The sequence below is a fragment of the Dyadobacter sp. AC419 genome, from assembly GCF_979253085.1.
In genome coordinates this window covers 1-54,895 of sequence record NZ_CEEDCD010000015.1, presented here as the reverse complement: position 1 = coordinate 54,895, position 54,895 = coordinate 1, and the positions used below count along the sequence as shown (strand labels likewise).

Sequence of the window (54,895 nt, the reverse complement as noted above, 5' to 3'; positions counted from 1 at the left end):
GGCTTGCAAGCTCCTTAGATTTTTTAGTCAGACCCTTTGGCCTCCCACCCACCCTACCTCTGGCACGCGCAGCTTCCATTCCGGCTAAGGTGCGCTCCATCAAAATCTCACGTTCATTTTCAGCAAAGACCGAACTAAGCATGTACCAAAGTCGACCCATTTTTGTAGAAGTATCAATGCCTTCTGAAATACTCCGGAAGTCCACTCCCATTTCCTTCCACTCAACCATCAGCTTGATCAGCTCATAAGTTGTCCTTCCGAGCCGGTCAATTCTCCAGACCACTATGACATCTCCCTTTCGAAGCTCCGAAACCATTCTTATATATTCCGGTCGCTGCATGGAAGCACCTGAAATCTTTTCATGATATATTTTCTCACAACCTGCTTTTTCAAGGGAGTCAAATTGCAGATCTTGGTTCTGCTCGAGTCTTTGATACCCGTATGTATCCAATCACCATTCCAAATAGTACAGTTTAACGTGCCAGTTTGCAATATACAGTAATTTGTTTTGGTGTACCACTAAAACGTAATTTCAAAACGGTAAAATCAGCACTTTTCAGAACCAAAAGGGAAGAAAATCAAATGAAGTCTAGAGTACCAGAAAAACCACCGAATAAATTAGCTAAAATTTCACATAGATATTTTCTATATGTGAACGTCCAACAAAAAAGCCTGCACTTATGGAACAGGCTCGTGTAGTAAGTATAGAAAAACAAATCCGACTCAGTGTTTCAGCTGAAATCCCCGGGTAGGAAGGAATCAGGCTTGGGGGAAAGCGCCTAATAAATTCAGAATATGTTTTTGCAATCTGTTCGTATCGTTCGTCTGCACCAAGGCTGGTGGATGATTGGATTCGCTTCTGGGTGGCTATGGTTCCTGTACGGTCAATTTATCTGAACATCAGATCTACGGCAGGGACGGTTTTGATAATCCTGCATACTCCCATGCGTAATGCGCAGCACATCTGGATCTTCCGTCATTTCCAATATAGTAATCAGCCTGAATTCTGCCGCTTTTAGCTTCCAATGTGCCGGTTTTAACAAAAGCCGCTGCAGGAAATAAATCTCATCCTCCTAGTTTTACTATTAAATCTGAAAGACATGAAAAATAAAATATTTAATACGTTCAAAATAATGCTGGTATTAGCGTTGCTTACAGCCATCAGGCCCGTTAAAGCGCAATCTATGCAGATGCATCATCAGCATTCGTCGGCAGGTAAAAACATGCTCCTTACCCTGATGGATTCCATGATGGTACAAATGAGTAAACTGCCAAAAGCCACTTCACCGGAATCTGATTTTATACAGCAGATGATACCGCATCATGAAGGTGCCGTAGCCATGGCAAAGTATGAAATTCAGCATGGCAAAGATTTTAACATGATACAGCTCGCAGAAGTATTCTGACTGAGCAAACCAGTGAGATCCAGCAGATGAACCTGCTGGTTAAAGCAAATTTCTGCAACGGACAAAGAAATGCCCTCCGGTTACCAGCAGTCTATGAACCAATCGATGCAGACCATGATGAACACCATGCCTTCAAATGAGCAGCTGACAGATATTGATCATGCTTTTGCAGCTGTGATGGTCCCGCATCACCAGGCCGCTGTTGATATGGCCAAAATCATATTAAAATATTCCGGTGATCAGCTGATTACCGGTTTTGCCAAACAACTTATTTCCTTACAGCAGGTTGAAATTGAACAAATGTCCTTATTCTTAAATAAATGAAAATGAAAACAATAGCGCTTGCAGTCATATTAAATCTTGTTGGTTTAATTACCGCTGCCCAAAGTCCGTATGCTCATGACCGTGTTTATACAGGTAACCAGGTTTCCAATACCGTTTCTGTTGTAGACCCATCAACGAATAAGTTATTGGGAGAAATTAAACTGGGTAAACCCTACCCTAACGTATTGAGTCCCTTATACAAAGGCCAGGCGCTGGTGCATGGCCTTCGATACTCACAGGAGAAAAAAATACTGGCTGTGGTGTCCATCGGCTCCAATGCTGTTACCCTGATCTCTACGGAAACAAACCAGATATTGAAGACCATTTATGTTGGCCGTTCCCCGCACGAGCCGACGTTTACGCCCGATAGTAAACAAATATGGGTGTCTGTGAGAGGAGAAGCATACATCAGTGTCATTGATGTTGAAAAAATGGCAGAGATCAGGCGCGTACCCGTTGCAGACGGACCGGGCATGGTATCCTTTACACCGGATGGCAAACTGGCCTATATATGTTCCAGCTTTACGCCGGAGGTAGATATTGTGGATGCAGCAACTTATACAATTGTAAAAAAGATTCCGGTTACCAGCCCCTTTTTCACCCAATATATTTACCAGTCCCAAAGGTGAATGGATAGCCATGACGCACAAGGATACTGGGAAAGTTACCATTATCAATACCGCTTCTCAGTCTGTTGCCAAAGTGATTACGACCGGCGCGATAACCAATCATGTTTCTTTCAGTTATGTGAAAAATAAACTGATGATGCTCGTTACAGTTGGCGGTGAAAACAAACTGCGGGTATTTGATGCAGCTCAGGATTTTAAACAAACCGATACGGTTAATATCGGAGCTTTGCCTCATGGCCTGTGGCCTTCGACGGATGGAAAATTACTGTATGTAGGCCTGGAATTCGCTGACCAGGTGCAGGCTGTTGACCTGCAAACAATGAAAATAATCAGCACGATCCAGATTGGACAAAGTCCGCAGGCACTGGTTTATGCTGAAAATGCGGTAACTAATATCAACGCTAAATCCGGTCTTTCTGCCCTGAATGATACGGCTTCCACACAGGTAATTGCATTAAATGCAGTTAACACAAATCAAAAATCACATGGCAGAATTGCTGTGCGAAGCATTGGCCTGGCTGATCTGGTGGAGCAGATTTTCACTTCATTACAACCGAACACCTCTTATACCCTGGCTTTATCAAGGTCAGATAAAGCGCCGTTTTCTTCTGATTATCAGATCAATACTTTTGATACCGATGCGAATGGCAAATACATGGGTCAGTCTACCGGGCTGGTTAAAACGATTAACAGTGTTGATAGTCAGTCTTTCCGTCATGTGATTTTAACCGACACTAAAACCGGGAATGTTGTATTATCAGATCAACTTTAAAAAGTAGATTTACAACAGACTGTTTGATAAGCCCTTATGATTTTTAAGGTTATCTTTGGCCGACTGTCAACTATTTTATGATTACCAAAAACAATGTCCGGTTGAGTAACAGCACTGTGTTTCGTGTCTCTGCCAGAGTGATATGGTTCAGTGCTTTATTTATGGGCGTTCTGGCGTCTATACCGAAAATACTTACAGCTGCATATTACGCTTATCGAACTGGCTGTGGATGCATCCGTTGCTTTTTTGTTTTCCCTTTTTGTATGGTATTTTAATATATACAGTCTGCCTAAATTTTCAAACCGACAATTTACCAGCCGGTTTTTCAATCTCAGACTGCTCTACAGTTTGCTTTTGGGCATTGGTTTAATGTTTCTGCTGGTCAGTGCCCATCAGCTATTGTTTCCGCATTATAAATTTGAGTCGATGATCATGATGTATGAGTTTCGCGGCATACTCATCAACCTGACCATTTATATGTTTTTATACCTGCTTTATCAAAGTTATCATACACAGCTGATCGGTATAGAACTGGAACGTGTAAAAGCAGACCATATCGGGGCACAATATGAATTACTGAAACAGCAGGTCAATCCACATTTTCTTTTTAACAGCCTGAATACATTGAAATCGATGATTGAGATTGGCGATGCGCATTCCGTGGAGTTTGTTCTTAAACTTTCTGATTTTTACCGTTTTACACTGAACAACAGACAACAGGATATTATTCCGCTGTCAGAAGAATTAAATATATTGCAGGCTTATATGTTTTTACTGGAAGCGAGGTTTGAAGAAGGCATCAACCTGAATATCAATATTGAGACATCCGCAGCTTTTACTTTCATTCCTCCTTTTACATTGCAGTTACTGGTAGAAAACTGTGTAAAACACAACGTGATTTCTCTTGAACATCCTTTAAATATTAAATTGTACACCGCTGATGATACGCTGATTGTTGAAAATCAATTGCAGTTAAAGAAAAATCCGGAAGCATCAACAGGAATGGGACTGGAAAATATCAATCAGCGTTACCAGCATCTTACTCAGAAAGAAATCAGAATAGAACAGAATACAATTTCCTTTAAGGTTATTTTACCTCTTATTTATGAAAATCCTGTTGATCGAAGACGAGATTAAAACAGCCAAGGCATTAGGGCAATTAATTTTGTCTATCAATCCAACTGCAAAAATCCTGGCTACTATACAAAGTGTTGAAGCAGCAGTTAAATACATCAGGGAAAATGAAAGTCCTGACCTGATCTTTATGGATATTCAGCTGGCGGACGGCTTGTGTTTTGACATATTTAAGCTGGTTAAAGTCGTTTCGCCGGTTATATTCTGTACCGCTTTTGATGAATATGCACTGGAAGCTTTTAAAGCTAACGGAGTAGATTATGTGCTTAAACCGTTTTCCAGGGAAAGTTTAACGGCAGCACTGGATAAAGTCGTTCACCTGAAAAACTTTTTTCAAACACATGACAATGCTTTGCCGGATCTGGAAGTTCTGCTGAATAAAATTGAAGTCCGTGGTAAAAAAGGCTTTCTGGTATTTAAGAATAACAAATATCTAACCATACAAACAGAAAATATTGCGTTCTTTTACACCCATCATGATACCACCACGATAACGACTTTTGATGGCCAGGAATTTCCCGTAAACCAATCCTTGGATGAGATTTACCAGCAATTGGCACCACATCAGTTTTTCCGCATTAACCGTCAGTACCTGGTAAACTCTACCGGCTGTTAAAGAAGTAGAGCATTATTTTACCCGCAAACTGGTCGTATCTTTATCCGTTGACACTCCCGATAAACTACTAATCGGAAAAGATAAAACTGGCTCATTCCTGAACTGGCTGGACAGCAGATAGTAAGTAAAATAAAACAATTACTCTCATCCCCACCTCCTGGTTACATATCCTTTGATGGTTTATGACAAACTATGCCAGCATAAATTCAGATCCTCCAAAAAATTCCTGCATGTACCCTTGCACTTTTCTGTCATTTTTCTTCAGGTCCGATTGTCATATGAACCCTAGCCTATTGTGCACATTTGTTAACAGCATAAAACGGGCTTCCCGGATTGTTAAATAGCACGTGCCGGGCTGTGCATTTGCCGTCGCTGTTATCAGAAGCCTCTGGCTAAAAAAGTCTTTTCATAGACCATTGGCTTAATCCACTGTAAAGCCATACTGGCGGTAAATCTTTTTTGCTTCGCTGCTGACCAGAAAGTTCATAAAATCTTCGGCAGCTTTGGGATGTGGCGCGGTTTTGAGCTGCCCGGCCATATAGATTGCCTGGATATTTTCCTTTTCCGGAACCGGGATCATCTCGATTGGATTGCCGATCATCTTCTGATAATAGGCCGCACAATACCACACGGGCCCCGGCCTGTGATTGTCCGTACATGATGCGCATGGGCGTCTGACGATGATGGATCTGGGTCAGATACGTTGTTTTATCTTTTACTTTTAGCTCCATGATCTTTTTTCGCAGCATTTCGCCACCGGCTTTCACATAGGCTTCTTCTATCCTTTTTCCAATTCCCTCCCATTCAGGATTGGGCATGCTCACCATCACATCTGCCCTTCCAAGATCACAGAGCCCTTTTACATTTTTAGGATTACCTTTTTGCACCATGATTGCCAGATCGTTTTTAGCATATACTTCGCTGCGGCTAAAAAAATCCTGCATCTCGGAAAGACTCTCGGATTTGCCCGCCGTATAAACATCAGGCTGATGCGAAATCCGCATGTTGCCAACTGTTATTGATCCACTTTTAATTTGCTTGGCCAAAATACCGGGCGGAAGTGTCTCAGCAAAAATGCGGGTGTAATCAGGATAGGCTTTTTTAAAGCCGGCCAGAAGGTCATCAATGACCATAAACTGGTTTCCGGCAAAAAACACAACCAGCTGCGGATCAACGATATCTCCGTACAGATCAGGCACATTGTCAACACCCGCTACGGTAAGGAAAGGCCTTCGTTCCAGGGTTTGTTCCAGGGTGGGTCAAAACGGTGTTCCTGCTGCTGGGCATGAAGCTGACTTAGGCTTGTTAAACTCAAAATGAGTGCGGTGATGATTACTAAATGTTTCATATCTGTTGTTAATAGGTTGATGATGATCATGGATGTACAATGGCCCAGCCTTGCTGCTGACGGATAATGATTTCTCCGTTTCCGCTGGGCACATAAGAAGTAAAGCTCAAAGAGCTGATCTTTGCTGATTTTTCTTTCTCGCATCGTGTGCTCGCATTCAGCCAGAATCACCCCTCGCTGCTGCAAAGCTTTTAGCTGGGTTTCATAGGCCTGCTCCTTTTTAAACACGGTCACTCCCCCGCCATGCGCCACAAGTTCCACTTCCAGTTTTCCATTTAAACGCGGGTCATCCAGCGCATTCATAATGTTTCTCATCGTTGCTTTAATTACTCTTTCGTCATCACTATTAAAAAGCTGATAAACCACCTGATAGGATTTCTGATCTGCAATAGCTCCGTGAAAATCTGCTGGACTTACGGGAGATTTCTGCGCAATCGCACCTGGGCAGAAATAAGCATTGCTGCTACATACATCATTGTTTTCAACGTTTTCATCTGTTTTGGTTTTAAAAGATTAGGGTACTGTTTAAATTATTTTCTTTCTTTTTTTGCATCTGCAATAGCCTTGAATGGACCGAAGCTTATGCTGTTTCTCTGTAAATTCGTCAGCATAGGGTGCAAACGGAAAATCAATTGGTTTTTTGGTAAGGTCCACCCAATCATTTTTTTGGTCTTTGTGCGGGCGTGGCTGTGAATTCGCCAGAATGCGGCAAGATCCCAGGCTTCTTTCTCAGTCAATAGCCTGTTTTCATAGCTCGCACCGAAAGGCATGTTGTTTACCACATAGCCCGCAAAGGAGGAAAGCCGGTAAAGTCCTGCCCCGTCTGTTGTAGCTGTTTTTACCCCAAAGCGGCGGATAGATGTAAGACCCTTTCTCCGGATTCGGTATTTCCTTTCACCGTTAACACCATGACAGCTTTCACATTTGGCTTTGTAAAAGATAATCTGCCCATTTTTAAGGATCTGCGGCTCGGTCAAGGTAGGCAAGCTTCTTCAGCCCCGTTCCTTTCGGCACGATACCTTTGGGAGTATCCTTCCCCAGCCACTTCTATGTAAGCGATCATCGCTGTCATTTCCTTGCTGGCGCTGTCGGGTTTCGTTCCGTTTAAACTTCTTTCAAAGCAGTCTGAAATGCGTTTGATGATGGTCTCTTCTCCGCGCCGAACGTGCCCTGAATTTGGGATAAGTGCTGAGTACCGCCGCATAATTATTGCCCATGATTTTGGTACCTGCGTCAAGATGGCAGTTCTGGCAGTTCATCCCATTACTAATCTGCATCACAGTTCCTTTTGGCCCCGAGGTAGTCAGCGGTGTGTGCAATCAGCTCTTTTCCATACCGGATCAGCTCTATCTCGCTGATTTTGGGAGTAGAACCTGTCTTCGGCGGCTGCCAGAGTTGATTTTGCGGCCGCACTGATTCCGTTTTCTTTGGGGCACTAGCAGCACTGGCTGATGGAATTTTAGCCGGTCTTCGCGCCAGGCCAGGCAGTAGAATTCCAGTGATCAGCAGCAGACAGACCTGCCAATCCAAGAAGACAAGTCAGAGTATTTTTCAGCAACTTCAGAAAGGTTATTGGATCCTTCATATTTATTAGGTTTAGAAAATTATTGTTCAGGCAGATTCAAGGGTATGATGACGTTCTGCTGATTGATGATACAAAGATAGGGTGAACACAGCCCTAATAGAAATCATTAAAAGTAATGTGCCATAACATTTCATTATAGAAGAGCGTACCATTCATATACTTTCATCACCTGGGTAATCCGGCATTACGGCAGGCAAATTTCATAAACAGTTCAGGAAGCGCTTCTTGCTGACCATGAAGCTGTGTGAAATAAAAATACCTTTCTATGTTAAGCCCTTCAATATCGACAATGTAGCACTCCTTGTTTTGAAGCTCCTTTAGTACCGCATGGATCGAAAAGCAATGCCATACAATCAGAATGAAGCATGTATAATTTTATACTTTCGTCTCTCCCTCCAAAGCTGCATTTCGCTTTTTAAATCAGACAGGCTCATGCCTGCCGCTTTTAGTGCATGTCCGATTACTTCCAGTGTTCCCGAACCCGGCTCCCGAAGAAGAAGAAGCGGAATTTCTTTGAGCTGCTGCGGCAGAATAGACCCTGATTTTACAAATGTATTTTTCAAACTGGAAACCAGCACGATTTCATCTTTCAGAAACTCTGAAAACCGGATGGCTGTATTTTTAGAATAACCCTCGCATCACGCCCAGGTCAATTATTTTGTTCGGAAGCAGCTGCTCGATCTGCTCGGTATTATTAACCGTAAGTGTCACCTGCACATCCGGTAACTTATTATGGAATGCGGCTAAAATAGGAGGTAAAACATATTGTGCAAGCGCGGCAACTGGCACCGAGCCTGAGTATACCGCTATGCCGTCCAGCCAGCGCATTGATATCAAATTCCAGGTTCCGGTAGGCTTCAAGTATCTGCTCGGTATGCACCAGCAGCAGCTGTCCGGCCTGGGTCAGGGTGATTTTTGAACCGTCTCTTTCAAAAAGTTTTAAATCTTTAAGCTGGCTTTCAAGCTCATGGACATGCTTTGGTCACAGCAGGCTGGGATATAAACAACTCAAGAAGCTGCTCTTGTAAAATTAAGCCTGGTAGCAACTGCTTGAAATACCTGCAAACGAAAATCGAATAGCATAGCTCTTTTTAAAGTTAGGTTCAGCCGGATTTTCCATCCGTTCATTATATTTTATTTTTATAAAGTCCTTTATCAGGCCCAATGCACAACTGCATACAAGGCAACGGCCGAGATCACGATCCAGAGTGCAAGGCCCTAAAGTAACGGCTTGTACCCAATGGATGTAAGCACTTTTCGTGACAGGCCAGCACCCCATCAGAAAAACAAAGTAAGCGTTAACCCCGCCTTAGCGATACCGGTTAACAAGGGCTTTACCAGGGCGATCTGAGGGACATTGGTATTGACCACCATGGCAAGTATGAAAAATCCTATAAAGTAAGGAATATTAATCTTTTTAGATTCATTCTTAAAGATAAAGGTGGAAGCAAAGGCAACCGGTATAATCCAACAGCGCCCTGGCAAGCTTTACTGTGGTGGCTACTTCAAGTGCCTGCTCGCCGTATTTGCTGGCCGCCCCTACGACCCAACCGGTATCATGGATCGCCAAAGCACACCATAGGCCAAACTCAGCCTGGGACAAATTATAGTAATGTCCGACTAGCGGAAAAATGATCAAATGCAGCTGAATTGAGAATAAAAACACAGCCAAGAGCTGTACAGATATCTGTTTCTCTTTCGCCTGGATGACGGGAGAAATTGCTGCAATCGCGCTTCCGCCGCAGATCGCCGTTCCACTCGAAATCAAAAAGGACGTTTTTTCTTCAATACGCAGCCATTTTCCCAGCAGATAACCGAAGCCCAAGGTCATACTGATCTCACCCTGAATGTGAAAAGTATGCCCTCACTGCCTGCTTTAATCGCACTGTGCACATTCATGCCAAAACCCAGGCCAACAACAGAAGCCGGTAAAAGCCAGTGCGTTGCTTTATGGTTTAAGTGCAGGTATGGGTGGCCGCTTAGCTGAGCAACAACCAAGCCCATCAGTAAGGCCATGGCCGGACTTACCAATTGTGTAATGCTAAGCACAACACAAACAATGAATATTATTTTTCTGCCGTTTTCGCTTAGGTTAGACATGATCTACTTGTTTGCTTTGTAATCTGATTTTGAGTATTCATGACTTTTCTGTTTTGATACGCAAAGGTCCTGGATTTAGGATTCATATTTTCATCACAAAAAGGCATGTGTTATAACTAAATGTTATCATACATAAATTATCTTTCCCAACATTGTACCAGTCAGGTTTATTATCAAAGGTGCCAGATGCTCTTTACCCCACTTTCAAGTTTCGGGCAGGTCAACTCATTTGCATAACCCTGTCCAGTTGTCTTTTTCAACCAAAACGTCGGTTGAATGGTCAACGCTTTTTAGGACGGGTCAATATTTATAAAATACGATTTAACGTGTACGGCAAACCATTATATGTACCAAAAGAGCTTATGGTATCTCAGAAGTGAATAATGTTGCATTTTTACCAAAGTTCGTTTATACCACCGATTAAATTCGAGGTATGACATATAGATATCGTTTATATGTCAGTGATTAAATTGAAATATCACGATCCTCGGCACCCGCCGCATCACGAAATAGTAGGAATTCCTTGCGGTGAATCTTGCTGAAAAATGGAGCCTCAAATCGCCAAGGATATATGGCCTTTGTCATTTGCGCTCGTTGGCGATTATTAAGAATTTGTTACACGAGGTGACGGGTCTGCAAATAAGTTGTTAACGTGTTAGCTAGTTTGCGAGGCGAGAGTATCTCGATCAGGGCTATCTTTTATAATGGCAGACACAGGCATGCTATCAAACAATGCAGTTGACGGGTCTTGAACTAATACAATGCCCCCATGCTCATGGATGCGGACAGCCCCTTTGGCACCGCTCAGAGCCCAAGCCAGAAAAAGGATAATGCCGACTGCTTTATCGGCAGAGTCATCAGCCAGGGAGTTGAAGAAAATGTCCACCGCCCAATTACTGCGATCATCTGGGTCCCGGTTAGTCGTTTGCAAATGCCCCTTAGATATCGTCATGAATTTGTTCGGAGCTAGCAAATAAATATGATTCGCTTCGACAAGGTCCTGATTCTGCTGCCCAACTAATGGGCAAGTTGGTATTTGGCATTAGCAAAACGTCCGCTACACTCGGGTGGTCACGGTTTAGGTGTTGTAATACTATGAAAGCAGCATTCGGGCTTCAGGCAGATGCGAAAAGAAATCTACTGAGATCTCCCCTTCCCCCCGCTGAAAAGCCAATGGCTACTATAAACAATTCCTTGCGGCCCCCCATGATATAAAGCGTTTAGCACTCTTTATGCAAAGCGAACCATTTAAAATTGGACTGAAACCTGCTCAGGTAGTACTAGTACCTTTATAGAATTCGAATCTTATGTAAGAAATTATGACAAGGACAGAACACATACCCCATTTTGCTCCGAGAGCTACATACCCCTAATGAAACAATTGAAATTACTGTGAAAGTAACAATCAGCCCGGTCGCGGTATTAAAATTTCAAATTGCTTATCTAACTAATAATCAATGTTTAATATTTCTCCTTTATGCTGAGTTAGTCAGACGACTTAGCAATAAGTTTAAGCCTGAAAGAAATTTCGGAAGGCCTACAAATACATCCCTCGCATGTCTCCGGCGAGTTTTTGAAGTATTTCAGCACTTGTCCTTTGGCTGAGTATATCCTGGAAGTTGCGCATCGAAAAAGCAGTAGACCTGCTTGCCAGCTTTGACCATACCTTATCAGAGATTGCCTATCTGACGGGCTTTTCAGATCAGAGCCGTTTTAACAGAATATTCAATGCGCGCATGCGAAAGCCCTTCCGATTTCAGAAAAAATTGGCCTAAAAAGTAATCCCGGTACAAATCCGTCATTTTCATACTATCATTTAGCTGCACTTTAAGTTAGTATTGCACCGCGAGAAGCAACCACCAAATGATACATATGAACACAGACACATCTTTTTTCTCGCAGGAACTGGCTACGCGCCAGCGGAGTGCTCGGGTCTGCCCAGCTTCTGGGGCTAAGGCCGTTGATGGCAAAAACCAATAGCGTGGCAAAGACGCCTGCCTTGACGCCAGAAGAAGTTGCCGCCATTGAAGCCGCGATGGGCAAAAAGGGCACCTACAATGAGGGGCAAGCTGTGCATACTACCCCGTTGCCACGTAACGATTTGAAGGTAACTGTGAAAGGCGAAGCTGTCCCGATTCCATTTGGATTTGGCGGCTGGGCTTCCATCAAAAAGACCCTGGACGGCAAATCGGCTGTACTGATGAGCGACAACAGCGCTTTTAGAAGAAGAAGTAAACCTATTAATATCAGCCGCACATGCAAATGGGCTGGAAATTGGAGCGATCCACAACCACTTCTTCTACGAACAGCCACGGATTTTCTATATGCACCTTCATGGCATGGGCACGCCGCAAGAGCTGGCCAAGAAATTCGCTGCAACTATTAAAGATGCCAAAATCTCCCCGGCCAACGCAGCCTGCGCCTTCTGCGCCACCAACCACCACCGGGAAAGAACTCTTTGATATAACCGCCCTTGACGCGGTTGTTAAGTATACCGGCGTAGTGAACGGCCCAACCTATAAATATACTGTTGGCCGCGACGATCTGACGGTGATGGCTATGGGGCGCAGAAACGACAGCTGCCATAGGCCTGAACTCCTGGGCAAGCTTTGCAGGAAATAAAGACAGCGCCCATATAGCGGGTGACATTGCCATGCTGGAAGACGAAGTCAATACAGTCATTAAAGCACTTCGGGCCAACAACCTGGAAGTAGTTGCATTGCATAACCATATGTTTGGTGAGAACCCAAGGATCATTTTCCTGCATTATTATGGCCGTGGTCCAGCCACTACGCTTGCAAAAGGGTTTCGATCGGCCTTGGATGTTCTTGGAAAACCTGTTAAAGCGGCGCATTCAACGCACTAGAAAAATGAACTCAATTACCCAAAAACGCCCAAATCGGTCAGATCGCCTGCTCGTAGCTGATCAAAACTTTGTGGACAGCCAAGGCTTTTTCCCATTATGTTCCCAAAGACCAGGTTTCTGAAAGGGCCCGCGGCTAAGGGCGATCCCATAAGATATTGAAGGTACAGGGTATTTCCCATTATGGCCATGCGATGAGTGCAGCTTTGATTACATCATGGCTAAACACCAGATTGATGACCTTGCAATTAAAGCTCGCGCTCATTGTCAGAGCAGCAAACATAAAGGCTTTCCGCCTGTATGGTACGGAATCAGCTTGGAGTTATATTACTGCGCTCACACCCTTACATGTAGTATTCCCGACAACCGACGATGAAATTGAGATGGCCTAATCTGCGCTTGTATGTGGTAGAATTAAAGTCCTTGCAAATCTTAGCAGCTCCTGCTTTTGCTGTAATGTTCTCTGCATGGGTAATTGTGCCAATCCAATTAGCCGCCGGATAATTTCAATGCCAACAAACTGATTTAAGGTGAAGTAATCAATTTGATTGATCAAGTTGTATCTATCCAGCGTAAAATCAACTATTATTTTACGTTGGCCTGCTAGGTGCAGGTGCGCAATCATGACGCCCAGATCAAACTCGGCAGGGCCATAAAAGCAGAACTCGGGGTCGATAATTTTTATTCCCTGCGTTGTATCAAGCCAGCTACCCGGATAAAAGTCCCCATGTAAAAGAGATTTTCCATCAGAAAGATAGGTTTGTCCCAAATGTGCAGCCTGAGTTTTTAGCTCATTATCATTCTTGTAGACAGTAGCGACAGCTTGCAATCCTGGCTGGACTGTATCAAGATCAAACCCGTTCTCTTTCATAAACGGGTATTCGAATATGTGTTGATGGTTCAGCGCCCTCATAGCATTGTTTTTGAGCGAATCGGCGGGCGATACGCAGGAAACACGTGTATGAAGCGTGCTTAAAAAATCCGTTAATTGCGAAACTTGGGAGATTTCAAGAGCCCTGGACGAATTGTATAGATATATAAAATCGCTGGCCGCGCCCAAGTCTTCCAAGGCCATGATATTGTTCACCGGATCAAGGCCAATCAGATCCGGGGTGAAGTCTGCGATCAACGGGTCAACGTTTGTCGTTTGATAAAAAGCACCTTCCATCAATACCCTGTCGGCGGGAGCACTCACATGCGGGTACTTTTCGACATATCCCCTGGATTGCTTGACAATGAAGGATCTGTCCTGGGTGGTTATCCGGAGCACATAGTTCATATTTCCCTCCCCCGGCACTGAAACCTGACTTATCCGTTCCCTATTTGTTAACCAGCCCTGGCTTTGCAGGTAAGTCTTGAGCGTAGCAATGTCGTTTGCACTTAGAATAAACATGTAAGGCTTTTTAGGATAAATTATGAGTCAAAGTTTTTCATTTTTTGCGTCCAGTCATACTCTTTGAATTTCAACGAATATTCTGAAAAGTCTTCGCCCAGGTATTTTTCCAAAATTATTTTAATACCCTGATTTCCACCAAAATCTGCTTTGAACCACTGCAATATCCGGCTAACCATTACTGTTTTTTTCTGCGGATTGATCTGTGTATCCGTCTTTAAAAACGATGATGCAGCAATGCCGAGCTGTTTGTCGATCTTATCATAGTCATAAAATGCGATTGGTGGACAACTGGTTGCACCACAGTTAAGGGCAAAATGAATACGATAATCAATTTTAGAAACAGCTAATTGTTTAATGATCTTACCAGGAAAAAACTGAGGCAGATAGCCCAAACTCAATTTCGCCCGGTAACGTCTGAGGATACCATGTTCGATCTGGTCAAGGCTCAGTTTTACCCCTCCGATCGTTATCAGTTTTTCCTCAAAAATGGCTGGCCTGGTTTTCTTTTCCTTTGTAGCAAGGATCTGAAAGTAAGCATTGTAGATGTTGATCCAGAATGTTTTACGGGCATCATCGTCAGCCAATCCGGAAATCAGGCAATCGGTTTTGATGGCTTCCAAAGCCTTGTGAATACTATCTACTGGCTCATCCATCTTCACCTGCAAGAGCAGTTTTCCTGATAGTGCAATCAGTTTTCGGTCAGGTTCTTTGTTAGATTGGCCGGCAACGGGTAGTAAACCAACTGCCCATATAACTAAAACAAGGCCTGTTATTACTAATATCCACTTCATTTTTTTTACCATTAACCATCAATATATCACGCAGGAAATCAATTCAACATCATTTTTTAGAAGTTACCCTGGCAATAAAACTGTTTACTTCTTGTCCCCGTACATACGCGTAGTGAAATTATTTAGATTGCTCACTGAAATCGTTCCGATACCTATGAAGCTCAGTATAATCATTCCAACCTACAATGAAGCAGCTAACATTGCACGCCTGTTACAGGATTTGTTCAGATATGCAGGTGATCAGCCGATTGAAGTCATTGTATCGGATGGTGGAAGCAAAGATGCTACCTTGGAAATAGCGCTCCAAGCCGGTGCAAGCGTGCTCAAATCTCCCAAGCCAGGCAGGGCAGCACAAATGAATTATGCTTCTGGTTTTGCAAATGGAGATGTGCTATACTTTGTTCACGCCGATGTTGGCATAAATCAGGATTATTTTCAAGACATTGAGCGGGCTGCGTCAGACGGGTTTGAAGCGGGCTGTTACCGGTTCCGCTTTGATTCAAACCGGGCAATCCTTAAAATCAACAGTTATTTTACACGTTTTAACAGGCTGATGTGCCGCGGTGGTGATCAAACCCTTTTTATAACCAGAAAGCTGTTTGACCAGCTAAATGGGTTTGATGAATATTATACCATTATGGAGGACTATGATATCATCATCCGGATCTGGAAAATAGCCCGGTTCAAGATCATCCCAAAAGAGGTAACCGTCTCTGCCCGAAAGTACCAGAACAATAGCTGGCTGCGGGTCCAAATTGCTAACTTAACTGCTTTTACCATGTTTTATTTAAAAAGAGAACCGGCTAGCATTGCCTTAAAATATAAATCCCTGCTGGATTACCGGTGAGACAAGCGCCCGCTTAATCTTTGCTATTCTGATCATCGTATATAAATGCCAACCTTAATCTGCCAAAGATGAATACCTATTATAATCCCGAAGACCTAAAAAAATTTGGTTCAATTGGTGAATTCCAGAAAGAACTGGCTGATAAATTTTTCTCTTATTATGGCTCTGTATTTGCCGAAGGTGCACTTACTGCCAGGGAGAAATCGCTGATTGCACTCGCTGTTTCCCATACTGTCCAGTGTCCTTACTGCATTGATGCCTACACGACAGATACCTTGGAAAAAGGGTGTTCGGAAGCAGAAATGATGGAAGCCGTGCATGTGGCCGCCGCCATTAGAGGGGGAGCGACTTTGGTGCACGGCGTTCAGATGATGAACAAAGCAAAAGATCTTTCCATGTAAGCGATTGTCGGCGTTTCACCAGTAACCCAAGTAAAGCAATGAAATCACTTAAGGCAAGCGGGCATTTGCTCTCGGATTCTGCGTCGCAGATCAAGACCTTGCATGACCAGGTGTTTGATAAGCTGCAGCTTCCTCTTTTTGAACAAAAAATGGAGGCTGCATCCCTGTATCCTTTAAAACCGGCCCGCACCACCACCATGCAGATTAATGTTGGTAAAATGTGCAATCAGATTTGCAAACATTGCCATGTGGATGCGGGTCCCGACCGGAAAGAGATTATGACCAGGCATACCATGCAGCAGTGCCTGGATAAACTTGCGGATTCTGAAATTACTACCGTCGATCTTACGGGAGGGGCACCTGAGATGAATCCTGATTTCCGTTGGTTTGTTGCAGAACTGACTGCAATTGGTAAACATGTTATTGTCCGCTGCAATTTGACTATTATCGTAGCCAACCCAAAATATCACGACTTGCCTGACTTTTTTAAGCAGCATCAGGTTGAAGTAGTCAGCTCGCTGCCCTTCTATAACGCCGACAAGACAGACCGGCAGAGAGGCAAAGGCGTTTTCGAGGATTCTGTGAAGGCATTAAGGATGCTAAACGCGAGAGGCTATGGAGTGGAAGGCAGCGGGCTTATCCTTAATTTGGTTTACAACCCAAATGGGGCATTCATGCCTGCGCCACAACAGGGCTTGCAGCGCCAATTCAAAAAGGCCCTGCATGATGAATTTGGAATTTTATTTAATGAGCTTTTTGCAATAACCAATATTCCTGTCAGCCGGTATCTGGATTACCTGATCAGCTCGGGTAATTATGATGGCTACATGGAAAAACTTGTTAACGCCTTTAATCCCGTAGCTGCAACCGGTGTCATGTGCCGGTCAATGGTTTCGGTCGGTTGGGATGGCTCACTATATGATTGTGATTTTAATCAAATGCTCGATATGCAGTTTGATGCTGCATACAACCACATCAGTCGCTATGACCAGGAGCTGATCGATAATCGTGAAATTAAGACTGGTCAGCATTGCTATGGCTGCACAGCTGGTGCTGGTTCAAGCTGCGGCGGTAACACGATTTAGCCCGTTTCCTATGAACAACGCTTTAATTGTTTTTTTGAAGAATTTAACGCTTGGAAAGGTTAAAACCAGATTGGCAGCTACCATTGGCGACCAGAAGGCCTTAGAAATTTATAGCCAACTTGTGGAACATACCTTAAATCAGGTGAATACGGCTAACTATGAGAAATTGCTTTACTTTTCCGATAACCTGCATAGTGACCTTCCTGTAATTGGACAAGATTTTCTGCTTCGCCAACAACAAGGCGGCGATCTGGGAGAGAGAATGTCAAATGCTTTCAAAGAAGTCTTCGAGTCGTCTGCTGAGAAAGTACTTATTATAGGAACTGACTGTCCTGGCCTGGATACATCTATTATCGAGCAGGCTTTTGATGCACTTGATATGCATCAAGTTGTGATAGGGCCAGCAAACGACGGAGGTTATTATCTTCTTGGAATGACTGGTTTCCATAGCTTTCTTTTCGAAGATGTACCATGGAGTACTTCAAGTGTGCTGGAATTAACGCTTCAAAAATGCGCCATGCATGGGCTTAGTTATACGCTCCTCGAAGAACTTTCAGACATAGATGATGAAAATGATCTGAATTCATGGAATGAATGGTTAAAAGTTAATCAGTCCAGAGAATCATGATCTATACAAGTAATGTCTTGGTTCGTTTGTGATAAACCCAGGTATGAACTATTAAAAGCAAAGTGAGAGCAGTAAAGATCAGGCTCACATCGTTATTGGCCAATAAAAAGCCGCCCGCCAATGCACCAAATGCGGAACCCGCATCCCGGAAAGTGGCATTAATTGAGACAGCGCGCGTCACATCGTCTTTCCCAGCGGATGCTGCGCCCGCTGCCAGGGATGCATTGACATTATAAAACGTAAATACGAGGATCAATCCCGGCATTACCCAGCCGCTTGTTGCCAGCAGCAAACCCATGCAGATCAAAAGTATTGACCCTGAGTAAATGTTAGCAAGCCCAAACCGGTCAGCGGACCAACCCGCAAAAGGCGAAATCAAAAGCGAGCAGATCCGTCTGAAAATAAGAAACCCGGCAGCAGCGGCAGTAATTTCAACTGCCGACCAATAGGGATGCGCATCCATCAACAGGGCTCCAATTAAAACCACAAGCATACCTTCCACTGCAAAAGCCGCTAGAAACGCTAACCGGTTAAAGACTGATGGAAATGATAATTTGAAGTTAAATGGGCGAGCTCGCAAGCTGTCCCTTTCTTTTAGTTTAAAAGCGAGGCAAATTCCTGGCGTCGAAAGGAGCGCAATTACTAAAAAGATCGAGCTAGGACTGATTACTTCAAAAAGCAGTGGGCCAACCAACAACGCTAGTAGTGGGCCTGATTCGATAATGCTTTGGCTCATTCCCAGTGCCAGGCCTTTCTTTGGATAATCCATGGCATAAGTAATTGCCCCAACGCGAAGGACAGAATACGATATACCCCACAAGATCCTGAGCAGCACCAAAGTTACAATGCCAAAACCTGCACCATAGCCAGCTGTGGCTAATACGGATACAGTTGCCGCGACGATTATAGGTATACGAAATCCCACAAGACTGAAAACGCGCAAGATAAGTGGGTTAAGCAGAATCCGTGTGAAGCGATTAATTGACAGGATGGTTCCTATCCAAATGATTGGAACGTGGATGCTGGAAGCATTTACTGGCAGAAAAGAATATAGAAATGCATCACCCATCAAAGCGAAGCTCTAAGCTGAAAGACGCATACATGGGCAATTTCATTTCGGCAATATTCTTTCTCATCCCTCCCTTAATTCGGTTTATTTAGCTCTTACAAACCTTAATCTGACTATGTATCTTGCGGCTGGATGATGATCAGGCAAAAATATCCTCTTTCCAGTCAGCTGCCGGATCAGATCGTAATTAAGCTTATCATCGCGGGTAAATACTTTCACTTTCCCTATAGCGCTATCTTCGCCAACAGAAAACTGTATTACAACTATACCGCCATTTTCACCAAGAACAGCAGGATAGTCAAGAAGGCAGGATAATTGATTGCCTAGGTCATACGTCTTTTCTCATCTTGTTAAAGAATAGCAAGTTGCCACTGTGGTAAAAAGAGAAGAAACAAAACCATCAAACCTTTCATCTGAATAAAGGTTAATATGCTTTTCTTAAATTATCTGCAAAAGCATTAGGAAGTAGGCTCAGCTCTACGGCCTGCGCTGCCTTTTCTACATCGTACTTAACCCTTACAAATTCAACCTTAACAGCATCTTGATCTGTACTACTGGCTGTCTGATTAATCGTGATAAGTACATAACAAGCGCGCGCATCACCATCTTTGGGTTTTCCGACGGAACCAGTGTTAATAAGGTGATGAAAATGCTCACTGCCATTTTCACCTGAATCAATGACACGGTGATAAGGCTTGTGCGAATGTCCGAAGCAAAGGATATCCGCTTTAAATTCTTTGACTATTTCAAGCATGCACTGCTCAGGCAGTTCCTGCAACAGATATTCGTTGATGCTTCTAGGGCTACCATGTACAAGCAGTATGTTCAGCTGCTGATCATTAAGCTGAAACTCTATTCGCAAATGCCTGGGAAGTGTTAACAGGTAATCCCTTTCTTTGTTTCCAACCAGTTTATAAGCATATTCGCTGTTTTCTTCTTTGCTGCAATCGCCTTGGGAAGGCAGTATCTTTGCAACTTTCAGGTCGTGGTTTCCTGCAATGGTTGCAATGCCATGTTTGCGCACCAAACCAATTACTTGGTTAGGCCATACATTATAGCCCACAAGATCGCCCAGGCAATAAACTGCGTCTGGCTTCCTGGTTTCCAGATCCGCTAGCACTGCCTTGAAAGCGGGAAGGTTTGCATGGATATCAGATAGTAGTGCTATTTTCATTTCCCCAGACGTAATGATTCTGCATATGCGTCGGGAAGGATGCTGCCTTCTACGGCCTTGGCTGCCTTTTCAATATCATATTGAAAGCGTATAAACTCTACCGTAATGCTATCCTTACTTGATGCCAGTGCATCGGTACTAATATGCAGGATCACATAACCACCCCTTGGGTCACCATCTTTTGGCTTACCGACAGAACCAATATTGATCGCGTGCCGGAAATGATCTGTGCCGTCTGGCTCGACTGAGCCCAAGATCCTATGATAAGGTTTGTGGGTATGCCCGAAAAGCATCACATCTGCGCTGGCCTGTTCCATGATCCGCAGCATGCTTTTTTCGTCACGGTCCTCAAACAAGTATTCGTTGATCCTGCGAGGGCTGCCATGCACCAGAAGAACCGAAAGTGGTTTATCATTCAACTGGAAATCCAGACGGATGTGTGCCGGCAAGGTTCTTAGATAAGCCCGCTGCTCGTCCTTGACAATTTCGTTTGTGTAAGCAATCGATACTTTGCCGTTTTCTTTTTCATCGTCCGTTTTATAAGCGCAGCCACAATCGTCGCTGCTTCGTCCGATCCCGAAGTCGTAATTTCCGGCAATGGTAGGGATACCACGTTTCCTGATCTGATCGATTACTTCGTTTGGCCAGATGTTGTAACCAACCAGATCACCCAGGCAATAAATAGCATCAGTGTCTCTTGAATCAACATCTTTAAAAAACGCCTCCAATGCCGGAAGGTTGGCGTGAATGTCAGAAAAAAGGGCAATTCTCATTTAATATGTAGTTAATTGGAAAACTTGTGCTGCTGTTTGAGTGCAAAATTGACCATCAGGATCAATACCGGCACTTCTATTAGTGGGCCAATGACAGCAGCGAATGCAGCCCCCGAATCAATCCCGAATACTGCGATGGCTACCGCTATCCCGAGCTCAAAGTTGTTACCTGCGGCAGTGAAGGCCAGCGATGTTGATTTGGCATAATCTGCGCCTGCGCGTTTGGACAGGTAGAAAGCAGAGAAAAACATGATTGCAAAATAGATTGTAAGCGGCAGCGCAATGCGCAGCACGTCAAAGGGAATACTGACAATCAGCTGGCCCTTCAAACTAAACATGACCACAATCGTAAAGAGCAAGGCAATTAATGTGATTGGGCTGATGGCGGGAAGAAATTTCTTCTCATACCACTGCTTACTATACAGCTTCGTTAATACGATCCGTGAAATAATGCCTGCCAAGAACGGGATGCCCAGATAAATGAAAACGCTTTGGGCAACTTGCCCAATAGTAATGTTAACCTCAAAGCCCTTCAAGCCGAAAAGCGGCGGTAATACCGTTACGAAAACATAGGCATACACCGAATAAAACAAGACTTGAAAAATGCTGTTGAAAGCAACCAGTCCTGCCGCATACAGGCGGTCACCATTAGCCAGGTCATTCCAGACAATGACCATGGCAATGCAGCGGGCAATGCCGATCATGATCAGGCCAGTCATGTACTCAGGCTTATCGGGAAGGAAGATAACGGCCAGGCCAAACATCAGCAGCGGGCCAATGATCCAGTTTTGAAGCAGCGAAAGCCCCAGGATCTTGGTGTTGTTAAACACCTTTGGCAGCTCTGCATAACGCACCTTGGCCAGTGGCGGGTACATCATTAGCACAAGGCCAATGGCTAGTGGAACGTTCACGCCTGACCCAGAATTAAACTGGTTGATAAAATCAGGTGTGCCTGGCAAGAAATAGCCAATTGACACACCGATCAGCATGGCCAGAAAAATCCATAAAGTCAGGTAGCGGTCTAGGAAGGAAAGACGCGGGTTATTCATGTGGTTGTATGCTTTAAATCTCTTTTCATCACGACAGCAGATGTTGGGCAAAGGCCACTAAACTGCTTGGTTTGCTGAATTGCTTCCGGCACTTGCTCACGGTTTACGACCGCAAAACCATAGCGGTCAAAATAATGGTCAGCTGTGGTTGTGATCAAATATATAGCTTCAAGTTCTTTCGTGTCAGCATTTGCCAGCAGCTGCTCGACCAATTTTCGGGCAATGCCCTTACCCTGATGATCAGGGCGAACTGCAACTGAGCGTAACAATCCAACTTCTCTATAAAGCTCTATTCCAGCAACACCAACAAGTGCTCCTTCCTGTCTGGCTAAAAGAAAATCCGGCAAGCCAGCAGGCAAGTCTTCGGTAAGAAGGCCTGCATCTTTCAGCAGGCTGATTACGAGTTCTTTGTCTGCTGGCCCTGCTTTATCAATTTGAAGTTTCATAGCTGGTTGTTTTGATTAGCAGCACCCAGAGCCTGGCTTGCAGCTCTCACCATCGGAGGTGACCAGTTCCAATTCCTGTTTAACAGGGGCAGGCGCGCAGCATGAAGCTTCGGCGGGCGACGTGCCGCAGCTTTGGTTTCGGGTAAGTGCCTTGCATTGGGTGAAGTCCGGAACCAGGTTAACAGTGAATGTTTCACCATCGGAGGCAAATTCTCCGGGGTACATCTGGCGTGTATCAAACCTGGAATTGCCGAACTCAATTTTAACGGTTGCATTAGGGTTCAGGGGAAGGGATTTTTCAACCAGGTCAACAATTTTCAGCGCTTTGTCAACTTTCATTGAACGGTCTACTTCTTTCTCTGAGGGTTCCCATAGCTGCACGATCACTTCTGTCCAGCTGTTCATTACCCCGCCGCAATCAACTGAAACAATCGGTGCTTGTTTGATCTCGGTAATGTGGTAAGAGCTGTCTACAAATTTGCCTTCCTCATATTGGAATTGCAGGTGCAGATCAGGGTTTTGTTTAAGGGTATTTTTGAAATCACCCCAGCTCATCGGACCGCGGGTCTCCGGATTTAATTGGCTCATGGTTTTTATTGGTTAAATGTATTATTACGATTGATATTTTCAAAAAAATGCCCTGCCTAGTTGCAGCAGGATTCACTAAGGGCAAATGTATCAAGCAACGTACCGAAAGTTTTTTGCGCTTCTGACCACACGACCGGGTTTATGCAATAACATACCCTTGGTGGATTGATTTCACCGTGGATAATGCCGATCCTTTTGAGCTCTTTTAAATGCTGTGAAACAGTTGCCTGGGCAAGTTCGAGCTCATCCACTAAATCACCGCAAACACATGCTTTTCTGGAAATTAGCAGTTGCAAGATCGCAACCCTGGCCGGGTGCGAAAACGCCTTTGCCAGATCGGCGATACGGTTCTGCTGCTCTGTGAATATTTCGGTTTTAGTTACTCCCATGCTGCAAATATAGATAGCATTCTATCAATTGCAATATTACGATGAATATTTTTTTGTCTGATAAATTCTATCGTATCTTTACGATTGACTACAACTTACCTGATAAATATGAGCCTGATCCATCTTTTACTAATAACCTTTTTTACCACTGCCGCAATCATGCCAGCTAGCAAATCAGACAACAAAAAAGCACTAAACCCGAAGCTGTCTTCCTACATCAACACGATTAAAGACGACATTTTAAAAATTCCAGGCGAGAGAAGAGAAGAGCTCGACAAAATAGCCGCATTTATCCAAAAGCAGGTTAAAGCCGGCCAGCCCGTGCAGCTCACTTACATCTGCACGCACAATTCGCGCCGCAGCCATTTCGGCCAAATTTGGGGCGCAACTGCTGCTGCAAATTACGATATCCCTAATGTGAAAACATACTCTGGCGGTACTGAGGCCAGCGCATTCAATGAGCGGGCGGTCGCTGCCTGCGAGCGGGCTGGTTTTGCGGTAACGAAAACATCAGAGGGCAAAAACCCGGTTTATCATGTAAGCTACGGGGACGGAGCTGAACCTATGAAAGCTTTTTCAAAAAAATATGATGACGCTAGCAACCCTCAAAGCAATTTTTGCGCTATCATGACCTGCTCGCAGGCTGATGAAGCGTGCCCTGTTGTAAAAGGCGCAGCTGCCAGGGTTGCCGTTCCGTTACGATGCACTCAAAAGCCTTTGATGGCAGCGCGCAGGAGACGGCCAAATACGACGAACGCTGCAAACAGATCGCCATAGAAAACTTGTATGTTTTTTCAAAAGTGAAAATCTAGGTTATCGCGCTAACAAGCATTGGACAGTTACATTCGGCAGTATCCGGGCGACCATTTTTCCAGGCATTTGTCTACACCGCTAATCATTGACTTCTTGATGAATTCCAGGTCAGCGATCTTACGCTCATGAGAGATACTTTTTCCTGATATTTTTACAGAGACATCCCTACATAATAAAGTAACTTTTCAAATAAACAGTAAACGACCGACTAACTAGTCAGCCAATAGCGGTTACAAAAGCCAGCTAGCAGCTCGCAAAAAAATAAGACAATTAAGTTCTCAAATAGCTGGGACACTGGAACCGTTTTTGTATCGAAACGCCAATTTCAATAATGTTTATTTAAACTATGAAATATGGCAAATCAACAATTTAAAGACTGCATCGACGCTTGTGCGGCTTGTGCAGTGGCATGCAGCTATTGTGCAACTGAATGTTTAAAAGAAGCTAATCCAGAAAAGTTAGTCAGATGTATCCAGCTTGATCTTGAATGCGCTGCCATCTGCCGTAGCGCCGTAGAAGTAATGAGCCTGGGAAGCGAATTCAGCGCAGATTTGTGCCGTGTTTCGCGAATGCTTGTAATGCTTGTGCACAGGAATGCGAGCAGCATGCGCATATGGGGATGGATCATTGCCGCCGGTGCGCGGAAGCCTGCCGAGCATGTGCAAAGGCTTGTGAGCAGATGGCCACGCCAGTATGAGAATCTGAACAAAATAGGAAGCCAAACTTTATGTTTGCTTCCTATTTCTATAATGAATTTAGCGATGCAGGGCCTTTAACGCTGGCCTGCTTGGCGGTATCTAATTGATCGGCTAAGTTCGTGTTGGCTATCGGCCTCCTTTAAACGCGCGTTATCTCTAGGGCCGAGCACTTATAGGCAAAGTGTAAACCAAAGGGAGCCACGTCAGTATGTTAAAGAAAAAGACGGCTTTCGGGGGAACCTAGTGCTTTCTCCTGCGAACCCTTCCCTGAGAGCAGATTCAAGAATCCTGGAACGACCGCAAACCTTGCTTAATCAGGTAACTGGTTTGGATAATCAGTTTGTTTAGTACTAAAATTACTTGCCTACCTTATCACTTAAAAACTGGTCTAGCTCTTTTCCATGCAGATTTAGTGCAATAATCGAGCCTTTTTCGTCAATGATCGCATTGAAAGGAATCCCCTCTAATTGATAAGTCTTTGCAACAGGCGATGCCCAGAATTTCAAATCGCTGACCTGGGTCCAGGGAAGACCGAGTTTCGTGATCGCCCGCTGCCAAGCGTCTCTTTTACTGTCAAGGGGAAACTGCAAAAATTTCAAAATTTTTGCTTTGTGATCCAGGGCGGTGATACTTTGCATATAATCGTTTAAGCTCTGGCTGCTCCTGAATGCAGGGCGCGCACCAGGATGCCCAAAAGTCGATCAACACAAGATTGCCTTTCATGGATGAAAGCGACTTTTGTTCGCCAGTTATCGAAGGCAGCGTTATTTCGGGAGCCTGGCTTCCGATTTTAAGTGGTTGCTGAGCGGATAAATTTCCGCCAATACCATACAAAAGAACCGTTAAAAAAACTATGAGGGGTAATTGTTTCATTTTAGAAATCATTATTGAACTGGGTAATCTTTATCTATCCAATCTGTTTTAATATTCTTGGGTATATCCAGAAGTTTAGCGTTTTTAAATCCCATTTTCTTAATCTGGGAAAGGCAGGCCTGATATTAGGACAACGATCAAAGGGACAGCAACCACAGTACAGGACCACTTCACGGTTTTTATCCTCTTTCGAAAGTAATGTTTCCAGCTTTTTAAGGTTGGCCTTTTCGTCTGCCGGGCCGATATCCACAGAACCTTTGATAACTGCCTGCGGGCCGATATTAACGATAAGGGGCATAAGAGTTTTTGCTTGCTGGATCCGGTCTGCCAATTGCTTTGGTGGCATAAGCTGAGAAGAAGACCAGGGCTCCTGCTTAGTTTGTCCCTGCACGAATGTAAATGATACTAACAGAGATAATACTGTAATAATTTGTGTGATCTTTTTCATGTTCGAAAAGAATTTTTAGGACAGGCCGTTTAATTTACATTAAAGCCATATTTGACATAAATATTTTTTGCGGTAGTACTGGTTAGAAAATCCATAAAATCCTTCGCCGCTTTCGGATGGGGTGCTTTTTTTAGCAAACCAGCCACATAGGTTGATTCAATATTATCTTTCTCAGGAATTTCTACCAGCTCAATCGGATGCCCGATCATTTTTTGATAATAGGCCTCAGAATACCAGACCGGACCTGCATGTGATTGCCCGTACAAAATTCGCATCGGTGTTTGCCGGTGATGGATCTGGGTTAAAAAAGTTGTCTTCGCATTTACCTTGTCATGCATAATCAGCTCGCGAAGCTTCTGACCGCCAACTTTCGTATAAGCTTCTTCGATAAGCTTCCCTATCCCTTCCCATTCCGGGTTTGGCATACTTACCAACACGTCCTTATGGCCCAGATCTGCCAGGCTTTTTATCTGCTGCGGGTTGCCTTTCTGAACCATAATGGCAAGTTTGCTTTTAGCATAGGTTTCTGTTCGCAAAAACATGTCCGAGAACTCATCAATTTTCCCTTTTCCGGCGGTATAAATGTCCGGCTGATGACTGATACGCATATTCCCAATCGTTATAGATCCAGACTGGATCTGTTTGCCCAAAATCCCGGGCGGTAACGTCTCTGCAAATACCCGTTGATACTGCGGATACTGTTTTTTAAATGCTGATAACAAATCATCAATCACCATAAACTGGTTACCTCCAAAAAATATGATTAATTGGGGATCAGTAATATCTCCATACAGATCAGGTACATTGTCTATGCCTGGTACTGTAAACTGTAAGCCTTCAGTGGGCGGCGTATTCCAGGGCGGATCAAAAGAATGATCCTGCCCGCTCACCCTGCCCAAAGCAAAAAGGTTTACGAGCATAATCGTAAGAAAAACAATTCTATTCATAGCGGTAGGCGTTTATGGGTGTACAACCGCCCACCCCTGCTGCTGACGGATTATGATCTCGCCGTTACCGCTAGGGACAAATGATATAAAATCGAAAAGCTCATCCTTACTGATATTACGCTCCCGAAGTGTGTTTTCGCATTCCGCCAGGATAACCCCTTTTGCCTGTAAGGCCTTCACCTGGCTCTCATAAGGATTGGTTTTTTTGAAGACCGCAACTCCCCCGCCGTGAACTACGAGCTCAGCCTTCAGCTTTCCTTTCAAACGGGGATCTTCCAGGGCATTCATTATGTTTTTTAGGGTTGCCTTAATTGTTTTATCATCGTCGCTATTCAGTTGGTAGACGACCTTATAAGACTTTTTATCGGCAGTTGCACCGTGAAACTCACTGGGGCTAAACGGTTTATTTTGCGCCCAGGCTCGGCTTGAAAGCAACAATAAGGTGGCAAATAAAAGACATGCGATCTTTTTCATTTCTTATAGTTTTAATTGATTTACTTATTAAGTATGATTATGCTGCTGCATTGGACTAGGTGCTAAGTCAGACAGCCTGTAAAAGTTTTTCAAAATGCATGATCTTTCCATTGATTGGAATGATACATAATCTGATAAACAAGCCTACAAACTTTGGTGAGATTTGTCATAAGCAGTTTGCTTCATAATGATTATTAAGTGGCCTTTCCTACTTTGCAAGCTGTGCGATCATATCAACAATTTTAGGACTACTGTAGTCCGCAGCACCTTCCTGTCTGTATACCATTTTGCCTTGCCTATCCAGAATAACCGTAGTAGGAACGGCTCCCTGCATAAAAACCGGCGGTATCTCGCTGGCCGGACTTACCACCTCCAAAGCATACTGGTGCTTCTTCATGAAGCTATCTGACTTCTGGTGATTACCATCTACATCCACCATCAAAAAGACCACCTTTTCATTGTCCTTAAACTTGCTATGCAAATCATTGATCGAAGGCATTTCTGCAATGCAGGGCGGGCACCAGGTTGCCCAAAAATTGATAAATATGACTTTTCCTTTTAACGAGGCCAGATCAATCGTCTTTCCACCACCATCTTTAAAATAAACATTTGGTAAAGGTTCTGCGGCAGCTTCATCAGGCTGCCTGTCAATTTTGGGCTGGAACAGGCCGATTTTCATCAGGCTCTGAATTGTCCATCCTTTTACCTGTGGGCTGATCACCATAGCTGCGATAAATACCACCATCATGGCCGAGAATATGTTTGAAGGCGATAACCATTTCTTTTTCATCATTATTTCTATTTTAAAGTGTTATTTAATTTTAACCTTACCGGCATTGAGCAGCTCTTCGCTGCCAATTTTGACAATCTGGTCTTTTCGATCCAGCTCGCCAAATACCTCCTGGACCGAATCCCGTCTTGTTCCCTCACTGATGGGCACTTTTCTGACCGCCTGGTTTTCCACACGCAATACGAATGTTCCCGACTGCGCGTGCACGATGCTGCTGGCAGGCACCCATAAAGTAGAATCTGGACGCCTTAGCTTCATCGTTACCTGGGCATACTCCCCTCCATCCAAGGAATTATCCTTGTTTTCCACATCAAATTCAGCGGTTACCGAGCGGTTCTGCTGCTGTAAAACCTGGCTTTTCCTGGATAGAACAGACGTAAACATTTTCCCAGGCAGATTGGAAACCGTAAAGCTGGCCATGGCATTTTTTCCAACAGACTGTGCATGTTTTTCCGGAATTGCAACAGTCAGCCTTAGCTTTTTGTTCTGGGCAATAACCAGCAGCGGTGTTGTATTATTTTCCCCCACCAAGGCTCCCACTGATACATTCCTTTCCACTACTACGCCATCGAATGGCGCAATAATTTTTAGATATTCTTCGATCTGTCCAAAGGATTGGGCACTCGATATAGCAGATTGATACGCAGCACTGTCACTTCTTAGTTTGCTTTTAGCCCTATCCAGCTCGATGGCGGCAACAGAACCGTCCTTTTGGGTAGCTTTCAAAACCCTTTCATACATCTGACGGCTCAGCTGAAAATCTTCATAGAACTTCTGCTGGTCAGACCTGGCTGACTGAAAGCGTTGTGAGACCTCCGGAGCTTCTAAGATGGCAAGTACCTGTCCTTTCTTGACTACACTGCCACGGTCAACATGGATGTTTTTTACAAAGCCCTTGACCTTTGCAAATAGGCTGACCTGTTCATAAGGTTTTAGCTCACCTGGCAACGCCAGCGTGTAGTCTGGCTGGTCTTTCACTGGACTGATTACCTGCACGCTCACAGGGCCTTTCACATTTGGCTTGCTTTGGCTGTCTGTTTCTGGTTTGCTATCGCAGCCATTTATACCAGCACTTATCAGGGCTAGGCCCAGAAAGAGAACGGTTGAATTTTTATGAGTTGTCATCATGTTTGACAGCATTGTCCTATTCATTTAGTGATTGCAATTAATTGAGCCTCGGTGTCGTCCGGATCCAGTGATGGACTTTCTCGGCCTGTTTTACGCATCGCCCATGTAAAAAGGTGCGGCATAACCAAAAGCACAGTAAGCGTGGACAAAAGAAGGCCACCGATTACAGCCTGTCCCAGCGGGGCGACCTGCTCGCCGCCATCTCCCATGCCCGAAGCCATCGGGACCATACCGGCAATCATAGCCAGCGTCGTCATCACGATGGGCCGCAGGCGCGAGGATGCCGCAGCAAGGCCTGCCTGCCGTGCCTGCATCCCCATGTACAACCTGTTATGCTCAGCCTCGTTGATTAGAAGCACCGCATTAGAAACAGATACACCCACCGACATGATAATACCCATGTAGGACTGTAAATTAAGTGTGCTGCCAAATAACAAAAGCATCAGGATACTTCCACCGATCACAGCTGGCACGACAGCAAGTATCATCGCAGATATTTTAAAGGACTGATAATAAGCTGTCAGCATCAAAAAGATCACCACAATTGCAACCACCAAACCGGTCTGGAGTCCCGACATCGTCTCATCCAGCAGCTGCATGAGCCCTTCGCTTGAAACAATTACCCCGCGTGGTGCATCACCCGCATCCGCCAGAACTTGTTTGACTGCGCCGGAAGCGCTACCCAGATCTTTTTGGTAGGTATTGGCTAGTATAGTAACATATCCTGGTTCGATCCCTGCCGGTTTACCTGTCCTGCTTGCTTAACCATTTCCAGGCTGGCCACGTCTTCGAGTACCGGTCGCGGCTCGCCCGATTTGAGAGGAATAGAGCGAAGTTTGTCCCAGCGAGCCCATATCAGATTCCGGTATCTGCACCTGCCACCTGAAATACTAGACCTGACTTAGGATCAACCCAACAGGTTTTTATTGGTAAAACGGGTTGATGATGTGCGGCAATAGCCAGCGCCCGTGAGACGTCTTCCATAGTCAGACCAAATTGGGCTGCAAGCTGCCTGTCTACATTGATCTTTACACTCGGATAATTGACCGGCTCGGCAATACGAACATCTCTTAAAAAAGGGATTTTATCCATTTCCCCTTTCAACTTCAACGCATACTGATTAGCAGCTTTTAGCTGCCCTGCTGCAACTTTGATCTGTATGGGAGTCATGGCCCCCTGGCTCATAATCTTTTCAACAAGCTCCATAGGCTCAAAGTTGATTTTCAGCTCAGGCAGCTCTTTTTTTACTTGTGACCTGATCCTTTCCTTACGAGTGCTGAAATGGACTCTTTAAAAATCGTCTGATCAATCGAAATCTGCAAAACCGCTTCATGCGAACCACTGGTGAACAGAAAGATGGGATTAATAGCGGTAGCCGATGGCTGAAGGCCTACAAAGGCAGAGCTGATTTTAATCGAATTTTCAGGCAGTGCCTGCTGGATGATACCCGTCACTTTTTTTAGGTATGCTTCTGTATTTTCAAGCCTGTTGCCCTCGGGGGCGACAATCCGTAGCTGTATATCACCGCTGTTGCTAGCTGGTAAAATATCAGTTCCGACTGCCAGAAAAGAGTGCCGCCACCATAACACCTACTGCAAGCGCATAGACCGTCAAAACAGCTACGGGCCTGCCTTGCAAACGGCGGGTCAGCAATAAAATATCGGGACTTAAAAGCGTCAAACCATGTCCGCTTTGCGCCTTTAACCCTGTGATGGGCTTTTAGCTTTTCTGGTTTCATTAGCCAGTTTGCCATGATGGGAACAAATGTCTGGGAAGCCAGAAAAGAGGCGATCATAGCAAAAGCCACAGCCAAAGAGAGCGGCATAAACATATCTTTTGGAATGCCACTCATCATAAATGAAGGGATCAGTACCGCTAGTATACAGAGCAGAATTAAAAGCTTAGGGACCGAAATTTCAAGCAGTGCATCCAGGATAGCCCTTTTTTTGGGTTTATCCATTTCAAAATGCTGATGGATATTTTCAATGGTTACCGTAGCTTCATCTACCAGGATCCCAATGGCAAGCGCAAGACCGCTCAAAGTCATCACATTGATGGTTTGACCGAGCATGTATAGCATAATCACAGCGGAAAGGATCGCGATGGGTATGGTCATTACCACAATCAATGATCCACGCGAATCTCCCAGAAAAAGAAATACCATCAGCCCTGTTAGCAGCGCCCCTAAAATGCCTTCGTGGATCAGGTTTTCAAGTGAACGCTCGATATAACCCGACTGGTCGAAAACATACCGTATATCTACATCTTCCGGCAAGGCTGCTTTCAGCATGGGTATGGCAGCTTTCAGGTTTTCAACCACTTTGAGCGTAGACGCATCTGATTTTTTGATCACAGGCAAATACACAGACCGTTTGCCGTTGATGATCGCATAGCCGGTGGTGATATCGGCCGCATCTTCTACACTGGCAATATCTTTGACATATACATTGGTCCCTGAACCCTTCCGGATTGGAATATCTAAAAATTCCTGTGGATCATTGGCAATCGAGTTAAGCGGGCTCATCAAATTTTGGTTGCCGATCCGGATGTTTCCAGCAGGGGCCGGAAAATTATTCTTGGCTATTGCAGTAGTGACTTCTTCCGCTGAAAGCCCGTAGGACTGCATCAGATCGGAATTAACCTTGACAACCATCGTACGGATATTACCACCGAAAGGTGCAGGGGCCGTATCACACCAGGGATGGACACAAACATCGGCCTGATCTTGGTCAGGGCCATATTTTGAAGCTCAGTGATTGATCTTTGAGGGCTTTCGAACACCAGCTGCCCGATCGGGATCGAGCTGCCATCAAAGCGCACGACCTGAGGCGGCACTGCTCCAGGTGGCAGAAAGCCCATAGCCCTGGAAACCTGGGTTGAAACCTCGCCAGAAGCCTGCGCCATATCGGTACCAGGGTAAAATGTCAATTTCATCAGCGTAAAACCCTGGATACTTTTAAAGTCAATATCCTTGACACCGCTTACAAATATGAGCACTTTCTGAAACTCGTTGGCCATAAAACCATCCATATAGGCTGGTGATAGCCCACCATAGGGCATAGCAATATAGATGACCGGAAGTTCGACCCTAGGGAATATATCCACATTGATCTTGCGGATCGCCGTGAAAGAAAAGTAAGCTATACCAATAACAGCTACCATTATCGATAAAGGTCTTCGCAAAGCAAGCCTTATAATATTCATCGTATTCTATTTAAATTGGTTTTGCAGATAGGAAAAATCGCCCGATGCCTCCGAGCGGACCAGAACCTGCTCCCATAGTTGACTATGGGCATCGATATTGGTTTTCTCTGCTTGCTGTAAGATCAACTGGATCTGCAATAGTTCTGTCAAACTGATCAGCCCATTCTCATATCTTGATAAATAAAGCTCGTAAGCCAGCCTGGCGTTTTTAACCGCTGCATTAATGCTGCTGATTTGTTTTAGTTGTCCTTCAATACGTTTTGAGGCCGAACTCTGCCGTGTGTTCAGATCAAGTTTTTGAACATCATAATTTGCCTGGCGTGACCTAACCTTTGACAATATACGTTTCTTCTCTAAGTTACTGTTAGATGCATTGGTTATGTTCCAAGTAACAGCCACACCCAGCAGGTAGTTGGTGGACCCGTTTGCGTAGCCATCTAAAACTCCATTTTCCACAAAGCCATCCTGACTAATACCGCTGCCCCTCAGGGCTAGTCCTCCAAGTGCTGAAAATGATGGTAGCGCCTGGCGGCCAGCGAGCTCAGCCTGGGTCTGGCCATACCTTACAGCATCATCAAGTACTTGCAAGTATGGGTGACCAGGCTCTATCACGCCGCCTTGCATTACAGGAGCCGGGGCCAGGTAAGGCTGATAATATAGCGCCTGGGCTGTGTCCACCTCAGGTGCGAGTTCAATTAGCGCTTGCAGGTCTGAGCTTAATTTTGCTTGCCACGACTCTTGCTCTGCATCCGTCTGCAAATAAGCAGACAAGGCAAGTGAACTGTCCGCTCCCGGCTTCTAAGCCTGCCACAGCCAGACTTGCCGATAACTCAAAGATTTGTTTTGTACCGTGCTTCATTTTGAAGTGCCCATTGCAAATTGACTTTACTGTTTAACAGCTTCAAAAACAATTGGGTAGATCTGGTTTTAAGCCTAAGCTGTTCAGCGCTGAGCTCGTTTGTCGCCTGATCGATACCCAGATCAGCAGCTTTGATGGAAAGATTTTTGCGGCCAAATTCGAAGAACTTCCAATCTGCTACAACCGATCCGAAGGTATTGAATGCTGCTGACGGCTGGCGTGGTTGCCCTGAGGCCCGGCCATTGATATTAATCACGCCAGGAAGTGGAAAAAATGCACCGCTGCTGCTGGCATAGGTCCCCATCGAATTTTGGAGCTGCAATTGCACATTGGGCATATAGGCATTATTCCGGGTGAGCCTCTTAGTGAATCTGGATTCATCCAGCTGCGCTTGTTTTGAGCTTAATGATGGATAATCGGAAAGGGTCATTTCCCAAATTTTGGTAAGTCCCAAACTGGATTGTGCATGCAAGGACGAGCTGACAAACATCACGAAAATGCTTGACAGACAAAGCTTAAGCCTTATCATATTAAATCTATTAAATTTAAAACTGCGGCATCAACAAGGGTAAAATCTTGTTAGTACCAATAAAAAGTTAGATTTATTATGTAGGCTCAAATCAGAAGATATCTGTTTTTGATGTAGATGGGAATGCCAGTTTTGGCAAGTAAAACTTTAAAGTGATGCGCCAAGGGGCTGTGCACATCTCCCAGGAATCTAGCGAATATCAGCAGAAATGGCAGATACGACAATGTAAAGAACTCAGCCGCCGGCAAGGTAGCCGTATCTGATGTGGTACTAAGGTGCTGATCAGCATAAGCAGAGTTGTTATGAATTCCACAAGGCTCATGCTGGGTCACCGTAGTAGCAACAGGTAAACCTTTATCGATTCTCTGCGTGGTATTCTCTTTGCTTAAGTGATCTAGAAGTGCATCACGCAAAGATTTTTTAATTTGACAGTTGGACAACAAAAACAAAATAAAAAACAAGAAGACCACCGCCCTGACAGGCTTGCGTCCTTGAACTTGATGTTTTATACTGAATTGTTTCACTGTAAAATCAAATATTGCAAGTGGAAGTTATATCAGATCAGGTCTCCCGACCGCTTGCTTTAATATTGTTAACGCAAACGATCGGGTTTTTAGTGAATCAAAAGTCAGTTTTTTTTTAAAATGCTCTCGGAAGATTAATCACTAATCAACAGCAGGCTGCTCATCAAACTCTTTGATGTGTTCTCCAATGTCATATACGGCTTTGCCTTCCCCAATTAACGAAGCAATCAATGAGCTGCCAATAGCGCTTCGGTATCCACCCGCGCAGTGTACTGCAATCGGCTTATCATGAGGGATTTCATCAATCCTGCTTTTCAAATCGGCCAGCGGAATCGAAATACTACTACTGAAAATTGGATTCTCAGATACTTCCGAGCTGTTTCTTACATCAACAATGGTGTATTTGTCCTGATGATCCCTAAAATCTTCCAGGTCCAAAGGCTGAATAGTTTGCTTCCCACCGTTTAATACAAAAGCTTCCTTGATCTTGGCTTCATATCCGATGGATGCTGTGCGCTTAATAAGCTCTTTTAAAGTTTCTAAATTCTGGGCAGCAAGGTAAAACTGCTCCGAAGGATCAATCATGCTCCCCAGCCAGGTTTCGAACTTGGCTCCGTCCATAATATTAATGGATCCGGCCAGATGCCCGTTTTTAAAATCCTGTTGGTCGCGGCTATCTACAACCCATAGATCAGGATCTAATTGCTCAACCTTACTTTGCCCGAATGATGAAGCCGGCTTTTACTTTACCAATACTGTCCCCAAATGCTGGTGCACCTTTTTTATTCAGATCGACATCAAAAGGAAAATAGCCTGGAATAAAGGGCTGATCAGAGCTTAATTGTTGTACAAAGGCTTCCTGACTCATGGGTTGCAGGGACCAGTTCTCTCTCTTTTGCTCTCCCATGCTGCTGCTGGCAGCATCACTCAGCGCTTTTCCGCATAAAGTGCCCGCTCCATGCGCCGGATAGAGGATCACATCATCAGGTAATGGAAGTAGTTTTTTGCGAAGTGAATCATACATTTTAGCTGCCAGTCTGTTGCGCTGCGCGTCCATGTCTTTGCCAGTTCCTCTCAAATCCGGACGGCCACAATCGCCAATGAACAGCGTATCCCCACTGAACAAATATTTAGGTTTGCCATCATGTTCTAAAAGAACGGATATGCTGTCATCCGAATGGCCTGGTGTGTTAATAGCTTTCAATATGATTTTGCCAAAAGCTAATGTGTCTCCTTCGTCAAAAGGCGTCAAAGTGTAAGCAGCGTCAATTTTTCGGCTCGCATAAATGGCAGCACCAGTGGTCTGGGCAATTTCCAGATGACTGCTGACGAAGTCGGCATGTGAATGCGTTTCTATTACAGCGATAATCTGGGCTTGATGCTCTTTTGCAAACGCATAATAAGGCTCTGGATTCCGGGCCGGATCGATTAATACCATTTTTGATTCGCATTCACTTAGGATGGCATAACTGTAATGTGCCAAGTATTTATCTTCGAATTGTCGTATTTTCATAACAAAATCTTTTTTAATTCAACTCTTTACTGAAACTAATGAGGTAATTGATCCCTAAACCGGCCATACACCCAGGTTCCTGCCACTGCGCTAATTAGCGTGACGATTACAACAGTTGCCCCCATACCAATCTGTGCAAACAAAGGCCCCGGACAAGCGCCGGTCAAAGCCCAGCCCAGCCCAAATAATAGGCCTCCATAAATTTGGCCTTTATTGAACTTCTTATCGGTGAAGATGATAGCTTCCCCTGAAATGGTTTTGATCCGGTACCGTTTGATAAGCCACACTGAAATCATTCCGACCAGTACGGCGCTTCCAATAATGCCGTACATATGAAACGATTGCAGCCTGAACATTTCCTGGATCCTAAACCAGCTGATCACTTCTGCTTTCACAAATAGTACGCCAAAAAGTAATCCAACCACAAGGTATTTTAAGTTATAATACCATTTATGTTGTTTTTGGCTTTCATTGATACATATTGAATCCGTTGTACGGATGTCATGCTCACTTTGTGAGCTGTGAGCTATTGATAAATTTGCCATTCTCTTTTACTGTTTTACTTTAATGAAATCCGCAAAAAGGAAATCCTGATTTGTTTGAAAAGGGGTAATATGCCCCGCATAAAAATGTGTATTTACGGCAAACGAATCTTTAAAGACATCGGCAAGTGCAGTCATATCGTACTGACTCACCGGCAATCCACTGCATTTCTGAGGGCCGGACAAAGAAAAAGTGCCCAAAATCATATGCCCTTTTGCGACCGCGTTTTCAGCGATGCGCTTATATTGGGCTTTCTGCTCAGCAGTGATCAGGAAGTGAAACACCGCCCTGTCGTGCCAGATTGCGTATTGTCTTTCCGGTGTAAAATCCAGTATGTCGACCACCAGCCAGGTAACCTGCTCAGACTTTGCTCCAAGCCTTTTTTGGGCTTTCTCTATCGCCTTGGCTGAAATATCCAAAACTGTTATATCCGAGTAACCTTCCAGCAATAAATAATCTACAAGCAGGCTGTCGCCGCCACCAATGTCAATGATTGCACTATCTTTCGCGGTATTTGTATCCTGAATCAGGGCCAATGAATGCGCTGGCTTCTGTTCTGTCCAGCTTAACTGCTCTGGTGAGCTGGTACCATAAATATTTTCCCAATGTGCTTTTAAGTTATCTTTCATCTGCTTACATCATTAATATGAAAGGCAATATCCAGTTTGCCATTACAAATCCGCCAATCATAAAACATACTGTTGCAACCAGCGAGGGCCATTGCAGGGTAGCAAGTCCCATAATCGCGTGACCGCTCGTGCAGCCACCCGCGTAGCGCGCACCAAACCCTACCAGAAACCCACCACCAACCATCATGATAAAACCGGGCAGCGTCAAAAGTTTATTCCAACTTACCAGCTCAACAGGCACGAGCGATGAAAAATCAGTAACACCATAAATGCTCAGCTCTTTTTACCAATGATGGGTTCAGCTGGACTGGCGCGGTGTTGGCCAGAAATGTCACCGCTATCATCCCTCCCAAAAAGATACCCAGCACAAAAAACATATTCCACAACTCCTTTTTCCAATCGTATTGAAAAAACGGGATTTTAGCCGGAACGCACATGGCGCAAACATGCCGGAGCGATGATGAAATCCCAAAGGACTTATTACCCAGGTATTTAAAGTGCAGGCACTGTTAGCCCGATCAGCGGCCCGGCCACATACCATGGCCAGGGCTGTTTTATTATTTCCAGCATAATAGTTTAAAGGTGTTTTTTTATTGAATTTTTTGTCTGAGCTTATCCCAGGCCCCGCCGTTATAAACCTGGACCCCGGCCATTTTTAATATCCCTTCTGCCAGCCCACTGCGCGTGCCGCTACGACAACAGGTAATGACAGGCTTTCCATATTTTTTCAAAAATGATGCTTTGTCGCTTATCTTATCAAGCGGAATATTAATGCTCTCATCAATATGGCCCGATGCGAATTCCTCAGGGCTACGCACGTCAACGATCAGTGCCCCGTGCCCGACAAGGCCTTTCAAGTCTGTTTTATTATGTCCGAAAAAACAATGACATAATTCCCATGATCTTATCTTACAATAGTGTACTTGGACAAACATAATTGCTTACTTCAAGCTTGCCTGAATCCTTAATTGCCTTAAAACCTCCCCTGACATCGATCAGATTGTCATATCCCCGTGCTTTGAGTACTGAATTAAAGATCATCGACCGGTAACCGCCGGCGCAGTGTACGAAGTACGTTTTGTTTTTATCGATCTGCGCCAGGTGATCATTGATATAATCCAGGGGGATATTTTCTGCATCCAACATATGCTCAGAGGAACTCACTTGCCTTACGTACGTCCAGCACGCACCGATGGCAAGGGTCAATTTTCAAGCGCTGACTCTATCTGGTCAGCGGTTACTGACTGGATCTGGCTGGTTTCTTTACCGGCTTTGACCCAGGCATCGATCCCGCCTTTTAAATATCCGATCGTATGGTCATAGCCCACACGCGCAAGACGGGTCACCACTTCTTCTTCCCTACCCTGCTCAGTAATAATCAATATGCTTTGTTTGATGTCGGGAATAAGCGCTCCAACCCAGGGAGCAAAGCCGCCATTTATCCCGATGTTGATCGAGTCTCAGGCACGAACCCTTTTGCAAAGATTTCTGCATCCCGGGTATCAAGGACGACCGCGCCAGTTTGGTTTGCCACCGCCTCAAAAGCCGCCGCATCCAAAGCCTGGGGCTCCCCTTTCAAGAACCCTGTCAATGCTTTCGTAGCCATTGACATTCATCAAAACGTTCTCGGGAAAATAAGCAGGGGGTGGCATCAGGCCACCCGTAACTTCTTCGACAAATTCTTCCCTGGTCATATCCGGTCTGAGGGCATAGTTGGAGGTTTTCTGGCTACCCAATGTATCGGTTGTTTCCTTGCTCATGTTTTTACCGCACGCACTTCCTGCGCCGTGGGCCGGATAGACAATAATATCATCAGCAAGCGGCATAATCTTATTTCGCAAGGAATCAAACAGATGCTCTGCCAGCTTTTCTTGTGTCAGTCCGGCGGATACCTTTTGTGCCAGATCAGGACGCCCAACATCACCAATGAACAGGGTATCCCCTGTAAAAATGCCGAACCTGTTTTCCCTGCTGATCACTTAAAAGATAACAGGTGCTTTCCATGGTGTGCCCTGGCGTATGCAATACTGTAAGCGACACATCGCCCACTTTCAGAACCTGGCCGTCCACGGCTACAAGAGCATCAAAGCCGGGTTTAGCGGTCGGACCAAAAACGATTTGCGCACCTGTTTTTTCAGCCAGGTCAATATGGCCTGATACAAAATCCGCATGAAAATGCGTTTCCAGGACAAATTTTATTTTTGCCCCATTTTGTTCTGCACGGTTGATATAGGGCTCAACTTCACGCAGTGGGTCGATTACGACAGCTTCCCCATTGCTTTCGATATAATAGGCTCCTTGCGAGAGGCAGCCGGTATAAATTTGCTCAATTTTCATAGTGATGGTCTTTTGATTTTTCAAACCTTTTTGAATTAACTATACAAATTTCAGGATGTTTAGCTGGCCGGTCAGTGACAAGAGTCACATTGCGGGGAAAAAATGAAAATCATTTCACCTGCTTGGCCAGTAATTGAAAATTTATTTGAGATGTATCAGCTCGGAGGATATAATGTAAATCCCCATCACCAGCACAAACCAGCCAAACCCTTTTTTCAAAGAAGTAGCATTAACCCTTTTGGCTAGGATGCCCCCGATTAAAATCCCTGCCATGGCAATACCAGTAATTTTCAGTAGAAAAGCCCAGTCAATCACAAAATGTCCTATATCCCCTGCAAAACCAATCAGCGAATTAAGCGCGATAATCAGAAGCGAAGTGCCCACAGCTTCCTTCATAGGCATACCCAGGATCAATACCAAGGTCGGTATCAGCAAAAACCCGCCGCCTGCTCCCAGAAAGCCCGTAGTAAGTCCAATACCGATGCCACTTAAAAGCATCCGGGCAATATTACCTTTTAAGTCGCACTCCAAACACCCCGGTTTTCGCTCCTTGCTCTTGATCATGCCTACCGATGCCGCCACCATCAGCACAGCAAAGAGTACCATCGTCAGTAAAGGTTCGGTGATCTGAAAGGCTCCAATGCTAAAAAGATCATGGGGCACCAAGGGAATTAAAAACTTACCGCGGTCAGGAAAACCGTTGTGATCGATGTGCTTCCGAACAGCAGTGCAGTTTTGATTTTGACTGCGCCTTTACGGTAATTGCTATATGCCCCGACAAGACTGGTTGATCCGACAATGAACAGCGAGTACGATGTTGATACCAAAGGACTAATACCGAACATATAGACCAGGACAGGGACAGTCAAAATGGAGCCGCCCCCGCCGATCATACCCAATGAGATACCAATAAATACAGACGCTATGTAGGCGATGATTTCCATTTTTTTGCATTGTTTATGCTGCAAAAATCAGAAGTGTCAAGCGCCGGGAAAGTGATAAAGGTCACATATGGGAAATAATATTTGTTATGTCCCCAAGCTTTTAGAAACAAACATCTCGGAACCTTTTAGTTCGCATTTTTTTTATGACTTTATGCCCCGCTTAATCATTTAGCTAGTTATGAGTGAAGATATTTCCTACTTTCTCGACACCGTTTTCCCGGATTTCGAACCTGAATTAAAACAGCACCTGATCCGGGAATGCAGCCTGAAAACGATTCCAGCGGGAGAAGTAATCATGCGGGCCGGACAGTACATTAAACATACCTTGCTTATTGGAAGCGGGAAAGTGAAACTTTACCGTCAGGGTGATGATGGGCAGGAAGCCTTTATCTATGATCTGGAACCGGGAAGCGCATGCGCCTTGTCCATGATCTGTAATACCAAACAAGAGGCTAGTGAGATCATGGCCAAAGCCCTGGAAGATACCGTTGCAATTCTGATCCCGATCCAGTTAATGGACGAGCTGATGCAAAAATATAAAACCTGGTACTACTTTGTCATCGCCAACTACCGGGCCCGCTTTGAAGAGCTGCTGGTGGTATTTGACAATGTAGTATTTAAGGGCATGGATGAAAGGCTGGAATTTTACCTAAAAAATCGGTTTAGCACTACTAAGACCAGTCAGATTTTAATTACCCATCATCAGATTGCCAATGATCTCAATACTTCTCGGGAAGTCATATCAAGATTGTTAAAAAAAATGGAACAGGATCAAAAAATAAGACTTCAAAGAAATAGTATAGAATGGGTTACCCGGATGTAATTTACTTGATCTCCCAACTCTGATTTATTGAGACACTTCCAGCTAACATGCAATATTTCGGTAGGTTTGTAATTACCTTTTAACCTCGAATTACTCTGAGAAGAATAGCTACAACCGCTATCACAAGCAAATAATGAAAGATGTTGCCCATCCCAAAGCCGTCAAATCCAAGATACCCGATCAGCCAAAGGATTATTAATATCAGGGCGAGCGTCGATAGTATGTTTCCAATAATATCTTTCAAAAGTATTGACAGTTAAATAAAACGGCAGTCTGAGACAGCCATCTGTATTAAAATTAGCGAGATACGCAGTGCTGTTGTTGGGACCAAAATAAACACCTATTTGCCGACCGCTTTTCCCTGACAAGATATCTCTGTGATCATCGGCAATTTTGGGTAATTCTTATAAAAGGGTAAAAAGCTTGAATTAAAATCAATCTTCAACCATTTTGTATAATACCTATGCCGACATTATACACTCTGTAATAGATATGCAATCAGCAGAATGCTAATCAGGAAAATAACCCCAGTCAACACTGTGGTAAGTACTGTAGTGGGTTTGTACTCTCCGGTCTCGAGCTGCCTTTCAGTCCTGCGGTATTGTAAGAAAGCAAACAGGATGGAAAGCGTACCCAGGCCGACCAGAATAATTCCGATTATCGATGAATAGCCATGAGAGGGCGCAGTTACTTTCGTATGCAATACAAAACCAATCTGTTTAACGAAAAGCGAAAATTTTACTACCACAAAGCCAAAAGCCATGATGCCGATGCCAGTTCTAACCCAAGCCAGATAAGTCCGCTCGTTGGCAAGGTGGTCATTGGGCTTAAATGGTGATAGATTATCTTTTTCTTTATCGGTGTTCATCTACGAGATTTCTTAGGGTTTAATAAGTATTATTATGTGCCTCATAAAGTCCATACAACTTCCGAATATAGATCAGATAATTTATCGATCAATAGGGTTAGCTACTTCATAGTATTGCTGCTCACTAATACTGCCCTGATTGTATTGCACCAGTAAATTATCCAGTTCCTTTTTAATCTGGGATTTCAGACATCTTCCTTTTCTGCTTTGCTCGCAGTCTACGTTTATTTCTGCTTTTGTTTGAAGTAAGGACGGTCGAAAGATAATGAACCCAAAAACACACTACACCCAAAATAAGCAGGCATAATAGATCAAGTAGTATCATGGTAATGACAAGTTAGAGATCCAAGTAACTTCAAATTTCCCTCGCTCTAATTCATGGCAACCTGCGCCCCATCTTTCATATCATTTCGTGGATTGACAATAATTTGGTCGCCATCCCGAAGCGCGCCAAAAACTTCTGTCATCTCATCCGATTGCATGCCTTTACGGACTTCAACAAACTGGGCTTTTCCCTGATTGACCTTAATCACATACTGCCCTTCTGTCGATGTGACGACCGCTTCTGCTGGCACGGTAAGAGCACCCTGTGTACCTTCCGGAGTGAAGACAACTTCGGCGAACATACCAGGCTTAATTCCCCCTTTGGCATTTGCTACATCTATTTCAATAGTCTCTGAGCGGAATTTTTGGTTCATATTTCCAGAGCGGCGGCTGACCTTACCCTTGAATTGCTCGCCAGGCATTGCATTAACTGTGAAACTGACCTGCTTTCCTTGCTTTAATCCAACGCTATATGTCTCAGGCACATCTACGACCAACCTAAGCCGGTTTTGCTGCTGGAGCATCAGCATCGGCCCTTGCAGGCGCACTCCGGAGCCAACCAACGCACCAGGGTGAACATTCCTTTCCGTAATGACGCCATCGAAGGGCGCGCGCACTGTAAGATAAGATTTGATCTTGGTAAGCGCATTAAAGTTAGCCTGCTCCCCCATCGCCGCTGCACTGTCTGCCATCATTTTCGCATTGGCGCTTTCCAGGTCCAGCGCTGACACAGATCCACGGATGCCGGCACTGGCTTTTAGCCTTTTGTAATGCTCGTGACTAGCCACCAGCATGGCTTTTGCTTTTAGGTAATTGGAGCGGGCTGCTACCAACTGCTCTTCGGTTTCAGGAGCCTCCAAGACCATCAACACCTGCCCTTTGCGGACATTGCTACCACGGTCTACAAGCACTTTTTCTACGAACCCGTCTGCTTTTGGGTAGATGCTCACTTCCTGAAAAGCCATGAATTCGCCAGGCAGCTGAACGTGCTGGCCTACTTTCGCAGAGCTTACCATCCCAAGCTTTACAGCTGGTTTGCTCACGCTTTTTTCTGTGTTTTAGTGTCGGCAGACTCTGAGGACGAGCAAGCGCTGAACACGGTTAGCCCAATTGCAAGGGCAAGACAATTATATGCTATGTTTTTCATAAGTAGTTTGGTCTGAGTGCCCATTGACATGCAAATCTGATGGAGTGGGTAGCGCGTTTTCAAGGGGTAAAAGGGATGGATCTTTATAAGCTGTTTTATTTTGTAAAAACACATATACCTGGGGTACGATGTAAAGGGCTGCCAGCGTCGAAGCGATCAGCCCGCCGATGACCGCGCGACCAAGTGGGGCAACTTGTTCTCCGGCTTCCCCGGTTCCCAAAGCCATTGGCACCATACCTGCCACCATGGCAAAGCTGGTCATTAACACTGGCCTTAAACGCACACCTGCACTTTCTAATGCTGCCCGGCGCACGTCGCGGTACTCCCATCGCAGCCGCTCGGCATTGGTTACGATCAGGATCGCATTGGCAACGGAAATACCCGTTGACATAATGATACCCATGTAAGATTGCAGGTTTAGTGTACTGCCAGTCAATAGCAGAAATGCAATTGAGCCCACGATTACGGCTGGCACTGTTGAAAGGATCACCAGCGACAACTTAAATGATTGGTAGTTAGCAGCCAAAAGCAAAAAGATCACCACAATTGCAATGCCCAGTCCAAGTTGCAAGCTGTCCAGTGTTTCGGTCAAAAGCGATGACATTCCCTTTACTTCTGTTACCAGACCTTTGGGAGCCGCTCCCAACCCTGTGATTACTTTTTCAACTGATCGGGTGGCACTACCCAAATCCTGGTGATGGATGTTGGCTGAAACGGTTACAAAGCGCCGCGGCCCGATACGGGCGTATTCCCCTGGAAGTGTATCAACCGAAAAGGTTGCCACATCGGCTAGCACCGGTCTGGGCTGACCTGCTACCAGCGGGATTTCCTGTAACTGGGCCATGTTTCGCATCGCAAATTCTGGGATCTGGACCTGCACCTGGTAAGTATAGGCTGCCTTTTGATCGAGCCACTGGTTTTTTTCGGTGTAGCGGCTCGATGATGTTGAAGCCGTGATCGATCGCGCGGTTTGCTGTAAGCTCAGTCCCATTGTTGCCAGTTTCTGACGGTCGAGTTTAATATTGATGACCGGGAATTTAAGCGGTTGAATAATACGTACATCCCGCAGATGATCCTGCTGTGACAACCCCTTCACGAGTTTATTTGCATAGCCTTCAATTTCTTTCATATCCCTTCCTGCAACCTGTACTTCTGCGTAGGTCTAAAAGCCCCGCCACTCATGAGCTTTTCAGTCAAATCAGCTGGTTCGAATGACAATGTAATCTCTGGCATCTGTTCGGCTACGGCCATTCGGATCCTTTCTTTCAAATCCTGCATATTGGTTTTATACTCAGGATCAAGGCCAACTTTGATCACCGCGTCATTGGGGCCGCTCGTGCTTACATATAAATTAGTAGTCGCGTAGTTGGTAGGAACAACGCCCACATAAGCAGACGAAATCGCCAGGTGGTCATCAGAAGCCTGGTTGACCAATGCCAACAGCTCACTTACCTTCTCCTCGGTCCGTTCAAGCCTTGTCCCATCGGGTGTTTTCATGCGGATCACCATTTGGCCGGAATTCAGCTGCGGAAGCATGTCTTTCCCAATCCAGACGAATCCTGCTGCCGCCAACGCAAAAACGACAACGAGATAAGCTCCAACAACGAGTTTGTTGCTTTTGACAAAACGCTCATTCTGGCGCATGAAGCCGCCCCTTACCCCTATCAAAAAAAGTAACCTTACGCTCGGCACCAGCGGATTTCTCATGCACATGCTCTTTGAGCATCCAATTAGCAAGGATCGGCACCAGGCTCTGAGCCAGGAAATAGGATACCGTCATGGCAAAACCAATCGAAAGCGACAGCGGCAAGAACATCGCCCTGGGAACGCCCGACATAATAAAAGAAGGCGCAAAGACGGCAATAATACAAAGCAGGATCAGCAGCAACGGCAGGGCTACTTCCTTACAGGCATCGTAAATAGCCTGTTTCTGGGGCTTGCCCATCTCAATGTGCTGGTGAATGTTTTCAATGGTCACCGTGGCCTGATCTACCAACACGCCTATGGCTAGTGCCAAGCCCGACAAAGTCATGATGTTGATCGTTTGACCTGCAAGGCTTAGCATTAGCACGGCGGCGACGATAGAGACAGGGATCGTAATGATTACAATCAGCGAAGAGCGCCAGTCGCCCAGAAACAATAGTACCATTAGGCCTGTCAGAATTGCGCCCAGCCCTCCCTCAAACAGAAGGCTTTTTACAGAATTGATTACAAAAATGGACTGGTCGAATTCGTAAGCTACTTCAATGTCGTCGGGAAGCAGACTGCGCATTTCGGGAAGCCTGGCTTTTAATGCTGTCACCACATCCCATGTGGATGCGTCAGCGGTTTTCACAACCGGAATGTAAGAAGAGGATCGGCTGCCATTGACCAGGGCGTACCCAGCCGTCACATCCGATGCATCAGCCACATTACCCAAATCACGAAGGAACACGGTCCGGTGCCCGTCTGTGGTGACGGGGATCATGGCCGAAGTCTGAGACCTGATCTTCCAGCGAGTTGAGCGTCGTTATGTGCGAGTGTATTGCCAATCCGGATGTTACCAGAAGGGGTCATCGCGTTATTGGCAGCAAGGGCTTCCACTACTTCGTCAGGCGAAATGTTTAGGCTGCGGATTTTCTGCGGGTCAAGGTTGATGACGATCGTGCGCGAGTTGGTACCGATCGGTGGCGGCGCAGTAAGTCCGGGAACGGTTGAAAATAGTGGCCTGATCCGGGTAACGGCCAGTTCGTGGATCTCTTTAAGCGAGCGTGTTTTACTGCTGAATACCAAATCACCAATCGGAACTGACGATGCATCATAACGCACTACCTGTGGGGGCAATGCGCCGGGGGGAAAGAACTTCATCGCCCGGTTGACCTGGATAGCAACTTCGGCTGCGGCCTGGGCCATGTCGCTGCCTTCGTAAAAAGCCAGCTTGACAACAGTAAGCCCTTGGACGCTTTTGCTGGAAATTTCTTTGATACCGCCAATGTACAGGAACTGGTCCTGCATACGGGTAGCAAAGAAACCTTCATCTGCGCAGGAGACATACCCCCGTAAGGTTCGATCACATAAATCACCGGTGAGTTAAGCCGTGGAAAAATATCAATCGGTATGCGGCTAGCCGACATAACCGAGAAAACAACAAGCCCCGCAATAAGTACCATGACTGATATAGGGCGTTTTAATGAAGCTGATAGCATATTTATACAGGGTTATGGACGCCTGAAAAGATCAAAAAATGGTTCAAAATCACTGGTAGCATAGGCCTTTTCCAGTCTGACTGCCACGGCGCGGCGCTGCACGTCGATCACCTGCCGCTCAACCCTGGTCAAAAGCTGCAAAGCATCGGTGATACCCAAGAGCATTTTCGATCCCATTATTATAAAGTGACATGCGTTGCCGGGTAGGCAAGCGGTAGCGGCATCTTACCGTGACGGGAAGCTCACGCAGGGAAAGTCGGATGGACGACATTACAGAGTCTGCCATCGCTAGTGTGTTTTGCAGTTGCACCTGCTCGACAGTCAAGAGGCTTGCCGCTTCGCGCACACGCCACTGCTGCTGGATAGCGCGTGTTTTGACCCTTTTGAAATCAATGAGGTTGACCGTTGCGGCCAGTCCCACTAAAAAATTAGTACGGCTATAGCCGAAGCCCTGACGGATTGGGCCGAAGTTATTATCAATATCAAGGCTGGTTCCTCTTGCTGAGACAGCAGTAAGCAGCGTAACCCGGGGCAGAGCAGATTTACGGATCATGTCGATCTCTGCATTCTGACGGGTAAGCAGGTTACTGCGGTATCTGAGCAGTGGATGCGATGTCGGCGCTCTGTACTTGGAGCAGGCTCTCCCAGCAGCAAACCACCATTGAAGGTGGTATCCACTTCCAGCTCATTTACCTGACGGCCCGTGAGTGTTGCCAGCTGGACATTGGCCCTACGGTACTCTTCCTGCATCTGATAGTAGCTCAGCTTGGCGCGTGATAGCTCGACAGAAGCCAGTGAAGAATCCAGTCCCGGCCGGATGCCGTTTTGTACCAGGTTATTGATAATACGCCTGACTGTATCAACCCTGGCCAGGTTCTGCTGCTCGATTTTGAGGTTTTGCCTGAGCCATACCAAATCCAGATAGGTTTTAATAACGACCTGGCGAAGTCCAAACTGCTCGCGTTCCAGTCCCGCACTCCCCTACTGGCGATGTCGGCATTGGCCAGTTTATTTTCGGCCCCAAAGCGGCCAAAGTTATAGATCTCCCAGTCGGCAGAAGCCAGTGCCCAGATTGCCCGAAGCCAGATCAGATGCGTTTTCGGGTCTTCTTCACGACCAGACGCGCGGAACAATAAGGCCCATCGAAAAGTAAGCATCCCGAAAGCCCGTTGGCTGTTCCCAGGTTAACCTGGTCATGCAATTTGACATTAGGAAGCCGGTTATCACGCAGCACCTGCAAATTGGCACGGAAGGCTTCAAGCGCAGATCTTTGCGCTGCCAGCGTAGGATAATGGTTGACCGTCGTCCTTCAACGGCTCCCTCCAAACTCAGGGTTTGCCCCCAGAGCAGGTGGATGCCGGTAAAAGACGAGCGTTACAAAAAGGGTTAAGGATTTTTAGACAGCGGCTCATAGCTTTAATATCGAGTAGCGCCTTGTTTGGCGCCGGGGTACATCTTACTGGCTTCAAATTAAAGGTGCACCTGGTTAGAGGGTGGTGAGAAGGTTATTAGAATTTGGTGAGAAGGGCCCGTTTTTAACGATATTCTAAATCCCGATCCCTAATTTTACTCCGTCAAATAGCCAGAAAATAACAGCATGAATGTCTTAGTTGTTGAAGATGACCTGGAACTTACGCAGTTCATTCAGAAAGGGTTGCAGTCAGAGGGTGCGACCGTTGCGATAGCATTCGATGGGGTGATCGGAAGAAGTATGGTCAATGAGAACAAGTTTGACGTTGTTGTGCTAGACGTGAATTTGCCTGGATTGAACGGTTACGACCTTTGCAGGTTCATTAAGCAGAACTGGCCAGCCGTGCCGGTGATCATGCTGACGGCCCTGGGAAGCCTTGATAACAAAGTGATGGGTTTTGAAGCGGGTGCTGACGACTACTTGGCAAAGCCTTTTGCCTTTAAAGAACTGCTTTTTCGTTTGAAGGCCTTGGCAAGACGTCATCCATCGCGGGCTCCCAGGCCCAAGCGGCTGCAACTTCTTGACCTGGAAGTAGAAACGGATTCACACCGGGTTTGGCGCGCTGGCGAAAGGGTCGAGCTGACTGCCAGAGAATATGCGCTTTTGGAATACTTTATGCTCAACCAAGGGGAAGGTCATCAACCGTGTGGATCTGTCTTGAAAATGTCTGGGATGTACATTTTAATACCAACACAAACGTAGTTGATGTGTATGTGAACTACCTGCGCCGCAAGATCGACAAGTCGGAACCGCGCCTGCTACATACTGTGTTCGGGGTCGGCTATTTGATGGGGCCGGAGCCATGAGTACTAAGCAACGCATTACCATCGTTTTTGGCTTTCTGGTAGCGGCTCTGTTGCTAGTCTTTTCAATCTTCATTTACCAGGCTTATGAATCTTACCGACAGTCGCTGATGCGTAACCGCCTTCCGCGCAGGGCAGTGGCTGGACAATTATATTTTGAAAACCGCCTTGAATTTCATCGTTCCAGCTACCTGACCCTTCCCGACCAGCACGAATTTTTGGTAGATAGCAGCAACAAGGTTATTTATGAGTCTTCGGGAACGAGTGATTATAAGCTTACCTCGGAACTCCTTAATGAAGCCCGCGAGCAAGAAGTCTATTTCAGTTATAAATCCAGACCCTTAAAAAGGGTTAAAGAAGGTATTGCCTTGTCCTTTAAAGTGGATGGAAAGCGTTACGTCTCTGTTGTCACGGCGCACGATCTTAGCGGGATACAAGCAAGTGAGAGCCTTTTTTTATTCTGGCCAGCGGCAATATTATTCTGCTGGTGATTGTTGCTTTTGCCGGGTTTTTCTTTGCGCGCCGCGCAGTGCGACCCTTCGACGAGCTGATCGCTCAGATGGACCCGGCGGCAGTGAGCGACTTTTCATTCCGGTTGCAGGGCCGCAAAGGTGCTGATGAAGCTGCATATCTGGCAAATTCCTTTAATGAGCTGCTAAGCCGTTTAAACGCACTGGCTATCAGTCAGGAGCATTTTGTTTCCTACGCGTCCACATGAGATCCGCACACCCCTAACAGTTGTAAAGGGAATCCTTGAAACCTCGCTGGCTTACGATAAGCAGCTAGCCGATGTCCAGCAAAGTATGGAAAAGGCGCTGGTTCGCTTAGAAGGTGCTATCGAGCTTGCCAACTCACTGCTGCATTTAGCGGAAGTCGAAGGTTTGCAGTCTGCAAGAGTCCGCGATGAAATTAACATCGTCGATACGGTGCTGGATACAATCACCTACTTTGGTGAGAAGCGGCCAGACCAGCAAATTGACCTGGTACTGACAGATACCTTTACCCAGCAAAGTTCTAATCTTAGGATTCTAGGGAATGCGACGCTACTGCGTACGGTTCTGACTAATATCCTGGATAACGCAAGCAAATACTCACGGCAAGAGCCAGTGGAGCTAAAAGTTGATTTAGAACCTTCGTGGGTCATTATTACAGTCACTGATCTGGGTATCGGCATCCCGGGCGCTGAGCTAGATGATGTGTTTTTACCGATGATGCGGGCTGGTAATGTGGGAAATGTGCCAGGCTTTGGTTTAGGGCTCACCATTGCAAAGAAGATTATCGACATACACAAAGGGCAGCTTAGTGTAAAATCCATGAAAGACAAGGGCACCGCCGTTTCAATAAGACTGTCTGCTCTGCCGCTGGCAGATTAGCGCGCTGCTTGCCTGCTAATATATCTTTAAAATAAGCTTTCACCTGATTTGCATCACCCATAGTGGCGCATTGTCCCCCCTTGTCAATGATGATAGATATGCCTGAAACTTTACTGCTAGTCAAAACGCCATTTGAAAAATCGCTCGCTCAGCGCATTAATTATGCTTGCTCTATTCTCGAAATCGTAAGCGCGTCCCAAATCTATGTGCCAAAGCGTGAAATGGATGCTACGGATGGATTACAAAAGTCGCTTGAAGCCTACTCACGAGTTAATACCCACTATTTTAATGTGTTTGAAAAATATTTTAAGGCAGCCACCGAGCGCAAATCGCTGATCAAAGGTGCAGGCCAAAGTGTAAAGCGAACTGCGCAGTTGATAAACCGGTGTATGATCAGTGATCTTACAATCGATCATGCCCGGCGCAAACAAATTAGTGCCCTTTACCGTAGGATCTACGCACAAAACCGTCTGAATGCACCTTATGACTTTTCCAGGCCATCTCACAATCAGGACATTCAAGATTACTTTCATAGTAATCAAGTGATACTCGATGTTTTCAAAGAGATGGTTGCTCAGCTTGATACGTATATATTTTCGGGGCAAAAGCAGCAGTTTTCACTCCCGCATTGTTACCTGCTGATTTCAGAAATGGAAATGTTTAATGCAGAGATAAGCCTGCTCACTGGCAAACTGAATGTACTCAACACTGAAAGGCTTGAAATTTTTGATCGGATTGCAGAGCGGTGCGAGGCTATTTGCAATAGAAGCCGGTTCATATTCGGCGCTAGCTCGCCTACATTCAAGCTTATTAAAAGGCGCAGGTTATCAGTCAGATAGGCCAACCCTTGGTTTCGCTGTATTGATTAATTATCAATGCTGCCAGAATTTTTGAATAACCCTGCCATGTTTGGTTTATCAGTATCGTACTACTTTTCAGGATATCTTAATATAAACCGAGGGCTTAACTGGCTTCTTCCTGCAAAAGATCTGCCAGTTGGTCAATCAAAGCATCACTTTGCTCGCAGTATTGTTTCTCACTTAAAAGGCCTTTATTGTAACGTGACAATAGACCATCCAGCTGGCTTTCTACCCTGTACCTGCTTCTACTACAGGCATGTTTTGTACCGCCTACCATAGCATGCTGTCTGGCAATTTCCAGGTGATTGGCAATTAAAAAAAAGACAACCCCCGTGGACAGTATAATCAGCAGGTCGACAAGTATCATAGCATTCCAGGTAATGACTGGTAGCAAGCGCTGCCACTGCTACTGCAAATTGGTGGACTCATAGAACTTCCTGTATTTAGGGCTACACGCCCATATCTTGTAGCATGATCGAGCACATCCGCTTCAAAATACTCCCTATACCTTGCAAAACGCCCAGCACAACACAGACAGCGAAAATAAACGGCAAAAAGATCAACCATCTTAGCGCCATCGTAGCATTGAATTTTCTAATGTTCCTGCCCATGTCTAATACATAAAGGTAACAATAATAAATATAATTTATAAAGGAAATACTTGCTCTTCGTAATTCAATTACTTGTAAGAGCTCTATCAACTATAACTCCAAAATGAACGGCGTAATAACACATGTAATTAAAAGGCTGCCCTATAATCATCCAATGGCTTAATGAGATGAAGATGCCCACAATTGACTTAATGCTGCTAACTGTTATCAACCAAGTGCTAGATGATCTCTCTGAGCCATCTGTTCACTTTCTTGTACACGCAGAATACTCCTTTACTGATGGCATAGATCCTATTTATGGACCAATTTTCTTGAACAGAATTCATAGACATTCTTGAGGTCACCCAATCAGGTATAAACTGTAAGGTCCATGTCAACAAATCCGCAGATGATTCAGATTTTTTAATCAGAATACCGTATCAGAAAATTTGGAAAATATCGCGCTTCTATTCGCTGGATTTTAAAGATGAATACATCTTGTACATGAAAGGGTAAACTAAAAACATCATCAGTCGTACCTTTGCTTGGGGTTGACCCAGAAGCAAGTCCCAACCATGGTTTACCTGGGATATCCAAACGTTTCTATTTTTCATCAAGCAGGTTTTTAACTGTAATTCCGGCCTTATATACTTAGAAACCATCCAATAGTTAACCACAGTTGGTGGGATCTAACCACCTGTGAAAATCCATTCACACGGTATTCTAAACCAAGCTCAATTTTATTATCATCGGTTGCATTGTATCCCAGGGCAAGTGATGCACGGATCTCCAAATCTGCTTCTTTGTCTGACCAAAGGGCCAGATATTCGTTATTGACTTTCCCATAAAATTCCTTTGGATCAATCTGCTGGCCGCTTAACGGCGACTCACCTCCAAAGCGGTACCGAAGCCTGAATTCTGGTGGACTCCCATCACTAAACGTCTCATCCAAGACAACTCTATGGGCGATAATCAAGACTTCCAGCTCTTTTACGTTACTAAACTGTTGTATAAGGCGATGCGTAAATTGGCCGTCCTCTAACCTGGCCAGGTACCCCCCACCTATTGTATTGTCTGCTGAAATCTTTTTGGTAAGTACCCAGCTTAGATCCGTTCTTTCATATTTCAACTGCTGATTCAATCAGCGCTCGCGCCTGTTTTCTCGAAAAATTTCTCTTGCCTCCAATTTCGTGTTCAACTTCCAGTTTTCTGCAGACTTGAGCGTCTGACATGAGTTGGGGAATTGGCCCAGCCTTTTGTAACTGGCCTGACCAAAAGCGGTTGCACTAGTTAATACAAATAAAAAACAACCAGAAAGGGCTTGTACATCAATAAATCAAGTTATCAGTGTTGCGTTGTACAACTTCCTTAATGCTAACGATTGTCCCGTCATTTTCAGAAAGTACTTCATAATAGCGCTCAACTTTGCGGCGAGACCCTTTCAAGATAATTTACCCCATAACGGACCAGAACACCCTTTACAGCAATGTCTGCAAGCAAAGATTCTTTAAGATGTGCTCGGGTCCCTTCCAATGCAATTGGGTCTTTACAATTTTATAACGTGAAAAGGATTTGCTTAGGAATGTTTCAGTTTTGCTTTTCCCACTTGATTCATTTTACCAATACTTGACAATATTTCAACATCCTGAATTTCTCGGATTCGTCGAACTCGATGCTGTAACGTTTGCCTGAATATTTCAACTTGGCTTCTACCGACTTTCCGGTCAGACTCTCTTCGCCATACCAATGGATTTTTGACTTCTTAAACACCGAGGAAACAAAATCAATTGCCTTTGCAGGAACAGCCTTGTGCTTGATGCTGAACTCGCGTTCATACTTTTGTTGTCCTAGGCAAGGTGTACAAAAAAACCAGGCAATCAGGCCAAAGATGATTCGATTATAAAATTCCATACTAATCATGAGATATTATTTCAGGCACTCAGGTACTGGCTAGGATACGGCGTTGGAATCTAAATATAAAACTATGTACCACATGCATTTACTTTGTCTGGTGACCAGCTCAATAAAAAACCTAATATTCTTTGCAAAACCGTCACACTAATCAATCGTGGAATATTACTACTACTAACTACCTTTATCCGCCCTGATAATTCTTCCCATACTGTGAGAAGCTTCCGATTGATTTGAAGGTTATCGAGCAATTTAAAGAGAAAAGCCTAAGAGAAGGATCCTGGCCATCTAATCGCGTACCTTTACGGTGCTAAAAAGCAGGATACCTAACCTAATAGCCATGTTCTTCCAAGCAGAAAGAAATGTTAACATAAAATAAAAAAGCGAATTTGTGACAATCTCAACTAGAAAACATACTAACAATAAAAATGCTCTTGAAACTCAGTACTTATGTCTGTTGAAAAAGATTTTATCAGAAACGATCCAGGAAAACACTGGTATAATCAATAGTATTTGCAACACTTATTTTTCCAGATCTGATGATTTCAAAGATGCCAGGCAGGATGTCATTTGCCAGCTCAGGCGTTGCCTTGCGCAACATTACGAGGTGATTCAAGGAAGGAGTCAGGCACGCTAGATTTACAGGGTAGCCCTTAACACAATTTTAGCCAAGAGGAAAAAGGATCACAACTTGGCTCGCAGCTAGATGCAAATCGGTGCTCGCGACTTGCACACTCGACCCTGATTTTCATCTTGCGCTGATGCCGAGCGCAGATTTTGCCCAGGAATTTGCCTGGTTGGTCAGCACCCTCAAAGAAGGATTGTGACAAGGCTATTATCATCCTTTTGGCCGAAGGATATTCCGGATGAGAAT

General features: G+C 45.0%; 72 protein-coding genes and 4 pseudogenes (1 of these 76 cut by a window edge). 23 read left to right on the top strand and 53 right to left on the bottom strand.

Annotated features, from left to right (window positions below; all coding sequences use genetic code 11):
- Positions 1-451 carry the 5' portion of a recombinase family protein gene (locus tag AC0IYG_RS07510; RefSeq protein ID WP_471710480.1) on the bottom strand. It extends 143 nt beyond the left edge of the window, so 451 of the gene's 594 nt are visible here — the first part of the coding sequence; its start codon is at positions 449-451; its stop codon lies off the left edge, out of view.
- Between the two features lie 649 nt (positions 452-1,100).
- Here AC0IYG_RS07510 and AC0IYG_RS07505 point away from each other — a divergent pair.
- The 6 genes from AC0IYG_RS07505 (at position 1,101) to AC0IYG_RS07480 (ending at position 4,881) form a co-directional block, all read left to right on the top strand.
- Positions 1,101-1,406, top strand: a complete 306-nt coding sequence (locus tag AC0IYG_RS07505; RefSeq protein ID WP_471710478.1) for a DUF305 domain-containing protein — start codon at positions 1,101-1,103, stop codon at positions 1,404-1,406.
- Between the two features lie 48 nt (positions 1,407-1,454).
- Positions 1,455-1,730: a DUF305 domain-containing protein gene (locus tag AC0IYG_RS07500; protein ID WP_471710879.1), complete on the top strand. Its 276-nt coding sequence runs from the start codon at positions 1,455-1,457 to the stop codon at positions 1,728-1,730.
- Between the two features lie 2 nt (positions 1,731-1,732).
- Positions 1,733-2,359 (top strand): YncE family protein, encoded by a 627-nt coding sequence (locus AC0IYG_RS07495; RefSeq protein WP_471710476.1) that lies wholly within the window; start codon positions 1,733-1,735, stop codon positions 2,357-2,359.
- 10 nt (positions 2,360-2,369) lie between these two features.
- Entirely contained in the window at positions 2,370-3,131 is a 762-nt protein-coding gene (locus AC0IYG_RS07490; protein ID WP_471710474.1) for a YncE family protein, read from the top strand.
- A gap of 477 nt (positions 3,132-3,608) precedes the next feature.
- Positions 3,609-4,268 carry a sensor histidine kinase gene (locus AC0IYG_RS07485; protein ID WP_471710472.1) on the top strand — a complete coding sequence of 220 codons (660 nt, stop codon included), beginning with the start codon at positions 3,609-3,611 and terminating at the stop codon, positions 4,266-4,268.
- On the top strand, positions 4,237-4,881 hold the full coding sequence (locus tag AC0IYG_RS07480) for a LytR/AlgR family response regulator transcription factor (RefSeq protein WP_471710470.1): 645 nt from the start codon (positions 4,237-4,239) through the stop codon (positions 4,879-4,881). The genes AC0IYG_RS07485 and AC0IYG_RS07480 overlap by 32 nt, the downstream gene beginning before the upstream one ends.
- A 392-nt stretch (positions 4,882-5,273) precedes the next feature.
- Here the strand turns inward: AC0IYG_RS07480 and AC0IYG_RS07475 are convergent, their stop codons facing one another.
- The 8 genes from AC0IYG_RS07475 to AC0IYG_RS07440 all read right to left on the bottom strand — a co-directional run bounded on the left by AC0IYG_RS07475 (position 5,274) and on the right by AC0IYG_RS07440 (position 10,950).
- Positions 5,274-6,038, bottom strand: coding sequence for a substrate-binding domain-containing protein (locus AC0IYG_RS07475; RefSeq protein ID WP_471710468.1), 765 nt, complete (start codon positions 6,036-6,038; stop codon positions 5,274-5,276).
- A 56-nt stretch (positions 6,039-6,094) separates the two neighbouring features.
- A complete protein-coding gene (locus AC0IYG_RS07470; RefSeq protein WP_471710466.1) occupies positions 6,095-6,595 on the bottom strand; it encodes a DsrE family protein in 501 nt (166 codons plus the stop codon).
- 164 nt (positions 6,596-6,759) lie between these two features.
- On the bottom strand, positions 6,760-7,206 hold the full coding sequence (locus tag AC0IYG_RS07465; RefSeq protein WP_471710465.1) for a c-type cytochrome: 447 nt from the start codon (positions 7,204-7,206) through the stop codon (positions 6,760-6,762).
- A 961-nt stretch (positions 7,207-8,167) separates the two neighbouring features.
- Complete coding sequence (locus AC0IYG_RS07460; RefSeq protein ID WP_471710463.1) at positions 8,168-8,392, bottom strand: hypothetical protein; 225 nt, start codon at positions 8,390-8,392, stop codon at positions 8,168-8,170.
- Positions 8,393-8,435: 43 nt separating this feature from the next.
- Positions 8,436-8,675: a LysR substrate-binding domain-containing protein gene (locus tag AC0IYG_RS07455; protein ID WP_471710461.1), complete on the bottom strand. Its 240-nt coding sequence runs from the start codon at positions 8,673-8,675 to the stop codon at positions 8,436-8,438.
- Between the two features lie 568 nt (positions 8,676-9,243).
- Positions 9,244-9,645, bottom strand: a complete 402-nt coding sequence (locus AC0IYG_RS07450; protein ID WP_471710460.1) for a YeiH family protein — start codon at positions 9,643-9,645, stop codon at positions 9,244-9,246.
- The gene (locus AC0IYG_RS07445; protein ID WP_471710459.1) at positions 9,642-9,914 is read right to left on the bottom strand and encodes a hypothetical protein; all 273 of its coding nucleotides are present in this window, start codon (positions 9,912-9,914) and stop codon (positions 9,642-9,644) included. The genes AC0IYG_RS07450 and AC0IYG_RS07445 overlap by 4 nt, the downstream gene beginning before the upstream one ends.
- Before the next feature lie 655 nt (positions 9,915-10,569).
- Positions 10,570-10,950: a chemotaxis protein CheB gene (locus AC0IYG_RS07440; RefSeq protein ID WP_471710878.1), complete on the bottom strand. Its 381-nt coding sequence runs from the start codon at positions 10,948-10,950 to the stop codon at positions 10,570-10,572.
- 583 nt (positions 10,951-11,533) lie between these two features.
- Between AC0IYG_RS07440 and AC0IYG_RS07435 the strand changes: the two genes are divergently transcribed.
- The 5 genes and pseudogenes from AC0IYG_RS07435 to AC0IYG_RS07415 all read left to right on the top strand — a co-directional run bounded on the left by AC0IYG_RS07435 (position 11,534) and on the right by AC0IYG_RS07415 (position 12,780).
- Positions 11,534-11,689 carry a helix-turn-helix domain-containing protein gene (locus AC0IYG_RS07435; RefSeq protein ID WP_471710458.1) on the top strand — a complete coding sequence of 52 codons (156 nt, stop codon included), beginning with the start codon at positions 11,534-11,536 and terminating at the stop codon, positions 11,687-11,689.
- Positions 11,690-11,877: 188 nt separating this feature from the next.
- Positions 11,878-12,111, top strand: a pseudogene (locus AC0IYG_RS07430) (DUF1259 domain-containing protein); the annotation flags it as partial.
- Between the two features lie 46 nt (positions 12,112-12,157).
- A complete protein-coding gene (locus AC0IYG_RS07425) occupies positions 12,158-12,376 on the top strand; it encodes a DUF1259 domain-containing protein (RefSeq protein ID WP_471710877.1) in 219 nt (72 codons plus the stop codon).
- Positions 12,303-12,536, top strand: a complete 234-nt coding sequence (locus AC0IYG_RS07420) for a hypothetical protein (RefSeq protein ID WP_471710456.1) — start codon at positions 12,303-12,305, stop codon at positions 12,534-12,536. The genes AC0IYG_RS07425 and AC0IYG_RS07420 overlap by 74 nt, the downstream gene beginning before the upstream one ends.
- Entirely contained in the window at positions 12,499-12,780 is a 282-nt protein-coding gene (locus tag AC0IYG_RS07415; RefSeq protein ID WP_471710876.1) for a DUF1259 domain-containing protein, read from the top strand. The genes AC0IYG_RS07420 and AC0IYG_RS07415 overlap by 38 nt, the downstream gene beginning before the upstream one ends.
- A 385-nt stretch (positions 12,781-13,165) precedes the next feature.
- Here the strand turns inward: AC0IYG_RS07415 and AC0IYG_RS07410 are convergent, their stop codons facing one another.
- Both AC0IYG_RS07410 and AC0IYG_RS07405 read right to left on the bottom strand, forming a co-directional pair.
- Positions 13,166-14,170, bottom strand: coding sequence for a phosphotransferase (locus AC0IYG_RS07410; RefSeq protein ID WP_471710454.1), 1,005 nt, complete (start codon positions 14,168-14,170; stop codon positions 13,166-13,168).
- 20 nt (positions 14,171-14,190) lie between these two features.
- Positions 14,191-14,976, bottom strand: coding sequence for a DUF547 domain-containing protein (locus AC0IYG_RS07405; RefSeq protein WP_082217970.1), 786 nt, complete (start codon positions 14,974-14,976; stop codon positions 14,191-14,193).
- Between the two features lie 142 nt (positions 14,977-15,118).
- Here AC0IYG_RS07405 and AC0IYG_RS07400 point away from each other — a divergent pair, with 142 nt between their 5' ends.
- The 4 genes from AC0IYG_RS07400 (at position 15,119) to AC0IYG_RS07385 (ending at position 17,925) form a co-directional block, all read left to right on the top strand.
- A complete protein-coding gene (locus tag AC0IYG_RS07400) occupies positions 15,119-15,811 on the top strand; it encodes a TIGR04283 family arsenosugar biosynthesis glycosyltransferase (protein WP_082217971.1) in 693 nt (230 codons plus the stop codon).
- Between the two features lie 68 nt (positions 15,812-15,879).
- Entirely contained in the window at positions 15,880-16,212 is a 333-nt protein-coding gene (locus tag AC0IYG_RS07395; protein WP_082217972.1) for an arsenosugar biosynthesis-associated peroxidase-like protein, read from the top strand.
- A 38-nt stretch (positions 16,213-16,250) separates the two neighbouring features.
- Positions 16,251-17,297, top strand: coding sequence for an arsenosugar biosynthesis radical SAM (seleno)protein ArsS (arsS, locus tag AC0IYG_RS07390; RefSeq protein ID WP_082217973.1), 1,047 nt, complete (start codon positions 16,251-16,253; stop codon positions 17,295-17,297).
- Complete coding sequence (locus tag AC0IYG_RS07385; protein WP_229208589.1) at positions 17,248-17,925, top strand: TIGR04282 family arsenosugar biosynthesis glycosyltransferase; 678 nt, start codon at positions 17,248-17,250, stop codon at positions 17,923-17,925. The genes arsS and AC0IYG_RS07385 overlap by 50 nt, the downstream gene beginning before the upstream one ends.
- A gap of 1 nt (position 17,926) precedes the next feature.
- Here the strand turns inward: AC0IYG_RS07385 and AC0IYG_RS07380 are convergent, their stop codons facing one another.
- From AC0IYG_RS07380 to AC0IYG_RS07350, 7 genes are all read right to left on the bottom strand, one after another.
- Entirely contained in the window at positions 17,927-18,850 is a 924-nt protein-coding gene (locus AC0IYG_RS07380) for an MFS transporter (protein ID WP_471710453.1), read from the bottom strand.
- A 568-nt stretch (positions 18,851-19,418) separates the two neighbouring features.
- Positions 19,419-20,168: a metallophosphoesterase family protein gene (locus AC0IYG_RS07375; protein WP_082217977.1), complete on the bottom strand. Its 750-nt coding sequence runs from the start codon at positions 20,166-20,168 to the stop codon at positions 19,419-19,421.
- Positions 20,165-20,941, bottom strand: coding sequence for a metallophosphoesterase family protein (locus tag AC0IYG_RS07370; protein WP_082217978.1), 777 nt, complete (start codon positions 20,939-20,941; stop codon positions 20,165-20,167). The genes AC0IYG_RS07375 and AC0IYG_RS07370 overlap by 4 nt, the downstream gene beginning before the upstream one ends.
- Before the next feature lie 11 nt (positions 20,942-20,952).
- Positions 20,953-21,990: an ACR3 family arsenite efflux transporter gene (gene arsB, locus AC0IYG_RS07365; protein WP_082217979.1), complete on the bottom strand. Its 1,038-nt coding sequence runs from the start codon at positions 21,988-21,990 to the stop codon at positions 20,953-20,955.
- Entirely contained in the window at positions 21,987-22,436 is a 450-nt protein-coding gene (gene arsN2, locus AC0IYG_RS07360) for an arsenic resistance N-acetyltransferase ArsN2 (protein ID WP_082217980.1), read from the bottom strand. The genes arsB and arsN2 overlap by 4 nt, the downstream gene beginning before the upstream one ends.
- A 15-nt stretch (positions 22,437-22,451) precedes the next feature.
- On the bottom strand, positions 22,452-23,024 hold the full coding sequence (locus tag AC0IYG_RS07355) for a DUF6428 family protein (protein WP_229208591.1): 573 nt from the start codon (positions 23,022-23,024) through the stop codon (positions 22,452-22,454).
- 56 nt (positions 23,025-23,080) lie between these two features.
- The gene (locus tag AC0IYG_RS07350; protein ID WP_082217981.1) at positions 23,081-23,413 is read right to left on the bottom strand and encodes an ArsR/SmtB family transcription factor; all 333 of its coding nucleotides are present in this window, start codon (positions 23,411-23,413) and stop codon (positions 23,081-23,083) included.
- A gap of 159 nt (positions 23,414-23,572) precedes the next feature.
- Here AC0IYG_RS07350 and AC0IYG_RS07345 point away from each other — a divergent pair, with 159 nt between their 5' ends.
- Entirely contained in the window at positions 23,573-24,190 is a 618-nt protein-coding gene (locus tag AC0IYG_RS07345; protein ID WP_471710452.1) for a protein-tyrosine-phosphatase, read from the top strand.
- A 389-nt stretch (positions 24,191-24,579) separates the two neighbouring features.
- Positions 24,580-25,002, top strand: a complete 423-nt coding sequence (locus AC0IYG_RS07340) for a four-helix bundle copper-binding protein (RefSeq protein ID WP_471710450.1) — start codon at positions 24,580-24,582, stop codon at positions 25,000-25,002.
- Between the two features lie 278 nt (positions 25,003-25,280).
- Here the strand turns inward: AC0IYG_RS07340 and AC0IYG_RS07335 are convergent, their stop codons facing one another.
- The 23 genes and pseudogenes from AC0IYG_RS07335 to AC0IYG_RS07225 form a co-directional block, all read right to left on the bottom strand.
- The gene (locus AC0IYG_RS07335; RefSeq protein ID WP_471710892.1) at positions 25,281-25,562 is read right to left on the bottom strand and encodes a TlpA family protein disulfide reductase; all 282 of its coding nucleotides are present in this window, start codon (positions 25,560-25,562) and stop codon (positions 25,281-25,283) included.
- Positions 25,498-25,797, bottom strand: coding sequence for a TlpA family protein disulfide reductase (locus AC0IYG_RS07330; RefSeq protein ID WP_471710448.1), 300 nt, complete (start codon positions 25,795-25,797; stop codon positions 25,498-25,500). Before AC0IYG_RS07330 ends, AC0IYG_RS07335 begins: the two co-directional genes overlap by 65 nt.
- A gap of 34 nt (positions 25,798-25,831) precedes the next feature.
- Entirely contained in the window at positions 25,832-26,245 is a 414-nt protein-coding gene (locus AC0IYG_RS07325; RefSeq protein ID WP_471710446.1) for a rhodanese-like domain-containing protein, read from the bottom strand.
- Between the two features lie 29 nt (positions 26,246-26,274).
- On the bottom strand, positions 26,275-27,192 hold the full coding sequence (locus AC0IYG_RS07320; protein WP_082217984.1) for a substrate-binding domain-containing protein: 918 nt from the start codon (positions 27,190-27,192) through the stop codon (positions 26,275-26,277).
- 12 nt (positions 27,193-27,204) lie between these two features.
- Entirely contained in the window at positions 27,205-27,666 is a 462-nt protein-coding gene (locus AC0IYG_RS07315) for a DsrE family protein (RefSeq protein ID WP_082217985.1), read from the bottom strand.
- 208 nt (positions 27,667-27,874) lie between these two features.
- Complete coding sequence (locus AC0IYG_RS07310) at positions 27,875-28,459, bottom strand: TlpA family protein disulfide reductase (RefSeq protein ID WP_439559755.1); 585 nt, start codon at positions 28,457-28,459, stop codon at positions 27,875-27,877.
- An 18-nt stretch (positions 28,460-28,477) separates the two neighbouring features.
- On the bottom strand, positions 28,478-29,596 hold the full coding sequence (locus tag AC0IYG_RS07305; protein ID WP_171036627.1) for an efflux RND transporter periplasmic adaptor subunit: 1,119 nt from the start codon (positions 29,594-29,596) through the stop codon (positions 28,478-28,480).
- A gap of 8 nt (positions 29,597-29,604) precedes the next feature.
- Complete coding sequence (locus AC0IYG_RS07300) at positions 29,605-30,270, bottom strand: efflux RND transporter permease subunit (RefSeq protein ID WP_471710875.1); 666 nt, start codon at positions 30,268-30,270, stop codon at positions 29,605-29,607.
- A 169-nt stretch (positions 30,271-30,439) separates the two neighbouring features.
- On the bottom strand, positions 30,440-30,790 hold the full coding sequence (locus AC0IYG_RS07295) for an efflux RND transporter permease subunit (protein WP_471710444.1): 351 nt from the start codon (positions 30,788-30,790) through the stop codon (positions 30,440-30,442).
- Positions 30,791-31,043: 253 nt separating this feature from the next.
- Positions 31,044-32,237 carry an efflux RND transporter permease subunit gene (locus AC0IYG_RS07290; protein WP_471710442.1) on the bottom strand — a complete coding sequence of 398 codons (1,194 nt, stop codon included), beginning with the start codon at positions 32,235-32,237 and terminating at the stop codon, positions 31,044-31,046.
- Positions 32,210-32,746, bottom strand: coding sequence for an efflux RND transporter permease subunit (locus AC0IYG_RS07285; RefSeq protein ID WP_471710440.1), 537 nt, complete (start codon positions 32,744-32,746; stop codon positions 32,210-32,212). The genes AC0IYG_RS07290 and AC0IYG_RS07285 overlap by 28 nt, the downstream gene beginning before the upstream one ends.
- 48 nt (positions 32,747-32,794) lie before the next feature.
- Positions 32,795-33,559: a TolC family protein gene (locus AC0IYG_RS07280; RefSeq protein WP_471710439.1), complete on the bottom strand. Its 765-nt coding sequence runs from the start codon at positions 33,557-33,559 to the stop codon at positions 32,795-32,797.
- Positions 33,560-33,618: 59 nt separating this feature from the next.
- On the bottom strand, positions 33,619-34,176 hold the full coding sequence (locus tag AC0IYG_RS07275; RefSeq protein WP_471710438.1) for a hypothetical protein: 558 nt from the start codon (positions 34,174-34,176) through the stop codon (positions 33,619-33,621).
- Between the two features lie 86 nt (positions 34,177-34,262).
- Positions 34,263-34,700, bottom strand: coding sequence for a hypothetical protein (locus tag AC0IYG_RS07270; RefSeq protein WP_471710437.1), 438 nt, complete (start codon positions 34,698-34,700; stop codon positions 34,263-34,265).
- A gap of 141 nt (positions 34,701-34,841) precedes the next feature.
- On the bottom strand, positions 34,842-35,342 hold the full coding sequence (locus tag AC0IYG_RS07265) for a rhodanese-like domain-containing protein (protein WP_471710874.1): 501 nt from the start codon (positions 35,340-35,342) through the stop codon (positions 34,842-34,844).
- A gap of 70 nt (positions 35,343-35,412) precedes the next feature.
- On the bottom strand, positions 35,413-36,213 hold the full coding sequence (locus AC0IYG_RS07260; RefSeq protein ID WP_471710436.1) for an MBL fold metallo-hydrolase: 801 nt from the start codon (positions 36,211-36,213) through the stop codon (positions 35,413-35,415).
- Between the two features lie 35 nt (positions 36,214-36,248).
- On the bottom strand, positions 36,249-36,758 hold the full coding sequence (locus AC0IYG_RS07255; protein ID WP_439556182.1) for a DUF6691 family protein: 510 nt from the start codon (positions 36,756-36,758) through the stop codon (positions 36,249-36,251).
- A gap of 6 nt (positions 36,759-36,764) precedes the next feature.
- Positions 36,765-37,385 carry a class I SAM-dependent methyltransferase gene (locus AC0IYG_RS07250; RefSeq protein WP_439556181.1) on the bottom strand — a complete coding sequence of 207 codons (621 nt, stop codon included), beginning with the start codon at positions 37,383-37,385 and terminating at the stop codon, positions 36,765-36,767.
- 4 nt (positions 37,386-37,389) lie between these two features.
- Positions 37,390-37,955: pseudogene (locus AC0IYG_RS07245) on the bottom strand (YeeE/YedE family protein).
- Positions 37,956-37,975: 20 nt separating this feature from the next.
- Positions 37,976-38,242 (bottom strand): rhodanese-like domain-containing protein, encoded by a 267-nt coding sequence (locus tag AC0IYG_RS07240; protein WP_471710434.1) that lies wholly within the window; start codon positions 38,240-38,242, stop codon positions 37,976-37,978.
- A gap of 52 nt (positions 38,243-38,294) precedes the next feature.
- Positions 38,295-39,722 (bottom strand): annotated as a pseudogene (locus tag AC0IYG_RS07235) (MBL fold metallo-hydrolase).
- Between the two features lie 141 nt (positions 39,723-39,863).
- Positions 39,864-40,328 carry a sulfite exporter TauE/SafE family protein gene (locus tag AC0IYG_RS07230; protein ID WP_471710432.1) on the bottom strand — a complete coding sequence of 155 codons (465 nt, stop codon included), beginning with the start codon at positions 40,326-40,328 and terminating at the stop codon, positions 39,864-39,866.
- A gap of 65 nt (positions 40,329-40,393) precedes the next feature.
- On the bottom strand, positions 40,394-40,666 hold the full coding sequence (locus AC0IYG_RS07225) for a TSUP family transporter (protein ID WP_471710430.1): 273 nt from the start codon (positions 40,664-40,666) through the stop codon (positions 40,394-40,396).
- A 178-nt stretch (positions 40,667-40,844) separates the two neighbouring features.
- Here AC0IYG_RS07225 and AC0IYG_RS07220 point away from each other — a divergent pair, with 178 nt between their 5' ends.
- Positions 40,845-41,489: a Crp/Fnr family transcriptional regulator gene (locus tag AC0IYG_RS07220; RefSeq protein WP_471710429.1), complete on the top strand. Its 645-nt coding sequence runs from the start codon at positions 40,845-40,847 to the stop codon at positions 41,487-41,489.
- Between the two features lie 79 nt (positions 41,490-41,568).
- Here AC0IYG_RS07220 and AC0IYG_RS07215 read toward each other — a convergent pair whose 3' ends face one another.
- The 9 genes from AC0IYG_RS07215 to AC0IYG_RS07175 all read right to left on the bottom strand — a co-directional run bounded on the left by AC0IYG_RS07215 (position 41,569) and on the right by AC0IYG_RS07175 (position 48,170).
- The gene (locus AC0IYG_RS07215; protein WP_439556175.1) at positions 41,569-41,733 is read right to left on the bottom strand and encodes a lmo0937 family membrane protein; all 165 of its coding nucleotides are present in this window, start codon (positions 41,731-41,733) and stop codon (positions 41,569-41,571) included.
- Positions 41,734-41,961: 228 nt separating this feature from the next.
- Positions 41,962-42,357: a YidH family protein gene (locus tag AC0IYG_RS07210; protein WP_471710428.1), complete on the bottom strand. Its 396-nt coding sequence runs from the start codon at positions 42,355-42,357 to the stop codon at positions 41,962-41,964.
- Positions 42,358-42,728: 371 nt separating this feature from the next.
- On the bottom strand, positions 42,729-43,724 hold the full coding sequence (locus AC0IYG_RS07205; RefSeq protein WP_471710426.1) for an efflux RND transporter periplasmic adaptor subunit: 996 nt from the start codon (positions 43,722-43,724) through the stop codon (positions 42,729-42,731).
- Positions 43,725-43,808: 84 nt separating this feature from the next.
- Positions 43,809-44,957, bottom strand: coding sequence for an efflux RND transporter permease subunit (locus AC0IYG_RS07200; RefSeq protein WP_471710425.1), 1,149 nt, complete (start codon positions 44,955-44,957; stop codon positions 43,809-43,811).
- Positions 44,954-45,472 carry an efflux RND transporter permease subunit gene (locus AC0IYG_RS07195; RefSeq protein WP_471710424.1) on the bottom strand — a complete coding sequence of 173 codons (519 nt, stop codon included), beginning with the start codon at positions 45,470-45,472 and terminating at the stop codon, positions 44,954-44,956. The genes AC0IYG_RS07200 and AC0IYG_RS07195 overlap by 4 nt, the downstream gene beginning before the upstream one ends.
- Positions 45,459-46,295 carry an efflux RND transporter permease subunit gene (locus AC0IYG_RS07190; RefSeq protein ID WP_471710423.1) on the bottom strand — a complete coding sequence of 279 codons (837 nt, stop codon included), beginning with the start codon at positions 46,293-46,295 and terminating at the stop codon, positions 45,459-45,461. The genes AC0IYG_RS07195 and AC0IYG_RS07190 overlap by 14 nt, the downstream gene beginning before the upstream one ends.
- Positions 46,292-46,822 carry an efflux RND transporter permease subunit gene (locus AC0IYG_RS07185; RefSeq protein WP_471710422.1) on the bottom strand — a complete coding sequence of 177 codons (531 nt, stop codon included), beginning with the start codon at positions 46,820-46,822 and terminating at the stop codon, positions 46,292-46,294. Before AC0IYG_RS07185 ends, AC0IYG_RS07190 begins: the two co-directional genes overlap by 4 nt.
- A 309-nt stretch (positions 46,823-47,131) precedes the next feature.
- Entirely contained in the window at positions 47,132-47,566 is a 435-nt protein-coding gene (locus AC0IYG_RS07180; protein ID WP_471710420.1) for a hypothetical protein, read from the bottom strand.
- A 208-nt stretch (positions 47,567-47,774) separates the two neighbouring features.
- The gene (locus AC0IYG_RS07175; protein WP_471710419.1) at positions 47,775-48,170 is read right to left on the bottom strand and encodes a hypothetical protein; all 396 of its coding nucleotides are present in this window, start codon (positions 48,168-48,170) and stop codon (positions 47,775-47,777) included.
- Between the two features lie 440 nt (positions 48,171-48,610).
- On the opposite strand from AC0IYG_RS07175, the pseudogene AC0IYG_RS07170 reads away from it, so the two are divergent.
- The 5 genes and pseudogenes from AC0IYG_RS07170 to AC0IYG_RS07150 all read left to right on the top strand — a co-directional run bounded on the left by AC0IYG_RS07170 (position 48,611) and on the right by AC0IYG_RS07150 (position 51,499).
- A pseudogene (locus AC0IYG_RS07170) lies at positions 48,611-49,290 on the top strand (response regulator transcription factor).
- Positions 49,287-49,778 (top strand): hypothetical protein, encoded by a 492-nt coding sequence (locus AC0IYG_RS07165; RefSeq protein WP_471710418.1) that lies wholly within the window; start codon positions 49,287-49,289, stop codon positions 49,776-49,778. The pseudogene AC0IYG_RS07170 and the gene AC0IYG_RS07165 overlap by 4 nt, the downstream one beginning before the upstream one ends.
- Entirely contained in the window at positions 49,775-50,005 is a 231-nt protein-coding gene (locus AC0IYG_RS07160; protein ID WP_471710417.1) for a HAMP domain-containing protein, read from the top strand. Before AC0IYG_RS07165 ends, AC0IYG_RS07160 begins: the two co-directional genes overlap by 4 nt.
- A gap of 85 nt (positions 50,006-50,090) precedes the next feature.
- Positions 50,091-50,660 carry a sensor histidine kinase gene (locus AC0IYG_RS07155; protein WP_471710415.1) on the top strand — a complete coding sequence of 190 codons (570 nt, stop codon included), beginning with the start codon at positions 50,091-50,093 and terminating at the stop codon, positions 50,658-50,660.
- Between the two features lie 98 nt (positions 50,661-50,758).
- A complete protein-coding gene (locus tag AC0IYG_RS07150) occupies positions 50,759-51,499 on the top strand; it encodes a hypothetical protein (RefSeq protein ID WP_082218086.1) in 741 nt (246 codons plus the stop codon).
- A gap of 124 nt (positions 51,500-51,623) precedes the next feature.
- On the opposite strand, the gene AC0IYG_RS07145 is transcribed toward AC0IYG_RS07150, so the two are convergent.
- From AC0IYG_RS07145 to AC0IYG_RS07135, 3 genes are all read right to left on the bottom strand, one after another.
- Positions 51,624-51,887, bottom strand: coding sequence for a hypothetical protein (locus AC0IYG_RS07145; RefSeq protein ID WP_082218085.1), 264 nt, complete (start codon positions 51,885-51,887; stop codon positions 51,624-51,626).
- An 866-nt stretch (positions 51,888-52,753) separates the two neighbouring features.
- Positions 52,754-53,251, bottom strand: a complete 498-nt coding sequence (locus AC0IYG_RS07140) for a DUF2490 domain-containing protein (protein ID WP_471710413.1) — start codon at positions 53,249-53,251, stop codon at positions 52,754-52,756.
- Between the two features lie 470 nt (positions 53,252-53,721).
- The gene (locus AC0IYG_RS07135) at positions 53,722-54,021 is read right to left on the bottom strand and encodes a hypothetical protein (RefSeq protein WP_471710411.1); all 300 of its coding nucleotides are present in this window, start codon (positions 54,019-54,021) and stop codon (positions 53,722-53,724) included.
- Between the last annotated feature and the right edge of the window lie 874 nt (positions 54,022-54,895).

Coding starts and splice junctions, on each gene's coding strand:
- AC0IYG_RS07340 (WP_471710450.1), top strand. CDS start 24,580: ATGGCAAATCAACAATTTAAAGACTGCATCGACGCTTGTGCGGCTTGT.
- AC0IYG_RS07375 (WP_082217977.1), bottom strand. CDS start 20,168: ATGAAAATAGCACTACTATCTGATATCCATGCAAACCTTCCCGCTTTC.
- AC0IYG_RS07295 (WP_471710444.1), bottom strand. CDS start 30,790: ATGGAGCTTGTTGAAAAGATTATGAGCCAGGGGGCCATGACTCCCATA.
- AC0IYG_RS07420 (WP_471710456.1), top strand. CDS start 12,303: ATGCCAAAATCTCCCCGGCCAACGCAGCCTGCGCCTTCTGCGCCACCA.
- AC0IYG_RS07445 (WP_471710459.1), bottom strand. CDS start 9,914: ATGTCTAACCTAAGCGAAAACGGCAGAAAAATAATATTCATTGTTTGT.
- AC0IYG_RS07220 (WP_471710429.1), top strand. CDS start 40,845: ATGAGTGAAGATATTTCCTACTTTCTCGACACCGTTTTCCCGGATTTC.
- AC0IYG_RS07370 (WP_082217978.1), bottom strand. CDS start 20,941: ATGAGAATTGCCCTTTTTTCTGACATTCACGCCAACCTTCCGGCATTG.
- AC0IYG_RS07175 (WP_471710419.1), bottom strand. CDS start 48,170: ATGCTTACTTTTCGATGGGCCTTATTGTTCCGCGCGTCTGGTCGTGAA.
- AC0IYG_RS07320 (WP_082217984.1), bottom strand. CDS start 27,192: ATGAATAGAATTGTTTTTCTTACGATTATGCTCGTAAACCTTTTTGCT.
- AC0IYG_RS07155 (WP_471710415.1), top strand. CDS start 50,091: ATGGAAAAGGCGCTGGTTCGCTTAGAAGGTGCTATCGAGCTTGCCAAC.
- AC0IYG_RS07255 (WP_439556182.1), bottom strand. CDS start 36,758: ATGGCAAATTTATCAATAGCTCACAGCTCACAAAGTGAGCATGACATC.
- AC0IYG_RS07400 (WP_082217971.1), top strand. CDS start 15,119: ATGAAGCTCAGTATAATCATTCCAACCTACAATGAAGCAGCTAACATT.
- AC0IYG_RS07150 (WP_082218086.1), top strand. CDS start 50,759: ATGCCTGAAACTTTACTGCTAGTCAAAACGCCATTTGAAAAATCGCTC.
- AC0IYG_RS07480 (WP_471710470.1), top strand. CDS start 4,237: ATGAAAATCCTGTTGATCGAAGACGAGATTAAAACAGCCAAGGCATTA.
- arsN2 (WP_082217980.1), bottom strand. CDS start 22,436: ATGAAACTTCAAATTGATAAAGCAGGGCCAGCAGACAAAGAACTCGTA.
- AC0IYG_RS07190 (WP_471710423.1), bottom strand. CDS start 46,295: ATGATCCCCGTCACCACAGACGGGCACCGGACCGTGTTCCTTCGTGAT.
- AC0IYG_RS07195 (WP_471710424.1), bottom strand. CDS start 45,472: ATGCGCCAGAATGAGCGTTTTGTCAAAAGCAACAAACTCGTTGTTGGA.
- AC0IYG_RS07260 (WP_471710436.1), bottom strand. CDS start 36,213: ATGAAAATACGACAATTCGAAGATAAATACTTGGCACATTACAGTTAT.
- AC0IYG_RS07180 (WP_471710420.1), bottom strand. CDS start 47,566: ATGATCCGTAAATCTGCTCTGCCCCGGGTTACGCTGCTTACTGCTGTC.
- arsS (WP_082217973.1), top strand. CDS start 16,251: ATGAAATCACTTAAGGCAAGCGGGCATTTGCTCTCGGATTCTGCGTCG.
- AC0IYG_RS07395 (WP_082217972.1), top strand. CDS start 15,880: ATGAATACCTATTATAATCCCGAAGACCTAAAAAAATTTGGTTCAATT.
- AC0IYG_RS07450 (WP_471710460.1), bottom strand. CDS start 9,645: ATGACCTTGGGCTTCGGTTATCTGCTGGGAAAATGGCTGCGTATTGAA.
- AC0IYG_RS07250 (WP_439556181.1), bottom strand. CDS start 37,385: ATGAAAGATAACTTAAAAGCACATTGGGAAAATATTTATGGTACCAGC.
- AC0IYG_RS07330 (WP_471710448.1), bottom strand. CDS start 25,797: ATGAAACAATTACCCCTCATAGTTTTTTTAACGGTTCTTTTGTATGGT.
- AC0IYG_RS07315 (WP_082217985.1), bottom strand. CDS start 27,666: ATGAAAAAGATCGCATGTCTTTTATTTGCCACCTTATTGTTGCTTTCA.
- AC0IYG_RS07385 (WP_229208589.1), top strand. CDS start 17,248: ATGGCTGCACAGCTGGTGCTGGTTCAAGCTGCGGCGGTAACACGATTT.
- AC0IYG_RS07355 (WP_229208591.1), bottom strand. CDS start 23,024: ATGAGCCAATTAAATCCGGAGACCCGCGGTCCGATGAGCTGGGGTGAT.
- AC0IYG_RS07165 (WP_471710418.1), top strand. CDS start 49,287: ATGAGTACTAAGCAACGCATTACCATCGTTTTTGGCTTTCTGGTAGCG.
- AC0IYG_RS07350 (WP_082217981.1), bottom strand. CDS start 23,413: ATGGGAGTAACTAAAACCGAAATATTCACAGAGCAGCAGAACCGTATC.
- AC0IYG_RS07325 (WP_471710446.1), bottom strand. CDS start 26,245: ATGAAAAAGATCACACAAATTATTACAGTATTATCTCTGTTAGTATCA.
- AC0IYG_RS07410 (WP_471710454.1), bottom strand. CDS start 14,170: ATGTTTATTCTAAGTGCAAACGACATTGCTACGCTCAAGACTTACCTG.
- AC0IYG_RS07210 (WP_471710428.1), bottom strand. CDS start 42,357: ATGAACACCGATAAAGAAAAAGATAATCTATCACCATTTAAGCCCAAT.
- AC0IYG_RS07505 (WP_471710478.1), top strand. CDS start 1,101: ATGAAAAATAAAATATTTAATACGTTCAAAATAATGCTGGTATTAGCG.
- AC0IYG_RS07230 (WP_471710432.1), bottom strand. CDS start 40,328: ATGGTACTCTTTGCTGTGCTGATGGTGGCGGCATCGGTAGGCATGATC.
- AC0IYG_RS07225 (WP_471710430.1), bottom strand. CDS start 40,666: ATGGAAATCATCGCCTACATAGCGTCTGTATTTATTGGTATCTCATTG.
- AC0IYG_RS07275 (WP_471710438.1), bottom strand. CDS start 34,176: ATGATAAGGCTTAAGCTTTGTCTGTCAAGCATTTTCGTGATGTTTGTC.
- AC0IYG_RS07135 (WP_471710411.1), bottom strand. CDS start 54,021: ATGGAATTTTATAATCGAATCATCTTTGGCCTGATTGCCTGGTTTTTT.
- AC0IYG_RS07490 (WP_471710474.1), top strand. CDS start 2,370: ATGACGCACAAGGATACTGGGAAAGTTACCATTATCAATACCGCTTCT.
- AC0IYG_RS07305 (WP_171036627.1), bottom strand. CDS start 29,596: ATGCTGTCAAACATGATGACAACTCATAAAAATTCAACCGTTCTCTTT.
- AC0IYG_RS07310 (WP_439559755.1), bottom strand. CDS start 28,459: ATGATGAAAAAGAAATGGTTATCGCCTTCAAACATATTCTCGGCCATG.
- AC0IYG_RS07405 (WP_082217970.1), bottom strand. CDS start 14,976: ATGGTAAAAAAAATGAAGTGGATATTAGTAATAACAGGCCTTGTTTTA.
- AC0IYG_RS07185 (WP_471710422.1), bottom strand. CDS start 46,822: ATGCAGGACCAGTTCCTGTACATTGGCGGTATCAAAGAAATTTCCAGC.
- AC0IYG_RS07495 (WP_471710476.1), top strand. CDS start 1,733: ATGAAAACAATAGCGCTTGCAGTCATATTAAATCTTGTTGGTTTAATT.
- arsB (WP_082217979.1), bottom strand. CDS start 21,990: ATGAATAACCCGCGTCTTTCCTTCCTAGACCGCTACCTGACTTTATGG.
- AC0IYG_RS07290 (WP_471710442.1), bottom strand. CDS start 32,237: ATGGTTGTCAAGGTTAATTCCGATCTGATGCAGTCCTACGGGCTTTCA.
- AC0IYG_RS07200 (WP_471710425.1), bottom strand. CDS start 44,957: ATGAAAGAAATTGAAGGCTATGCAAATAAACTCGTGAAGGGGTTGTCA.
- AC0IYG_RS07485 (WP_471710472.1), top strand. CDS start 3,609: ATGTTTTTATACCTGCTTTATCAAAGTTATCATACACAGCTGATCGGT.
- AC0IYG_RS07285 (WP_471710440.1), bottom strand. CDS start 32,746: ATGGTAGCTGTTATTGGTATAGCTTACTTTTCTTTCACGGCGATCCGC.
- AC0IYG_RS07145 (WP_082218085.1), bottom strand. CDS start 51,887: ATGATACTTGTCGACCTGCTGATTATACTGTCCACGGGGGTTGTCTTT.
- AC0IYG_RS07345 (WP_471710452.1), top strand. CDS start 23,573: ATGCCAGCTAGCAAATCAGACAACAAAAAAGCACTAAACCCGAAGCTG.
- AC0IYG_RS07335 (WP_471710892.1), bottom strand. CDS start 25,562: ATGCAAAGTATCACCGCCCTGGATCACAAAGCAAAAATTTTGAAATTT.